Origin of the sequence: Mucilaginibacter sp., assembly GCF_041663085.1 — a bacterium.
Taxonomy (GTDB): Bacteria; Bacteroidota; Bacteroidia; order Sphingobacteriales; family Sphingobacteriaceae; genus Mucilaginibacter.
This window is the reverse complement of sequence record NZ_JBAZRC010000009.1, coordinates 1-57,671: the sequence shown is the minus strand read 5'-3', so window position 1 is coordinate 57,671 and position 57,671 is coordinate 1. Positions and strand designations below refer to the sequence as shown.

Below are 57,671 nucleotides of genomic sequence, written 5' to 3'. Positions count from 1 at the left end.
TACAACGTTTGGGAATCCCTCTGTTATGGATGTAAGCAGCAATAAATCGCTTTTCACGAGATGCGATGTCACATCGATCACCTTTCCCAAAAACCTGACGCGATCGGTAAGCTTTAATCGCTTTGTATCTGCAAGTAACGACACCATCAAAGGCCCGTCACCCAATATATCTAAGTAATAGTTAGACGGAAGTGCAGACATTATCTGTAGTAACTTATCTATACCTTTTTCTGGCGAAAGCCTGCCTACTGCAATCAACCGTTTATTATTTGTATGGGTGTGCTTTGCAACAATATTGTTCATCAATACCGGGTTTGCAATAACTTTTAATTTAATTAAGTTGAGTTTATACACAAGCTTTAATTCTGTTTCCATTTCTTTGGTTTGGCAAACAATGTATTTCATGCGTGATAACAATAAACGTGTAAAAGAATTAAAAAGCCGTTCCTTTCCCTTGTAGTACTCTTTCATTTTTGTGGGGCTATTTGATGCCCTGGCAATAGCTACAGGTAGTTTAATGAACCAGGTTAAGATACCAAGCAGAAGATTGATATGATCAACAGTAGAAAATACAACATCAGGTTTTATACTTTTTAGCAGCCGGTAAAGCTTTATAAACGACTTTGAGGCCCTAATGGTCTGAAGGTCAATAAATGTTATACCCGGTATATCAGTTGAATAACATTTTTCGCCCCCATTTAATACCACGATGGAAACATTGTAACCGCGGTTATTGAAATGCTGCGCCAGTAGCCAAAATACCCGTTCAGATCCGCCGGCACCTAAAGATCCTAAAATAAAAACCACTTTTTTACCCATCGATTTAACATGAACCCATTAAATGTATATACGCGCGCCTTGCAATACAGCGAAGTATAGAAAAAGCGTAGGCCCGTTACCGCTTAGCAACCATGCATTATGAGATAGTGCGTTAAATGATACAGCGAATAAGGCAAATATCAACGGCGCCAATACAACTGCACGCTTGGTATGAATATTACTAACTAAATCAATTGCGATTTTTGCAGGCCTGGCGTATATAAACCCAAGCAAGCCGAAGCCTAAAACCGGACCTAAACATGTTAAAAACATCAGGTAAGCGTTATGAGAACTTAACCCATCCGGAAAAACAGGGTTTCTGTAAGTAACATCTTCCCAGCGTTTACCATAAAAAACAAGTCCCAACGGATAATCAGTATATATAGCAAGATTTTCTGCCGAAAGATCAAGCCTGTTAAAGTCATTAGCCTCTTTGGCCTGGTTTTTAGCAAGGATATTATTTTTATCGTCGATTGAACTGTTAGGTATTAACGCGTAATTGTAAAACAAAAAGCCGCCAACTACTATAATTAAAATTACCGGTATGGCCTTGTACTTATAAAAAACCAGTAAAAACGCACCTATTGCTATACTAAAACTTAATAATGCTGAACGGTTCATGCCAAAATAGATACAAACAAGGCAACCAGCTATTATAAGTAATTTATACAAAATATTAACCCGGTATGTTATTGCAAAAGCTGCAACCAATGTGGTAAAAGCCGCCAACTGATAGCCAAAGGTAAACTGCGTTAATGCAAGGCCCGAAGGGCTTTGTTTTACCACATCATCAAGAAGGATACTTCGCCAGGCATCTGCTGTTCCCTGAAAATAATGGTCTGCGAGTAGCAATAGCATGGAGAGCAATAAAACAATTGCAAAAACGATAACAGAAACAGCAAACCGTAGTTGGTTTGTACCCACAAAAAAAGTAAAGTAAAGCCCGCATATTAACGCAGTAACGCTGCATAATACAAATCCCTTCACGTCCCCCTGCCCCACAATATAATATAGCGCTATTGTGGCTATTAATACAAGTAACTCCTTCCCGTATAAAAACCTTTGACCGGGCATATAAAAAAAACACAGTAAAGGTGCACCCAATATAACAGGGGCAGGTAAACGGAAAATATTACTCATAAAAATATCACAGGTTAACGTGTACACGTAAGCTATTATCAGGGTAATAACCAGTAATTTTCGCATATAAATTGTGGTGCAAATTATTTAAGCACAATTTTTTTAATGGTTAGGAAAATTATTTCCAGATCAATCCATAAATTATGATGGTTGATATATTCGAGATTTTGGGCTGCTTTAACCGGCAATATTTCATTTATATAAAACTGTTCCGGCGACTCTGCAACTGATAGCAAATCGTTTTCATTAAAGTAATTTATAGATGCCCAATCAGTAATACCCGGCTTAACCAAAAGTGTGCGTTTTTGCATTCGGTTATAATACTCCACATAACGCCTAACCTCCGGGCGTGGGCCTACGAAACTCATGTGGCCAGCCAGCACGTTAAAGAGCTGAGGCAATTCGTCCAGCTTAAATTTTCGTAACCAATATCCGCATTTTGTGATCCGCATGTCGTGCGAGCCAACGGTTAACAACCCAAGATTATCGGTATGGATCCTCATCGTTCTAAATTTGAACATCGGGAATTCCACCGCGTTGCGCCCTATACGGCGTTGTATAAAAACCACCCCGCCTTTAGAATCAATGCATATAATCAATCCAATTACAACAAATATTGGAAGTAAGCTGATAACGCCGATCAATGCAAAGCAAAAATCAAATATCCTTTTGATCATATCTTTATATTTAAGCAAGGTTTATAACTAAATTAGTGGCAAATACCTTTTTGCATGTAAGTTCATATTCGACAGCATTACTTACTACAGCAACAATAAAGTCCACTTCATTGTCAGTCAGCTGAGGGTATATCGGCAATGATATTTCACAGGCATAATTTGTGTATGAGGAGGGATAATCCTGTATCTTAAATCCTTTTGATTTAAAGCAGGTGAGCATTGGCATTGGTATAAAGTGCACATTTACAGCTACACCTTCTGCAACAATTGCATCAATAATAAGATCACGCTGTTTCTCATCAATTCCTTTTATACGAATAGGGTATAAATGATAACTGGACTCTCTGTTCTCGTCATGCACGCAGGGTAAAATTGCCCATGGCTTATGCTCAAAACCTTTGGCATAACTGTTGGCAATTTGCTTGCGCCTTGGTAAAATATCTGTTTCGTATTTGCGTAATTGAGCTAAACCAACAGACGCGCAAATATCGGGCATATTAATTTTTAGCCCTGCAAATAACACATCGTAACGCCAGCCCGCTCCCAAAGATTTAGCAAGGGCATCTTTATTTTGACCGTTTAATGTGTATATTTTAAGGAAACGATATAAAGCCTCATGATCAAAAACCACAGGCAGGTTAAGACAAATGGCGCCCCCCTCGGCTGTGGTTATATTTTTAACAGCGTGGAATGAAAATATTGCAATATCGCTTGCCGTAGCCGATGGCCTGCCCCGATATTTTGCGCCAATAGAATGAGCTGCATCGGCTATAAGCAAAACCCTGTTCAACATGTTTTGCTCAGCCGATTCGGGTATAAATAGCGCTTGAATACCAGGCTCCGATACAATGCCCATCAGCGCGTTATAATCGCACGGCAAACCGGCAATGTCTACTGCAATAATTGCTTTTGTTTTCGGTGTGATTGCTTTTCTTACTGCACTTGCAGATATACAAAAATCATCTTCAATATCAACCATTACAGGTGTTGCACCACAATGCAAAACGGCCAGTGCAGTAGCACAGTAAGTATAAGCCGGCACAATTACCTCATCGCCTGGTTTAATCCCAAACCATTTAAGAATCAAAATTGCACCCGACGTCCACGAGTTAACACATATAACCGCTTTAGATGAGGTCATTGTCTTCAATTCAGTTTCAAACGCTGCAACTTTAGGCCCGGTTGTTATCCAGTTAGATGTTAGCGTGCTGGTTACCTCATCGATCACTGCTTGATCAATGTAAGGAGGTGAAAATGGAATATGCATAATGGTAAGGATTATCAGTTTACGGTATGCGGTTTGGTAGCGGATAACGTTGAACGAAGAAAATACTTTAAAGCATCGATAAATACCCTGGACTGTATAAGCCAAAATTCGCGTACACTGTCAAACCATGTGTAAGGTTTATAGGATAGTTCCTGTGGCTGTACAAAATCGCGGTGGTACTTCTCTACAAATTTTCGCAGATCGTCAAATGTTTTTTCTGAGCATGTTTCGGGATGAAAATTAAATGTCCATGTCCCTGTAGATTGCCATACAGCCTCAGATAATTGTGCTGGTATCCAATTAAAACCTGATTTTTTATATGGTTTGTTTAACACCCCGTCGCTAATTACCCTAACTGGCGATTGATGACGCAATGCCTTCAATGTGTTATGATCAAAACTGTGTGCCGGTGCGACAAAACAAAATACGGGTACGCCTTCTGCCTTAAATATTGCCGTAGCAGACCTGATTTTTTTTTCCTGCATCCTGTACGGCAGGCCTGCAAATTCTGAACGGTTATTAATTTTAAGTAAGCCACTGTTTTTTGACTGATAATGATGCTCATATCCGTGCATGCCTATGGCATATCCTAAACTGCTTAAATATCTCACCGTAGGCCAATAGTTTACGTTGTAGGTACCACAACTCATTAACTTCGGGTCGGTATTAGACGGAATTACCGCGATAATTGGTTTTATATTAAACTCATCAAAAAGAGAAAAAAAGGGCTCCCATTTTTTCAGATTATTTGTGGGGCAAAAATCATCAAGTCTAATCATGTATTTTGCCATATCTACTTTAGGTTTAGTACTAATGGCACTTGTGGGTTATAATTGGGTAGTATAATCTTTCCCCATGCCTTAAAAATAACCTCTACACTATTTACTCTGTTGATATTTTGGGCTTTGAACCCTATCGATGATTTTAGTTTATCATTTAACAGGATGTTATCTATAGCGTTCGACAAATGGTTTGCTGATAATGAGTTCACCAATATTCCATTTTCTCCATTTGTGATTATCTCGGCGGGGCCGAAATCGCAGTTCATCGCTACGCAAGGGCAGCCGAAACTCATTGCTTCTACCAGGGCATTAGGATAACCTTCGTTTCTTGAAGGCAGTACAAATAGCTCGGCCTGGCTGTAATAATCCTGAAGATTGGTTTTTCGGCCAACTAAAAACACCCGTCCACGTAAACCTAAGTTGTATATATCACAAATAAGATTAGCCCGTTCCTCCCCTTCGCCAACAATTAGCAGATCAATGTCCCTGGTTTGGCAAAATGCAAATGCGTTAATGAGTATATCAAAACCTTTAACATAATTTAAACGGCCAACCCCAAGGATGAATTTTCGCCCGTGTACTGGTGTAATGCCTGGCTGCGGGAATGATGAAACTGCATTATTGATTTTAAAAAGATTTTTCAACTGTCTAAAAGGTTGCATCTTACGCATAGTCTCTTCTGCCCCGGCAGAACCTACGACAACAGCGTTTGCCCCTTTATATAACCAGCCAATAATCATCCGTTTGATCGCCGTAAGACTCCCAAAACTTCTTTCGGGAGAAGTGCGTTCTGATAAAACGTATTGGCTTGCTGTTAATTTACTGCAAATTGCCGTCCATATATTTGCTGATGTGATGAATGCTATACAGCAAACCGGCCTATAAGTGAGCATATAGCCAATTAGTTTAGCAAGGGTTGTTATTTGATACCACAGCCTCATTACCGCCCCCCTTCTGGTTCGATTTACTAAATAGTGTACCTTTACGTTTTTTTCAATAGAGTAAGCAGGCAGGCATCTATTAAGGGAAACAATTATGCATATATACCCCAGGTTTGAAAAGTGATTGGCTAGTGCTATCAAAACACGCTCTGCACCCCCACCCAACAATGTAGGGATCACGAACAAAAGTCTCCTGTTGTCTTGCATCAATGCTGTAATAAGTATTTAACTGTGTTTAATGCTTTGCTGAATTGTTTAGCTTTCAGCTCAAATAAAAGGTACCGTTTGATATAGAGCAGCAAAAGTTTATTCTTTACTCCAGACGGATAGGTAAACGATTTTATAATAATGTTAAAATCGCTGATCATATGTTTCATCCTGATTTTAGCGTCGATCATGCTCCAAATGCCACCGGAATGATTTCTGTAACAACTCATTACTTCGGGTAGTACATATATTTTACCACCGGTAAAACTTGTGGCGAAAATTTTGAAGAGCTTATCGCCGGCATAACATTTTAAGAACCAACTTTTCTGAAAAATTTGATGGATACCTGGTAAATTGCGATAAACTACCGTAGCCGTTTTGGTTTCATCCTGTTTGCCAGATAACAAATCGGCATAAGTATGTTCAAGAGCTACTGGTTTTGGATGTACATACAAAGTCTGATCATTTTCATTTATAACTTTTGTATAATGACAGCACATTACATAATCAGGATTAGCTTCCAAAAAGTCGATCTGTTTCTGCAGCTTTAATGGATCTATCCAGTAATCATCACCCTCACAAAGGGCTATATACTTACCTTTGCACTGATGCAAAGAATTCATTAAGTTATTATGTATACCACAATTTTTATCTGATGGTAAAAGCCTGACCCGCTCGGGAAAATTGTCGGTAAATTTTTTAATAACCTCAAGCGCGCCATCTGTTGAGCAATCATCAGCTATGAGTATTTCGAAATCGAAACTGGTTTTTTGCATTAAAAAACTGTTTATGGCTTGTGCAACAAAGTTTTTGTGGTTATATGTTACACAACAAACCGTTACTAAGGGTGCTTGCGATTTCATCAGTTTAACAATCTGGCTGGTACTGTATTAAATCCAGGCACCTGGATCTCGGCCACTTCGGCTTTGACTGCTCTTTTTTGTTTTTTGTCTCTTAAAAGTATCCGGCAGATTATATCCAGCTCCGAAACACTAAGTGTATGATACAATGGCAGGCAAAGTATCCTGCTGGCGATAGATTCACATACCGGCACACTTTTCTGATCTACGTATGGTAACTCAGATAAAGGAGGGTAAAAGTATCTGCGGCAGTAAATCTGTTCCAATTCCAGCTTCTTTTTGGCTTTCAACATCGTTTCCTCTGTATCAAATAATACCGGAAAATAAGCATGATTGTAAAGCGTACCGGGTTGGATGGCTTGAAAACCCACCCCAAGATGAGCCAGCCTGGTTAAGTAGCTTAAATAAAGCTCCCTTCGCTTTGTCAAAATAGCGCCTATGTATTTAAGGTTGCACAAGCCCATAGCCGCGTGCAATTCGCAATTCTTAGCATTTATTCCTAATTCAGAGAATGTGTCTGTATCCGAATATCCAAAATTTCGCATAACAGCCATTTTCCTTGTTAATTCAGCATCCCCGGTAAAAATGGCTCCGCCTTCTACCGTATGGAAAAGCTTTGTTGCATGAAAACTTGTTGTTGTTATATCACCATACTCAAATATAGATTTGCCCTTATACTTAGTGCCAAAACAGTGTGCCGCATCATAAATAACCTTCAGGTTATGCTTGTTAGCAATAGCTTCTATAGCTTCCACATCGCACGGATTGCCATAAACATGAGTTGCCAATATTGCTGATGTACGCAATGTGATCGCCGCTTCTATTTTGGAGGGGTCAATATTGAATGTATTGGGGTCTATATCAACAAATACAGGTGTACAACCCTGCCAAACAATGCTGCTGGTAGTTGCAACAAAAGTAAATGGCGTGGTTATTATTTCGCCTGTAAGCTCCAGCGCTTTAATTGCCAACTGCAATGCTATGGTACCATTGGTTACAAACAACAGGTGCTTTACCTCCAGGTAATCTTTAAGCTGCAATTCAAGCGTGTTAACTAAAGGCCCGTTATTGGTAAGCCACTGGCGCTCCCATATAGATCTTACCATGCTCGTAAATTCCTTTTCAGTCGGAAAAAATGGTTTGGTTACAGGTATCATCTTTTTAATATTAGTTGATTGAAATCTTTTATAGCAGATAGTCTAAGCAATGCGCCGCCGGCAGCATAAGCAGATATGTAACAAGCGCTTATAAATGCCATTTTAAGTATATCGGGCATATGAGGATTAAGGTAGTACGCCTGGAGCCAGTAACAGCCAGCCCCAATCACGGCAGCCAGTGATAGCGTGGGTAAAACATCACTTATCTGTTCTTTTAAAGGGTAAGAAATAAGCTTGCCGCTATAGCTGGAATTAATGTAATAGGCTACAAAATTGAAAGCCAGTTGAAAATAAAGCAACCCAAATATTCCGAATTGGATAGCTCCAAAAATTCCTGCCAAAAACAGTATCTTCTTTATAAACTCCAGTCGCAGGAATGCCGCACTCTTGTTAAGTACCTTTAAAATATTTAAGTTATAGGAATGTAAAGGATACATCACCCCACTAATACACAACAACTGAAAATAAGGAACAGAAGGCAGCCACTTATCTGTAAGTAATACCGTAATCAATGGCCTGGCAATAACAGCAAGAAGTACCAAAGCAGGTGCGTTCCAAAACAACACCTGTTGCATGAGCGTTTTATAGGCAGTTTTTAACTGTATCTTGTTATTTGCAATTTCTGCAAACACCGGATAAGCCGCTTTATTTATAGCCATCGATATATTTGTAATAGGAAACTGACTGAGTGAATCGGCCCGGGAGTAAAAACCTAACTGGCTTATCGAAAAATACTTACCAATTATGATCAGATAAAAGTTCTGGAAAACAGTATCCAGTAAATTGGATGCTGTCATCCTGTATCCAAACACAAAGTGGGTTTTAAAACGAGTGGTATCAAAAATCCAAACAGGCCGCCATGGCGATAATGCCCAGTGTAAGACAGTAGATAATATCGAATTGCATAACGCCATCCATACCAGGCTCCATACCCCCATCCCCATGTATGCTAATACAATTCCCAGAATGCCCCCTATTATTGTAGATGGTAATTGAATGTTGGTTTGCTTTTTAAACTTTAGATCTTTAATTAGCAGGGTGCTTTGCACCCCAAAAAATGCATTACTTATTAATATTAGCCCGTAAACCCTTAAAATATTGATAAGGGGCTGCTGGTGATAAAAAGCAGCTACCCAGGGCGCTGCAATAAATAACAAACCATATAAAATTAAGCTACCAGCTATATTGAAGAAAAAAACGGTCGAATAATCACGCTGGTCCGGGTTGGTTGTGCGGATTAAAGACCCGGTTAATCCACTATCCAACAATGTATTACTAATTGAGATTGCAACTGACAGCATTGCAAGCAACCCAAACTGCGAAGGCTGCAATAATCTGGCTAATATAATAGAGATAATAAAAGCCAAAATTTTTGAACTGAAGTGTTGCCAAAGCGACCATAAAAGCGCCGAAACGGCTTTGGATTTAAAATCCATTAAAGGCGGGCATTAACTAAACTGTCAGGCAAGCATGCTTTCAAGTCGTAAACAACAGCATTTGGTTTTGCTAATGAAGCAATATCAAGTTGTTTAAACTGATCATGCGCAACAGCTAAAATGACACCATCATAGGTTCGTAGTTTAGACAAACTGTTTTCACAGCAAATATCATACACACGCTCTGTCTGGGCATTGTCGGCCCATGGGTCATGAACGTGTACTTTAACATGGTATTCTTGCAGCCGCCTTACAATATCAATCACTTTCGTGTTTCTAACATCCGGGCAATTTTCTTTAAATGTGAAACCAAGTACCAGCACCTCTGCGCCAATAACATCAACCCCATGGCAAATCATCTTTCTTACCATTTGGTCGGCTACATAGGCACCCATACCATCGTTAATGCGCCTTCCGGCTAAAATTATTTCGGGGTGATATCCAGCTTCCTGTGCTTTCTGGGCCAAATAGTATGGGTCTACGCCAATACAATGCCCACCTACTAAACCCGGCCTGAAACCGAGGAAGTTCCATTTTGTACCAGCCGCTTCCAAAACTTTTGAAGTATCAATACCCAGGCGGTTAAATATCATTGCCAGCTCATTCACAAAAGCTATATTAACATCGCGCTGTGCGTTCTCTATCACTTTTGCAGCTTCAGCCACTTTAATAGAATCGGCTTTAAACGTACCTGCTGTGATGATGGAAGAATAAAGCCTATCTATAATATCGGCTGCTTGTGGTGTTGAACCGGAAGTGATTTTCCTGATCTTTGTCACGGTGTGGGTTTTATCTCCCGGGTTTATTCTTTCCGGAGAGTAACCGGCAAAAAAGTCAATGTTAAACTTTAAACCCGATGCTTCTTCAAGTACAGGCACACATTCATCTTCGGTTACACCGGGATAAACAGTAGACTCATATATCACGATATCATTTTTCTTTAATACTTTACCTACCATTGCACTGGCCGCAAGTAAAGGAGAAAGATCAGGGCGGTTGTTTTTATCTACCGGGGTTGGTACAGTTACAATAAATATGCTGCACTGCCTTAGCCTTTCAACCTCGTTGGTTAAATACAAGCCGGTTGCAGTTGAACAAACAGGCGTAATTACGTCAAACAGGGCTTTACTGCTTGCCTCAAGCGTCAGGTCGGTTCCTTCTCTCAACTGATTTAATCGGTCAATATTAATATCGTAACCAATTACTTTGTAATGTTTACTAAATTCAATTGCCAGGGGCAAGCCAACGTATCCAAGGCCAATTACGCCTATCCTATGCATGGTTAGGGATGATGTCATTTTGATTTGTTATATTTTGTTTAATAATATCCTGAACTGGTATCCGTGCAACTAATGCGCAATTCATATTTTCTAAAACCAGCAATACGCTTTTCCCCTGTATACATATCACCTTGCCAGCCTGGTCTGCAAAAACGCCTTTACTGATACAAACCCGCTCACCTACCGATAATGACCGCAGATCTACTATTTCGGCGTCCTTATACCGGCTAAGATTTATCTTCATTTCATTCATTATACCGTCCCTTACTATAGCGGGCTTTCCCATGAAAAAAACGTAGCCTAAAACGCCGGCAACGGTTAAAACATTCGCATAATCCTTAAGATTTACATGTACAAAAATGTAACAGCTGAACAAGGGGATGCTAACTTCTTTCATGCGATCGGCCCACTTTCTGTTAACAACACGCAGCGGGCAATACGATTCGATGCCAAGCTGTTGTAATACCTGGTCAATTTTCTTTTCCCATTTAGGCCTGGTATAAATAACCATCCATTTTTTTCCGTCGATACTATTATTCATGATTATCTATTAGGCATTAAGGTGGGTAGATGGAGCTCCGCCATCTCACTTACATAAGGATTGTGGAAAATATCAAAATGACCAATTGTTATAGCTTCGCCATCTCACTTACATGAGCATTATCTGAGGCATCAAAATGACCAATTGTTACAGCTTCGCCATCTCACTTACATGAGCATTGACAGAAGCATTAATAATGATCAGTACTTGTATAGCTTCGCCACCTCAATTACATGAGGATAAATAAATCTTACCGTATTGCGCACAAAATATACCTGTAGTAACTTAACACTGTTATTGTTGTTAACCGTGTCTGTTTTAAAAACGATTACTTACTAAATGGCTTCTGCTTTTTCGGAGTTGTACCCATATGCTCCGTATGCGTATACAGGGCGATTTTCGGGTTTTGCATCGTTAAAAACAACCATTAGGTTATTCAATTTCTGATGATCGTATATATCTTTAAGTATATTTAATTGCTTATTGCTGGTATAATTGTATCGTACTAAGTAAACAGACATATCTGCAAACGGAGAGAGGTTAAAGGCATCTGCTACGGCCCCAACCGGCGAAGTGTCGATAATTACATAATCAAACATATTTCTCAACTTCTCAAATAATACTTTTACTCTGGGGCTGTTTAGCAGTTCGGCAGGGCTTTCGGGTATGGTGCCGCAACCCAGTGTGTATAGATGAGAACTGTTTCTATATCTTTGAATCCCTGCAGAAAAGTCTTCAACGTCGCCATTCAAATAATCTGATATACCAGGGCGTTGTTGCATATTCATTTTTCTGAGCAGATCTGGTTTCCGCAGGTCAAATTCAAGTACAATAACCTTCTTGTTCAACATTGCAAGCGTTAAGCCCATATTAATACAAAAAAAAGTTTTTCCCTCTCCTTTCCCGCATGAGGTTACCAGTATAACCTTATCGCAATCGCCTACTTTTAACATGCTTAGATTGGTGCGTATATACCTAAATAGTTCGCTAATATTAGACCGGCTGTTTTTTGTTACCACAACATTATCTTTACATTCGTTATGGCAAAGCTCACCCAATATCCTCAACCCTTGCATTTCGTTTAATTCCGTACTATTATTAACTTTTAGTGCGAATTTTTTTGTCGTATAAACAACTCCGAACGGAATTAGCAACCCTAATAAAGTGCTACCCAGATAAATAAGCTCGCTTTTCGGAGAACTTGGCATAGAACTATATGCGGGCCTATCCACAACTTCAGATACAGGTACAACTGTCATTAATGATAATGCCGTTTCTTCGCGCTTCTGCAAAAAATATTGGTATAAATTAGTTTTTACAACTTGTTCGCGCCCCCTTTGTAATAGTACACGTTCCATAGTAGGTGCGGAGTGTATCTTTGAACTGTAATTGGCAGAATTGGCCTTTAAATGATTATTTTCTATACGTATGCTTTGCTTAATATTAACCAAGTTCTCAATAATATTATTACGGAGCGCGGATATTTGCCCTGTTACATTCTGCACTAACGGATTAGTAGCATTTGCATTACGCAGAAGCCTGTCTCTATCCATTTGAAGGTCATTGAACTTGCTAACCAGCGTCATCAATACCGCATCTTTTAATCCAGTAGTGCTGGGTACAATGTTAAATTCATGCTTTGATGAGCGCAGGTAATCCAGCATTTGGTTAACGACCCCAAGCTGTACATCAGATTCTTCGAGCAAGCGGTTATATTCTGCCGACTTTGATAAGTTGATCTGGCTTCCTGCACTCACATCGCTGGCATTATTTTGTTGTTTATAATTTTCGATACCTATTTCTGTAGAAGACAAATCCGTTTCCATAGCCCCGAGGCGTTTATCTAAAAAGTTTATAGTTTGTAATGCAACCCGGTTCTTTTTTTCCAGAGCTATATTGTTATAAATGTTAATAACAGTATTAAGAATATCAATACCCCGCTGAGGTACTGCATCAAGTACACTAAGAATAAGTGTATTTGACTCTTTAATAACCGGTGTAATTTTTAACTTCCCGGCGCTGTAGCTTTCTGCAAGCTGGGATATATCTTTGAACATTACCAGTAAAGGTTTCTGATAATTAACAAATGCAGGGCCTTTAGCAATACTTAAACTAATGCCAGGTAAAGAAATAGCCTGATTAAACCGCGCAGTTTTCTGCACAATACCATCATTTATATAAAGCGAATTTTTGCCGGTGATAATTATGTGATACTTTTTAATAACAGCCGAAGATTTTTTTGTTAAAACCGTAACTTTTATTGGCAACTCTTTTCCGTATAATTCATTGTTTTTTAATAACGATTCTGCATAATATTCAGTCCCAATATCAAGTTTTGATAATACCCTATACATCAGATCTCTTGACCGTAGGATCTCCATCTCATTATCCACGGTTTTTACCTCGTGAAACATATTTAAGTCGCTAAAAGCCGTGGCCTTCATTAGTCCGCCCCCTTGTTTATCATCAGGTATTAATAAGGTTGCAGTAACCTTATACAGGGGTGCAGTAAAGTGAAGATAAGACCATGATAATAACAGGCATATCACAACAGACACAACAAACCAATACCATTTTTTAAGGTATGGCCTGGCCACATCTTTATAATCGGCGTTGTTTACTGTAGGATGGATTATGTAATCTTTTTTCATCTTGGTTATCTTTTTAAAATTACAGCCAGAACAACAGCTACCGCAGAGATAGAAGCAATTATAATTGGGAGTATCCGGGTATTTTGGCTATACTCAAACGCTTTGGCTTTATCCGGCTCTACGTAAACAATATCATTTTGCTTCATGTAAAAAAACGGAGATGCTAATGCTTCCTGTTTATTCAGATCAAGCCTTTTCATAGTTTTAGCACCATTTTCCGTCCTGATAACCAGTACGTTATTTCTTTTACCATACACGGTCATGTCGCCCGCCAGGCCAAGTACTTCAAGCAGATTTATCTTGTCATCATGAATGTTAAAAGTAGCAGGTTTATTAACCTCGCCAATTACTGTTACTTTGAAATTTAGAAGAGCAACATCTACAGCAGGGCTCTTTATTTGCTTGCTTAACTGATCTGTAATTCCCCATCTGGCTTCATCCAGGCTCAGGTTCTTTACTGTGTAATCGCCTATAAGCGGCACTCTTATATTTCCTTCCTTATTTACACGATAGCCTATCTTAGGTGCAGATGCATCAGCTAAAACATTTTGATTACCTGAAAACAAACGATCAGACTCCGGACTTAAACTGCTAACTGTAATACTAACCAAATCATTCTCGGCTATTTTTACGTTTTCCTTTTTAGGGTCGCTAACTACAGAGGCTGCAGAAAGATCACTGAAGTACACCAAATCTCTTTTTGAAGCACAGCTGCATAGTAACAAAAACGCCAACACTGTCAGGCTAATTTTAAGTAAATACAAACGTTGTTTTTGGGTGATCATGATATTGATTTTTAATCGCTGAGACAAATTTATACCATTGACGATCAAATAAATAGCAATTTTAATGATTGCTATTTTTATGTAAAACCTCACATGTTTTTTTACAAGAAAGTGTAAAATTCATTTCAACAAATTCACGTAAAGTGTATAACAATTGTGCAAACTTTACATGCCTGCAAAGGCCTGTAAAAAACCACAGCAACAGCGAGTGGTAAAATGTAGATTTCGCCAACACCATTAACGTGCTTTTCAATAAGACATATTCTACACTAATTGATTTGCCACGTTTCTGAAAGGCTTTGTTTTCAACGCTCAGGATACAGCATAGTGATGTGCCTCCTTGCTCCGTCGGATAGTGTGAACTCTTTTACAAAACATATACAATCCACGGACAGACCACCTCTTCACTGAAATAGGTGCAATTTGTACTATAACTTGCATAAAATTTAATATCATGAAAGATAAGATTTACAGCTTGATGGAGGACACTATCAATAATGGCAAGGGCATATATCAAGTGGACGATCTGCAGTCGTATGTAGATAAAATCATGCAACATGCATGTATCATCTCGATAATAGAAGATAATTCGCTACAGGGTTTTTTAGCCTATTATGCTAATAATTACGAATCGAAAGAAGCTTTTCTTTCAATGACAATTATTGCACCCCGTTCTCGTAAGCTGGGATATGGCAGAAGATTGGTTGACTTTTGCCTTACCGACCTTTTATACAAAGGCTTTAAAAAATGCAAAACCGAAGTAAACGAAAATAATACTGCCGCTTTAAACGTTTGCAAAAAATGCGGTTTTTTAGAGTACCGGCGTACGGGTTGCTCTGTATTCCTTGAAAAGGAAATTTGATAGGCTAACCACTTCAATTCAAATTAAATGGGTACCAAATGCCGGCTACTGTAATTTAAAAAAAAGATATATTTATATATATAAATTAAGTTCCCTTCCTGACATCTTATCAAAAAAAGTTGTACGTAAGAAAATGTTGTTTTTCTATTCACAGGTAAGTTACCTTGACATCTAAAAGCCGATAATTATTTAATTATCGGCTTTTTAGATATTTGAATAGTGTATTGAGCAGTTAACGAGGAAAATAACTCATAACCTTAAAATACTGTACACTAATTAGTTATTTACCTTATTTCAACACAATATGAATCATGTAATAACCAATATTTTGTCTAACTGATGTAATCCCAGGCGCTTTGGTAACCGCCAATTTGCTCGGTATAACTCATCATATCCGCATAAAACGGCAAACGGGTAATGGTTGCGCTGTCGCCTATAATCACCAGCTTTTTGCGTGCCCGGGTCATGGCTACATTCATCCGTCGGATATCGGCCAGGAAACCGATAACACCATCGGGGTTACTGCGCGTCATGCTGATGTATACTACATCCCGCTCCTGCCCCTGAAAACTATCGATGGTGTTGATAGAGATCCTATCAACGTAGCGCAACAAGGCGGATGCTGCAAACAACTCTTTTAATATCCTTATCTGGCTTTTGTAAGGCGATATAATAGCAACAGTAGGGAAAGGTATGTCTTCACCTTCAATAGTATCGGCCAGTTGCTGCAAATGCTTCAACAGGAATACCGCTTCTTCGGGGTTTACAGAACTTGTGCCGTCCGGCTTTTCATCAAAGCCACACCCGGCGGTATCTACCAAACTCATTGGCTCATCACCTTCAAAAAGCAACTGTTTGGCTACAGAAGTATTCGCCTTTAGGTGGTTCCCATAAAACTCTTTTGAAGAGAAATCCATAATGGCCTCATTCATGCGGTATTGTTCATCAAGTAAAGTAACCGCGTTGGGGTGCAGTACGGCGCATTTTTCAAGCAGTGTGGTACTCAAACCGCTGTTAGCAGCTTTTACCGATTTTATGGTTGGCGGTAGCTGGAAGTGGTCGCCCGCCATAACAAGCTTTTGTGCTTTTAATATGGGGATCCAACAGGCGGGTTCAAGCGCCTGCCCGGCTTCATCTATAACAACGGTGTTAAACTTTAAGTCGCGTACGGTATAGTGGTTACTGCCTACCAATGTTGCCGTAATTACTTGTGCCTTAGATACCAGGTCGTCGATAATAAACTGTTCTATCTTGCCCACATCTTTTATCATACGGTGCGCTTCGTCAAATAAGGCTTTGCGCTGGTCGCGTTCGGCTTTATCAAAGCTGCGTTTGTATTTGTGCGCCATATCTTTATACCCTGCAGCCTGCTTTTTTAGCTGTTTAATATCTTTTGTATAGGCATGCGCTGCCATCTTGCTATCCAGCGTAAGCGCCATCAGCTTTTCTGATACCTTTGACGGGTTACCTACACGCAGTACATTTAAACCTTCATTAGCCAGCTTTTCGCTCAACAGATCAACCGCGGTATTACTCGGCGCTACAACCAGTATCTGTTTGCCATCCTGTTTAATGAGGCGTTTAATGGCCTGCACAATAGTGGTGGTTTTACCCGTGCCGGGGGGGCCGTGTACAATGGCCACATCCTGCGCGGCCAATACCTTTTGCGCAGCCGAATATTGAGATATGTTTAATCCTTCAATCGGGGCTTCGTATATTTCGTTGAAAGAGGGCTCTGCTTGCCCCGTTAAAACCCGGATCAGTTTACCCTCAGGTTTATCCACTAATGCCGAAGCCTGTTTAAGAGCGTTCTGCATTTCATCATAACTGTTGTTATCAAAAAGCAATTCGATGCCCAATTTGCCGTTGCGTGACCAGTCTGGCAGTTCATCGGTAAACAGGGTTATTTTAAGGCGGTCGCCGCCTGCATAGGCAATCGTCCCTTCCATACGGTCGGTACCGGCATCGTGGTTAGAGAACAGCACCGCCGGCGCGCCAAACTTAAACTGATGCGATATATCTTTATTTGTAGTGCGCTCAATTTCAACCGTCAGGTAATCGCCGCGGCTTGGTTCTGAACCGCGGATGGCAATTGGGTACCATGTTATTCCGGCCGCTCGCCTGTCGGTAACTGATGTTGTTTGTGTGAGTTTTAAGTACGCTTCCCTGTCTTCGTCGCGTTCGGTTTTAAGCAGCGAGAGTAGGTTTTTAAAATAATCCATCTTTGCAAAGGTAAAACAAATGTGCCGCTAAGCCGAATTTACTCTAAGCCAGGATATGGCATAACGTACTCTGAATATCTTTAATTAAAAGCAAAAAAATCAAGTTTCAAACATTCACATGAAGTCTTTTTGCGTACGTTATTTTAAAAGCCTGGACTTGGGTCATGAGAGTAAAACAATGTTTATTTGTAGTTTTATGATTATAGTCTGCGCCTATTGGCTATGAATTATAGCTTAAATTTTCCCCATACAGCAAACAGGGCTATGCACTAATTATCCTGACTCTACAATTTGGCAAATAACTGATGAAAGAATTTATAAGATTATCGCTTTGTTAATAGCCGTTTCTCCCGCTCGTCGGCTACCCCTAAAACGGACAGCTTAAGGAAAGTATTAAAGACTACCCATTGCCCCGGCAGGTAATACGCCCCGATAAGGACTCTATTTTCATTGATCATGCTTATTATTGTAAAACGAATGACTGAACAAAACCCCGCGATGCAACTGGCTACCGACTACCTGGAATCGACCAATACGGTCGTTTTTCTGACGGGTAAGGCGGGTACTGGTAAAACAACCTTTCTGCAAAATCTGAAACAGATTTCAAAAAAGAAACTGGCCATTGCGGCGCCAACGGGCGTTGCAGCCATAAATGCGGGCGGCATGAGTATACATTCCCTGTTTCAATTGCCATTCGGGCTGCTATTACCGGGCGGAAATGAACAGCCTGAAATGCATTACAGCCAGGAGAAGAAAGAACTACTAGGCAGCTTAGAACTGCTGATCATCGATGAAATCAGCATGGTGCGTCCAGATGTGCTCGACCAGATCGACTTGATCCTGAGAAATATAAAAGGGTCGGCACATCCGTTTGGCGGGGTACAGTTGTTACTTATCGGCGACCTTTCGCAGCTCAGCCCCATAATCCGGGACGAAGAATGGGCCGTTCTGAAAAGGTATTATCAAACACCTTACTTTTTCAGCGCTTTGGTCATGCAAAAAGCGCCCTATGTCCGGATTGAGCTTGACCACATATATCGCCAGAAAGAACAGGCCTTTGTAGACATACTAAACGATGTCCGTAATCAGAACATAAGTAAAGAAAATTTAAACTTTCTGAATGCCCGTTATGTACCGGACTTTCGGCCTGCCCCAGATGAACCCTACATTACACTCACTACGCATAACAATATCGCCCAACAGGTGAATACAGAATTTCTGGAAACTTTGCAAGTGCAGGAGTTTGAATTTGCAGCAACCATCAGGGGCGACTTTCCGAAGGATGCCTGTCCTACCGAAATCAATTTAAAATTGAAGCTAGGTGCGCAGGTCATGTTTATTAAAAATGACAGTTCGGCAGAAAAAATGTATTATAACGGCAAGATCGGGACAGTTAGCCGCATCGAAGGCAACACAGTTTTTGTGAAGTGTGGACAGGAAGCCATGGAGATTGCTGTGGAAGCTGTAGAGTGGACCAATATAAAATATCAGTTAGATGGCGAAGCTATTAGTGAAAGCAATGCCGGTAGTTTTTCGCAAATTCCTTTAAAATTAGCGTGGGCCATTACCATCCATAAAAGCCAGGGACTTACCTTTGATAAAGCTATTATTGATGTTAGTGAAGCCTTCGCCGCGGGGCAGGCCTACGTAGCCCTGAGCCGCTGCCGCACCTTATCGGGCATGGTACTGCGTAATCCTATTAGTGCGCAAAACATTATAGGCGACCCTGCGGTCATCCGTTTTAATAAACAGGCTGCTTTGATCAAACCCGATGAACAAACACTTCAGCGCGACCAGGGCTTATATGGGCAATATTTACTGAGTGAGCTGTTTAATTTCTCCTTATTGCAAAACAAGCTCAAGGGTTTCGAAATGCTGCTGCCTGACTCGGAAAAAGAGATCATCACTATAGCCGGCAAATTTGCCAGACAGCTTAATGCCCAAAGAAGCCCACAAGCCGCAGCTTACTTTCTCGAAAAACTAACAACAGCTACAGAAAAGCTGCACCAACAGTTACCCGGATTGATAGGACAATCTAAAGAAGCTGCTAAAAAAGCGGACGAACTGATCATCTGGCTTATGGACCGGATCCGTTTGATGGAATATTTCGCACAAAACCGTTTTACCGCAGATGCATATATTGCGCTAATAAAAGCCAAGATCAAAACGCACAACCGATCCTATCTTAAAGAGCTAAACGCCCTGCCCAATGAAAAGCTCTACGGGCATATACTCAATTGGCGTGAAAAAGCAGCCGATAAAAACAACATCATGCCCAATATGATATTAACCGAAAAAACCGCCGCATCGATAGCGGAAAAACTCCCCGCCACGCTTAAAGCACTAAGCGGAATCAAAGGGGTAGGCGTGCAAAAAGCCGCGCAATACGGCACAGAACTCATCAATCTTATCCGAGCCTACCAGCAAGAGTTGCTTGGCACTGGTACCGAACAGGTAAGTTTATTTTAATATTAAGGCAACGCCTTAAGCTATGGGGTGGTCAGGTAGCAGTTCTTGCAAAAAGGGAATTCAGACGATCAAAAGCAACTGCAATTTAAATGTCCGGCAAAAAAAGATTATCCTAAAGGTAGTGTAAATTTAAAAGTGCTGCCTTTTCCTGGCTCACTCTCGACCCAGATCTTTCCATTGTGGCGCTTAATAATCTCCGCACATAGATAAAGCCCGATACCAAAACCTGCAATTTTTTCGGTTTCTTTACTCTGTACTCGGTAATGTGGCAGGAAAAGCTTTTGGATGTCCTCAGCAGCGATACCAAGGCCCTGGTCCCTGATGCTGATCTCCACCTGACTATCCTGCACTGCGCAAATCATTTCGATTCCGGAGGCTTTTTCAGAGTATTTTGCTGCATTACTCAGCAAGTTCACCAAAACCTGTTCTAATTTCTCCTTGTCTGCATATATGGTTACACTTCCACAGGGAATAATCGCAATAGGGTGTGTTGAAGTAATAAACAACGTTTCTTCAACAACCTCGGCAATCAATTCATCAAGCCTGAATGTTTCTTTTTTCAGGTGAATCTTACCAGCCTCGGCACCTGATAAATTAAGCAGGCTGTTGATCATGTTGAGCATTTTCTTCACTTGCTTCTCCACTTTAGACAATGCCCCGATAGTAAAATTATCTTTTTGTTTTTTTGCCCAGTTGTTTAATAGCTGAACATAGCCTTTCAGGGCCGTAAGTGGAGTCTTCAACTCATGGCTAACCATACCAATAAATTTACTCCGCCGCAGGTCAGTTTGCTTTTGTTCTGTGATATCCATAATTATTCCGGAGAAATAGCTGTTACGATCAACCGGACTACTGAATCCTCCTGTCACACTCAACCATCTTTGCGGATGATCCGGAAGGGCAGCAACCGGAAATTCAACATACAGCGCCCGCTGTTTACGAAAAGCATTTTCGATAGCTTCTGTTGCCGTCTTACGGTGTTTTTCAACAACTTTCAGCATTGCATCTCCAAAAGACATGTCCGAATCGGGTAAAAAACCGAATAAGGCCTTGGTACGTTGCGAAGGAAAGAATTTTCCCGATACGGAATCCATGATCCATATACCAACGTTTGCACCTTCAAGGGCAACCTCAGCTAAATCTAACGCAGGGAACTGTTCCGTAAAATCAGCACCATTTTTTGGAATACGCCCATTTCCGTCCACATTTTTAGTCATTCCCTATCCTCCGCTAACATCAGAGTACAAAAATACTTTAATTTTCTGATACCTTCCCTTTGTTCTTTGAACGTAATGAATCTCTTTTGCGTCGTGCTAAAAATAGTGCACCTGCCGGCGTAAAAACTACTTTGGGTTTCTCTAGAGTGTACATATGATCAAATGTATTTAAAGTGAATAAAAGCGTTCGGGCTGTAAAGGTTCGGGCACATCCGGGTCGCCGATTAATTGCTTGATATTGATCTCAATGTTAGTAGCGATTGTTGTCATGGCAGTATCCGTTGGCAAATTGTTGAAAGGATCCTGCAAATGCGTAGCTGATTTTTCCAACAGGAAAAATGCCGAGGAAATAACCAGTAACAATGGGATTTCGAAAAAACTGTCAATGTCCGTTAGTGCAATAGATAACGTTACTACAAAAATATAAATGAAATAGTGAAGGAATAAACGGTAGGTCTGCGGGAAAACCGTACTTTTTATACGCTCGGCCATACCCATCGCATTGGAAAAGTTGACCAGCGTGTTATTGATCTGCACCTGGCTGAACAGTTCCAGGCTTCCCTCCTCTCTCAGGTTAGTGATCTGCTGCGTATTTAATTGGAGTATTGCCAGGGGCTTGTTCATATGCCGCTTAATTTCTTCCATGTCGTCTTCTGATAGATATTTATCAAGATTTGCCATGGCATCCAGCCCCCGCAAGGTTTGCCCTAAACTATAGCACCAGGCGATCTGCCGGTAGGCGACGGCTTTGATTTCCTTTTGCCTGTCTTTTGAGACAAAAGACTGTAACTGCAAAATAAAGGTCCGGCTTTCATTGACGATACTCCCCCAAATTTTACGGGCCTCCCACCAACGGTCATAGGACTGACTGATCTTAAACGATAAGATCACGGATATTGCGGTACCTATAAATGTTGGAATAGCAACAGGCATCTGCGGGATCAGGTTCCTGAAATGCCCGGTTAAATAGTTGACCACTAAACCCACTACGAGTACATAAGGAAGTTCCTTTTTTATTTTTCCGAAAATGTATGAAACCGGAATTGACTTCTTTAGGAGCATGATGTTTTAATTTATCACACGTAACAAATTTCATACAATGTGGTTTGAGCGTTTTACCGGATGACTGATATTTTTATTCGAGTGTAGCAGGGAGCTTATTGAAGAAGCGCCACTCAGCCTGTCAGTGTTTGGTTCAGGTCTTAACAGGGTATGGCTTTCGGGTGTAAGTTTATATGATCAAACTGTCTTGATCTGCCTCCTTTGGCCGTCTTACAATTTAATTTAAAATTCAAAGATCAGCCCGAGGGTAGGCTGTATATTTCCGCCTTTTTGAGCGAGGAATTTTGTCTGGATCCTGCTTGCATCCCCGGGTGCGTCCATCACATTTCCGGAGGCATCCCTGACAGGCACGATAACCGGTTGCCGGTTGTATTTGTAACCTGTAACGTTTTGCATATCAAAATAAAAGTTAAACGCGTAGTGTTTAAAGTAATATTTCTTATCGATTCTGGCATCCAGTTGGTAAAACAGCGCCGGTACCTGCGTATTTAACAGGTTATAAGCCGGTATACCCCGCGGGTAAATGGTAAAGTTTGTTTTAAGTGATGATAATGATTGGTCGTATGGGGTGTAAGGGCTGCCCCCGGTTAACCTGAATTTGGCACCAACCTCCCAGTTTCTTTTTAAAAGTTTACCGCCGGTTAAACTGAGTATATAACGGTTATTCCATGACGATTGCACATAAGCCCCGTTCTTGTTCTGAAACTCGCTTTTATAAAGCGTAAGCGCAAATATGCCGTAAAAACCATTGGTAAGTTTTTGCTGCGCAAAAAACTCTATACCATAACTGCGTCCATGGCTTTCGCCAACCACCGGGTTATTACCCACTACGCCAAAATCGGCCCCGAGATTGGCCAAGGGGATAGAATCATTAAGGGTTTTAATAATAGGGTAATGGGTGTAATATTTATAAAACCCTTCAATTGTTAAACGCGTGTTGGGCAAATTATACTCCATACCCAATACCATCTGCTTGTTTTGAATGTAGTTGACATTGCGGTTAACCAGGGTATTTAAACTATCGCGGTAACCCAAAACCGTGTAAGCCGGCAACTGGTAATAAATGCCCGTGTTAAAATTCAGGCTTAGCCGCTCGCTTAGGTTTAACGATGCCGAGAACCTGGGCGAAATTGTTCTAGACAGGTCATTCATCCCCGATGAAAAGTTGTTTGCATCGGCCCTTAAGCCAAATGACAGGGATAACAGGTTATTAAAAAACGGGCGGCTTACCTGCCCAAATACGTTATATTTAAAAAAGTTGATGGTCGAATTGTATACCTGGTTGCCATAAGGCAATAAATTAAATGTATTAGTGCTGTAATGTGCCGCCTCGCCGCCGGCACCAAAGTTGACACGATACAAGCCCTGCTGGCTGGTGCTTTCAAAACGCAATTTATTTTCGGACTCTGCTGAAGTATAGTCAAGTATGCGGACCAGGCTTTCCTGGTTGTCTTTATACTTTACCGCGTTATTGTTTAAATAGCTCCTGCTGGCTACAAACAACATAAAACCCTTTGGCCTGAAATGTTTGTAAGTGGCGCCCACGGTATAACTATTTTGCGTATTCACGGGGATGGTGGCTAGCGTATACCGGTTTTCTTCGGTACTATCTGCCGATAGGTTAAGTTTAAACCTGTCTATGGCCCCAAGGCCAATAAAGGTTACTTCATCCTTATTGCTGAGTTTTGTTTTAACCTTAAATTGAAAATCCTGGTATGAGGGCAAGAACGGGAGTTTTAGCAGTTTAAACAAGCCTTGCAGATAGGAGTACCTGTACGAAGCCAGATAGGTAGTACGTTTTCCCAGGGGGCCTTCAATGGTTGCGCTAAAATCACTTGACCCAACAGAAAGCGTAGCGCCCAACCTGTCATCGCGGCCATCCTTTTGGTTAAACTCGAAAACCGAACTCAGGGTATTGCCACGGTTTGCCGGGAAAGCTCCCGAATAAAAATTCACCTCTTTGATAAAGTCGACATTGATAAGCCCCACCGGCCCGCCGGATGAACCCTGCGTAGCAAAATGATTGATATTGGGGATCTCTACCCCATCCAGGTAAAAGCGGTTCTCGTTAGGCGCGCCGCCCCTGATAATAATATCATTACGAAAACTAACCGGCGACGAAACACCGGGCAGCGACTGGATCACCTTTGATATATCACGGTTACCGCCGGGGTTTCTTTTGATCTCCGACACGCCAATGCTCCTGAGTGATAGCGGGCTTTCCATCGTTTTATTAAGTCGCCGGCTGCCCACTATTTTCACCTCGTTTAAACTTGCCACAATTTGCTCCATCGCCACATCCATAATGGTAGGCTTAACCGTGCCGATCTGTATATCCGCAAGCGATACCGTCCTAAAACCAACTTTTGAAAATATAAGGGTATAATTACCGGGCCTTAATTTTAGGCTATAGGTACCCAGCGAATCAGAAACCACGCCTGCCCCCCCGCCCAAAACCTGGATACTGATGCCACTAACCGGCTGGTTAGTCACTCCGTTGGTGACCGTTCCCCGGATAAATGCTTCCTGGCCAAAAGACAGCATCGGCAAAAGTAGCATTGTAAGATAAAAGGAGATTTTTTTCATAAGCATGGCATCGAAAAGCTGTTATCAGCTTATCCATATGACACCCAGTTTCATAGGGATAAGGCTTGAGCGCACCAATTCATGAAAATACAATTAAAATCCACTCTATTATAAAAAAATCAATTACGGGGAATACAAGGCCTGAAGAACTACGTTTCCATTTTCACTCCATCAAAGATTTGTGACCTACAAGAGCCTGCGCGACCTTTAAGATAAGAGCAACCGACCAGGCCACCTTTTTACAGGGTCCATAAATCATACATCGTCCCGGTAGATAAGATCATGATGATTGACGGTCACCTGTATTGAGACATCATTTGGCCTGATTCATCCAAAGCATTGCGAAAATAATATTACCGGTAATTAGCCCGTTTGACAAGCAGGTGTACATCCTTGATGATGATCTTTCTGCCTTCCGTTAACAGTATACCTTCTGCTTTAAATTCTCTGAGCAGGCGGATCACGTTTTCTTCAGCAAGGCCTGCCATATTCGCCAGGTCGGCTCGGGAAATATTGATCGGAATAGCTTCGTGATCATTCAATCCGTATTTGAACTTTTCCCGTAGTACGATGAGCGCGATCGCCAGCCGCTCGGGACCTGTCCGTTGCGCAATCACAGAGATAGTGTTGGTCAGTACCGTGAATTCATGGCTCATTGCCTTTAGCAGGCGGAGCGCGAAAACTGGCGACCGGCCTAATATATCCATAAAGTCATCTTTTGGAATAAACGACACCATCGTATCTTCCATCGCTGCGGCAGAGTCCGCATAACGCTCCCCGGAAAGCACCGGGTGGTAGCCCATCAATTCACCCGGGCCGGCCACATAAATGATCTGCTCCTTTCCGAGCTGGTCCGCCTTGTACTTCTTGACCCTGCCACTACGTACAAGAAAGATACCGGAAGGCACCGTTCCCTCGCGGAAAACCACATCTCCTTTAAAGAGGTGCTGTTCGGTAAGGTGCCGGGTAAGCAGGGCTGTTTCCTGATCAGAAAGCGCGCTCAGCACCGAATGCGTTGTAAAACTCCACCTGTCGATCGGAAAAATCCCGTTTAGACTCATAGGTCAAAGTTACGAAAAATCAAAACTGATAAAGATCAGTTTTTGAACTGATCTCCTTCAGGTGCATCGGGCAGCCGGAGGACGGAAATTTGCAGGATGGATGTTTATCCCTTTTCCTCTTTCCCTCCGGAACCGGAAGCGTACCGGCAAAGGCTGCTCACCCCGGTGGAGAAGCGCCGGCCCAACGACTGCTTCTTCCGGAATGATGCGGAATTTGACTGGTTGTACCCGGAACACCTGCAACTGATCTCCATGGCGCACTGGACGCCATTAGCTGTGGCAACAAAAGCGGCCGATTACTTGGACGTACCCGGTAATATCCTGGACATCGGGAGCGGCACGGGTAAATTTTGCCTCACAGCGGCACACGGCCATCCCAATGGCAAGTACTATGGAGCGGAACAACGGCACGAACTGGTGCATTACGCCACCCTGGCCGGCAGCTACCTTAATTTACCTAATGTCCGCTTTATCCATGCGAATATCACCCAGATAAATTTCAATGAATTCGATCACTTTTATTTCTATAACTCTTTTTTTGAAAATATCGACCAGAAAAATGCCATCGACGATACGATAGAGACTTCGCACAGCCTCTACGAATATTATAACCGTTACCTGTTGGCTGTTCTCAAGGATAAACCACCCGGCACACGTATTGTGACTTACCAGAGCCTCGGAGAAATGATTCCCGCTAATTATGAACTGGCGGAGCAATCCTTTCTTACCCTGCTCCAGTTATGGATCCGGCAATAAGTGGCATGTTTAATTATAAAACTTACCTCAAATACAAAAAGCTATCGTATATGTATACTGATACCCTGAATATATCTTACTTCCGCAAAGACGCCACATTCGACACTTTATATCCCTCACATATCCGGGAGCTCTCCCAGCTGCACTGGACTGGCCTTGGTGTTGCGCTGGAAGCCAGTAATTTCCTCGCCAGTCCGGGAGCACGTGTCCTGGATATCGGCAGCGGTGTCGGTAAATTCTGTATCGCGGCTGCTGTTTACCACCCCGAAGCGAGCTTTTATGGGATCGAACAGCGTAAGGAGCTATTTGGGTATGCCGAAACCGCAAAAGAACAAATCGGTGTTCAGAATGTATATTTCAGGCATGGCAACCTCACCTCCTTAAACTATGATGAATACGATCACTTTTATTTTTATAATTCTTTCTACGAAAATATAGAACCAGAAAGCCGGATCGATTACGCCGTACATACATCTTATGAATTGTATAACACCTACACCTTTCATATACGGGAAATGCTGAACAGCAAACCGGCCGGGACCAGGCTAGTTACTTACCATGCGCCTGACAAGCAGGTGCCGGCGGGCTATACGTTAATAGATAATTCCTACAGCAGGTACCTAAAAATGTGGGTAAAGGAATAGAGGGGAGTTGTAGGATCCTTGCTCTAAGAAGAATAATAATAAAAAAATGAGTAAAACACCAAAGCTGCAAGCCATGCTCGGCGCCAAATGCCCGCGTTGCAGAAGGGGCAATATGTTTGAGGGAGGTGCCTGGCGTCTAGGCGCTAACCGGATCAATATCAACTGCCCTTCCTGTGGAATGATCTTCGAGATCGAGCCCGGCTATTTCTACGCGGCCATGTATGTCAGTTACGCGTTCAATGTTGCGGAAGGCGTAAGTATTTGCCTTTTAACGCGGCTGATTACCGGTAACACGGATTCACCGTGGTTATACCTGAGCACAATCCTAATCGGCCTGGTGTTATTGTCGCCATTGAACTTTCGGTATTCCAGGGTCATTTTGCTTTACTGGTTGTCCCCCAAAGTGCATTACCGTCCTGAGTTGGATAGATCCATAATCCGAAAGCCCGATTAAGCTTAGGTACATTCTCTTTAAAGAAAGTAAAATACGCTATACCATAACTTCGCGGAAAAGTTACCGATGAGAAAACAAAACGACAATTACTCCTTCTGGACAAAATATAAAAAATTTGCAGGTAACGAGATCCTGCTCTACCTGATCATGGTGCTGGGTATTTTACTTGGTATTGTCGTGATCAACTTTATACGTGAATAAATAGCATATCAAAATCTATATGATGACCATTACCTTAAACGCGGGATCACCCGAAATCAACACCTGCGAACTCTGCCGATCTGCAAGCGAACTGGCTGTGTACACAGTTTCCCCGGTCGGTTATGCAGCTAACGAGATAAATGTTTGCTTAGGCTGCAAGTCCGAACTGGCAAAACCCGACAAACCTGACAATCGCTACTGGCGCTTCCTGGCTGAAGCCATGTGGAGCGATGTTCCAGCCGTGCAGGTTTTATCATGGCGTATCTTGTCCCTCCTGAAAGATGAGGATTGGGCCGCCGGTTGCCTCGAAATACTTTACCTAGAAGATGACCTGCTGGCATGGGCAAAGGCAGGCTTTACCGTAGAAGCTGAGGAGCCGGCTGAGGTTCACCGCGACAGCCTTGGGAACGAATTGCAGCATGGCGACACCGTGATTTTAACTCGTTCGCTAGATGTCAAAGGGAGTTCGCTGAATGCTAAAATGGGTACGGTCGTGAAGAACATCCGGCTGGTCGGCGATAACACCGGCCAAATTGAGGGTAAGATCGACGGGCAGACCATCGTTATCCTGACCAAGTACCTGCGCAGGCAGAAAAATTAATTAATCAATCCATGATCATCCGAAAGAAAAAGAACTGATTCAGGATGCTCTTCGTGTGGAAGGGATCAGTATTACCTCAATTATTGCCCCGACTGAGCGTCCTTTTGCATTTACAACCATTGTTGTTCATTTCAAATCAGACCTTGACAGGGTGCACGGCGAACGCTCGACCAATATCTACACGGCTTTCGGCATAGCCATAGCCACATTCCCCGGCTTCCGGAATACCGTGAGCTATGATCGGTTCCGGCAAGACCGGAAACTCTGGGAAGCTGGCCGAAGGCTAATGTTGATGGTGGCTATTGCATCTTATCATTTATATGAAAAGCCTTTTCTGAGAACATAGAAGTGTATCAAAAATATTGAGCGGATAAACATTATTAACTAAAAAGTAAATTACTTTCAGACTCGTGGGTAACTTCATCAATATCGATAACTACTTTTCCGTTTGCTGTTCGTTTTTCCTGTGCATTGTAAGCATCGACTACAGTTTCTAAAGAATAATGTACTTGATCAACAAGTGGAATTACTTTTCCAGCTTCGATCAGTTTAGTTGCCTCCCGTAAGATCTCACCATGATGTGCGCGTGCTTTGCCGGAAATAAGCGGATACAAGGCAAATACACCAGAATAAGTCGCACCATGGAATGATAATGGAGCAATACTGTGGGTACCCCATCCGAGGATACTCAGCACGTGTCCGAAATATTGTTTAGCCGCTTTGAACGACGCGTCAAGAATCTCGCCGCCTACTGTGTCATAGATGATGTCGAATCCTTCGCCACTTGTATATTTGTCCACGTACTCTTCAACAGTTGTGTTTTTATAATCAATGGGGGTGGCGCCGTATTTTTTTATGAGATCATTTTTATCAGTTTGAACGGTCGTGAAAACCCGAGCATCCTTCGCTTTTGCAATTTGTACAGCGATATGACCTACGCCCCCCGCACCGCCGTGGATAAGTACACTTTTGCCTTCGCTGACGTTGGCACGGTCTACTAAACCTTCCCAGGCGGTAATAAATATCAATGGTACTGCCGCTGCTTCACGCATGCTCAGATTTTTAGGTTTTAATGCCAGCAAATCCGCATCGACTGCAGCATATTCCGATAGCGTTCCGTGTACGCCGGCAATCCCGCCTGTCATACCATAAACCTCGTCGCCGGGTTTAAAATGAGTTACACCCTCACCAACGGCTTCTACCACACCTGACATATCAATACCGAGAATAGCAGGAAGAACTGTCTTTGCGTGGCCAGCCTGCCCCTTTTTGATCTTCAGATCGATTGGATTGACGCCGCTAGCCTTAATTTTAACTAATACCTGGCCTTTTGACGCTATTGGTTTTTCGATTTCTTTTAGTTGGAAAGACTCATTATAATGTTCCAGAATCAATGCTTTCATTGTTTTATTATTAAATGATTAAATTCTTGTTGTTTTGAATATTCAAATCTCAGGAATATAAAGCGTTATCTGGTTGTACTTTTACATCAATTAGGTGTACTTTTACAGCATGGAACAAAATCACCTGCGTCAGCCTTTCGAACTGGTTTTAAAGGAATATTTAGATGAATGTCCGCGCGGGTTACATAAGCACACATTTTTCGAACTTATTTACATCGTAGACGGCACGGGCAGGCAGTGTATCAATGACAATGAGTTTTCTTATAAGCCGGGAAATGTCTTCTTAGTAGCGCCTAATGACACACATATTTTTAAGATCGACCAGCCAACCCAATTCTTTTTTATCCGATTTAATAATGTATTTGTCAAATCGTCCAAAAAGGAATATGGCCTTGTTCAGCGTTTGGAGGCTATCCTCCAAAATGCCCATCATGAACCTGGATGTATCTTAAAAAATGATAATGATAAGAATTACGTTGTTCAGCTGATGGATATACTGATCAGTGAACATCTTCACCAAGACGTCTATCATCAGGAGTTGATCGCGCAGCTGGTAAATACACTTTTGATCATTATTGCCAGAAACATTACTAACACATTTCCTGAAAAGATCGATGAGACGAGTGAAAAAAAGGCGATAGATATCCTGCAATATATTCAGGCCAGTATCTATTTCCCTGAAAAACTCAGGGCTGCACAGATCAGTAAACATTTCGGTATTGCCCAAACCTATTTAGGCAGTTATTTCAAAAAACAAGCCAATGAATCTTTACAACAATACATACTCAATTATAAGTTGAAGCTTATCGAAAATCGTTTGCTTCACAGCAACATGCGAATCACCGAAATAGCGGATGAATTTGGCTTCGCAGATAAGAGTCACCTCAATCGGATCTTTAAGAAATATCGGGGTACAAATCCTTCTGAGTTTAAGAAAAAAGGTATTTCTGATAGACAAAATGCAGTAATTTAGTACTGGCCTGTGCCATAAGTAAATGTACATCTAAAAAAAATGATGCCTTCTCAGTTCCCAAAATCTCTGTTCGCCTGCTATCTAATGTATCCGGGGGAGAAATAAAGCAGGCTTTCCAATATTTAACTTGAAAATTTCAGTGGTAAAAAGCACCTCGTATCAGTTGCGGTAAAAAAAAATTTCCTGGTCCCATCTTAATTTACCCGGCAATCCTTCGATAATAAAGAAATCGAAAAAGGGGGCTATTTCATTTTCGGCTTCCAGCCGCTTCACCACATTCGTTATGCTTTTGATCTCCGTATGGATCTCCTCATAGGTTTTGCCGGCCGTAAGTTCATCGTTCGCAAAGTTGGTTTCGTCAAAGCAATAGTGCTTCTCACTGGTAAATACATGGTTGTAATTCCTGCTGTGTCTGAAAAGCAGGTTTATTTTTTTAGTGTTTTTATATAGCAGGAAGCATCCGGAAAACCAATCATACCGAACGCTTATCAGGTCATGGTTATCCAGTAAATCATCTGTTATAAATGTGCGTATATCGCCGAAGATGATGTCAATGTCACAGTGCCCCCAAAAGTCATACTGACTTATAAATTCTGAGAATATAAATCAATAAGCCGGTTTAAAATCGCAGAGTTTATACCCGTAAAGGATCGCTACCTCAAAACCCATTTTTGTACCGACCAAGCTGCTTAGGTCCTTGAGCGTTTTATAAACAAAACGTACATTATATGATATCGGTCTTTTATATGTCGTATCATATGTAATGATCAGGAAATCTATTGTGGCATTGTACTTACAGGAATGGATAAAGTACCTGAAATACCATGGAAGTTCACCATATTAGCAAACGATCAGGAGTATTTTTTTGGGGGTCTCATCTGACATTCTTTTTCGTTCCAATGGTGATCTTTCCGGTCTGGTATCCGAGGCCGCCATTCATGTCGGTTCCCTCAATAATGACGGTGTAAGTGGAGGTGGCTTCTTCAGTTTTAAGCTGCGGCAGTAGTTTTTATACGCGCGAGGCTAATTGTACTATCGGATCTTTAAAATCCATGGGATTGCTAATAAAGGCAGATCAAATTTAGTTGTTGGGTATGTGCGGATTTTACGGAAAGACAGGACACCAAATCAACTGTAATTACTGCAGGCGGGGACGAAGATGATTTGCCATTTTAATTATCATTATGCCGTAAAAAGCGCCGCCCCTTGCGGGCAGCGCTTTTAAACTAACTATAACTGATTCATTTTACGTAATGAAAAATGTTCTTTAAGCTACGGCTTATGTTACTTATTCCTGTTCAGGCAGGAGCACCAATTTTATAAAGTTGCCGTTTTGCATGTATTTTCGGGCCATATCTTTTAACTCGGCCAGACTGGCTGCATTAACAAATACTTGGTCGTTGGTGTTTTCTTCCGGCTTGCCGCCACTTTGCAGTTTATCTACCAGGTAATTTAACCACCACGAGTTTTCATTAACATCCAGCTCGCGCTGTCTGATCCACTCAACCTGCCATTTATTTATATTTTCGAGTCGTGGGCCACTGTTTGCCAATGCGGCAACTTCTGCCTTAGCCGTGGCAATTAATTTATCTACATTAGCAGGGGCACAACCAAACTGGATGGTTAAGGTAAATTTTGAACCGGGATCTTTTGTTGTTGTCAGTTCAACCCTCGGGCTGTATACGCCACTTTCCTCTTCTCGTAATGTTTCCAATAAGCGAATGTTAAGCGTTTCGCGCAGGGCATCAAACAAGATGTTGTTATGCTGATCATAATCATACTTGCCCGAATATACCAGCAGCACCGATGCTTTGGCCTCTTTGCCTTTATAAACCGTTTTAGAAATTTCTCCTGCCGGGATAGCAAGATCAAGGTCTCTAGCTTTATCTGCTGTTTGCGTGCGAGGCAAGGACCCAAGGTATTTTTCAAATATGGGTTTTGCTGTGGCGATATCAATACTGCCTGTAAACACAAATACCATGTTACCTGCATTGGCAAATCTTTCTTTATAGATCTCATAGGCCCTGTCGAGGTTTACCATGTCTAGCTTTTTGATAGACGGGCCGGTACGGCGGATGTTATGATTACCCAACACAGCCGATACCGTATCGTTATATACGCTACCGGGATCGTTAGCCCTGTTGTTATACCTGGCCCGGGAACGGTCCATCATGGTTTTATACAGCGATGAATCTTTTTGGGGCTGTGTGAGATAAGCATATACCAATGACATGGCCACTTCAAAATCCTTAACAGAGCTTCCGCCGGTAATGCCCTGGTAACGTTCGGCAATGTATGGACGGACCTCCAGTTCCTTATTGGCAACAAAGCGGTCAAGTTCGTTAGCGTTTAGGTTGCCTACCCCTGCCGCCGAAATAATAGATGCCGCATTCGTTGCAGACGGGTAATCCCTGTCATCATACAATGACGTACCGCCGGTTGAAAACCCTCTGAATAGTACCTGGTTGTTTTTAAAGGCAGTTGGTTTGATGATAATTTTTACACCGTTTGATAAGGTTAGGGTGGTTATCCCCTCTTTGCTGTCCTTTTCTTCGCTTACCACTTTCCCCGCAACCGGTTTCATTGAAAGCAATTCGGATGATACCTTTTGTGTCATGAATGGCAGCATAGGCATGCTTTTTACCTCAGCTATCCATTTATCCATGTCCTCTTTCCGGGGAAGATCCTTTTGCGTGTCAGCGGGCGCTGTGATAATAATGTCCCGGTTATTCTCCTGCAGATAATTGCCTATTAATGTGTTAAAATCATTCAGTTTGATACGTGGCATATAAATGTTCATCAGCTTATATTCCCCTTCGATACCCGGGGAGGCCTCATTCTTTAAAAAATGCGCCAGGTATTCCTGTACATAATTTTCTGAAGAAATTTTATCCCTTTCCCGGTAAACATTTTCAAGCTGTTCTTTTAAATTTTGTTTGGCCCGTTCCAGTTCTTCGGCGCTAAAACCTAATGCTTTCAGCCGCTCAGTTTCGTACCACATGGCTATAAAACCCTTTTTTAACTCTCCGGGTTTAACTGCCACTGTAGCGCGGTAAGTATCCAGTCCACCTAAAAAATCTTTAATACCTGCATTTGCGGATAGATAAACCTGACCTGGTTTACGGGATAACTCATTAAAACGACTTGCCAGCATGCTGTTGAATAACTGGCGGGTAAGCAAATCTTTGTAATCCGCAGCGGCTTTCATAACAGGCGCCTTGTGTTTAATAATAACCTCGGCAATAGTGCCGGTTACTTCTTTATCCGTTAATGCAATGAATTGATTTTTACCGGTTAGCAGTATGGCATATTCCGCGCGCTTTCTTTCAGTAACCGGGTTTTTAAGGTCGGCAAATAGTGCTTTAACTTTTTGTTCCATATCAACTGCATCAATATCACCAACGATGATCAGCGCCTGCAGGTCCGGGCGGTACCAGTCATGATAAAACTGTTTTATCGACGCAGGTTTAAAATTTTTCAGGATCTCATCCGTGCCTATTGGGTTACGCGCTGCGTACCTGGAGTGATTCAAAAGCATCGGATAGTATTGCTTTTGCAGGCGGTCTGTAGCACCTTTGCCCAGTCGTTTCTCTTCCAGTATCACCCCGCGTTCTTTGTCTATCTCTGCCGGATCAAGCGTCGCACTTTGTGCCCAGTCATGAACTATCTGCAGCCCTTTGCTTACCAGATCCTTGTTATCGGTTGGTAGTGGCAGCTGGTAAACGGTTTCGTCGTACCCTGTATAGGCATTTACATCAGCCCCAAACCGTACCCCTGCTGTTTGCAGGTAGTTCATCATGGTATTTTTGGGGAAATTACGCGAACCGTTAAACGTCATATGTTCTACAAAATGTGCCAGGCCCAGTTGGTCGTCATCCTCCAGAATGGAACCAATCTTGTTTACAAGGTAAAACTGCGCCCTGTTTTTTGGTGTTTGATTATGGCGGATATAATAAGTAAACCCGTTTTTTAATTTGCCGGTCCTTACGGCGGCATCTAACGGAATTGCAGGAGGTTGAGCAGTTGCAACCGTACCAATTGCGCATAGCAAAAGGACAGTTATGATTTTTTTGATCATAATTTAGCTTGATAACCGCCCGTAGCCTGTTAAGCTTACGGGCGGTTAGGATAAATAATTTTACCGGATGTTTTGCGGTAGTTTAGAAAAGGTGATCACTTCCTGCGGTATCAGTAATGTATAACGCGGGTCATTAGCAGGAAGCGTATAAGCCCTCCCGTTAACGCTACGGGCAAGCGTTTTTGCAAAACGGTTTTCCATATTTAACCTTCGCAGGTCAGTCCACCTTAAGCCGCGCATTAAAAGTTCTTTACGGCGTTCCAAAAGGATCTCGGTAAGGGCATCATCCGCATTGCCGGCGCTAAAGCCAGGATACGTACCGGTAGACCATCGGGTGACCAACAACTTGTTCATATCACTAACCGCACTGGCTGTTTGATTGGCGCGGGCGTAACACTCCGCCCTTATCAGGTACAGCTCATCTACGGCAAGGCCATTAAATAATGCGGCCGAGCCTACCGCACCTTCATAGTTGCCAATGAAACGATAGGTACCCGACGGATCAGGCACGTCAAGGTTTTCCTTAACATATAATTGTTTCCGCAGGTCGTTATCCTGGTAAGCGTTAACAATTTCAGGAGCTATCAGCGCTTTATCTTCATCGCCATAACCCACCTCTAAAACACTGTTTTGCTGATCGATCACGGAGTGGAAAATAACCTCCTTATTAAAACGCGGGAACGGATTGTAACTATCCGGGTTAAGGGTGTTAAAATTGATCAGGTCGTTTTTGATCTTTAACGCAGCATCTGCGCTGGCTAACGCATTTGGGTAATCTCCCATAGATAAATAAACACGGGCCAGCATAGCATAAGCCGCAGCCTTGTTTGGGCGCGAAGCAATACTGGATGCAGCATTCAGCAACCCGGCCGCTTCCCCGAGGTCTTTTATAATGGCATCATAGGTTTGTTTAACCGTACCCCTGCCCGGCACGTCATTAATGTCGGATTTGGTATGGATAGGTAACCCGGGTTCCTGCAAATTGGCATCACTATATGGCTTAATATAGATTTGCGCCAGTGGCCATAAAGCATATGCGCGAAGAAATAAGGCGCTGCCACGCAGGTTATTTACAACCGCGGGCGGGTCTGTTGGCTGTAGTTTATCCAAAGCTTCCAGTATCAGGTTGCAGTGGTATATTTTATTATAAGAAGCAACCCAAGCAGTTGCCGATGCACGGATAGCAGTTGGCTGCCAGATGTACAGGGCTTTATCTTCTGCCTGGATAACGTCAGAGTTGTAGCGGTTATCGTCCATGTAATAATCATCGGCAGAGATTTCTCCGTCCAGAGGATAGTTAACATTGAACAGGTCGTAATTATCCAATATAAGCTGGATATCATTTGTGGTTTCGATAAACGACTGTGACCCGCTTTTTTTGATGTCGACATATTTTTGACAAGCAGACACCATTGTTATACACACAAAAGCAAAGATATATTTGATGTAATTTTTCATGACTTGTGCGATTAAAAGTTAGCTGAAAAACCAAGACTATAAGTGCGCGGCAAAGGGTAATCAAATACCTCCGGGTCTATCCCTTTATCGTTAGCGCGCCAGATGATGCCCAGGTTACTGATGTTACCATATAGCCTTGGGTTTTTAATAAAGCTGCCCTGCCCTACTTTAAAGGTGTATGACAGGTTGATCTCCTGCAAGCGGATATGATCGCCCTTCACCACATTTACCGACGAGTAGTAATAAAAGTTATCGCGGTTGGTGTTACCGGTTGACATTACAGCCGATGGTACGTTTGTCGTTGCCTCATCGCCTGGTTTTTGCCACCTGTTGTTATACTCAATAGCCTGTAGCGAATTGCCTGCATATAGCGAACCGTAATTAACGACCTGCGCCTGTGGCCTGCGAACATAATAGCCGAATTTATAAAGCAGGTTAGCCGATACTGCGAAAGAGGCATAGGTAAACGTGTTCCTGAATGAACCGTAATAAACCGGTACAGCGCTGCCAAAGTATTTAAGCGTATTTAGGGGCGCATTTTGGATAGCCTTATAATTGTTGTCGCCTTCCACCGAGTTGGAAATGCTTACGGCCTTGCCGTCTAAATAACCACGCGGGTCGCCGGTTTGCGGATCAAGCCCCGCCCATTCATAACCGAATAAACGCGAGAGGTCATAACCTTCGTTATACGAACCGGAACCGTTATTTACAGTGTTGCCCGCCTGGCTGGCAGCGCTTGCGTATAACTTGGTTACTTTAACACGATTATAGGCAAACAGCAAATTACTGTTCCACTTAAACTTGTTTAACTGCAGGTTCAGCGAGTTTAATGTTACCTCTAAACCATGCCCCTGAAGATTACCCGTGTTGTAATCGATATTGGTATAACCGGTGCTCGGATCGAGCGCACCGCCGGCGATCAGGTCGGTGGTTTTTTTGCTGTAGTATTGGATATTACCTGATAACCTGTTACCCCGGATCAGGAAATCTAACCCGATGTTAAACACGCCTGTCCGCTCCGGCCGCAACTGGCTGTTTGTTATACCCGTACCAAATGTAGTGTAAGCATAAGGCAGGTTGGTATACTGGTTATTTGATGTTGAGTAGGTAATTAAAGGCCTGGCAATAATAGATGGGTTTACGTTACCGTTGTAGCCGTATGTGGTACGAAGGGTAAGCGATGGCACCAACGCCCAGTGGTAAAAGCTTTCATTGTTGATGTTCCAGGCGCCACCTACGGAGTAATATGGCGTGCCGTTTTGGTTGGTACCACGGCCAAACTCGCTCGAAAGGTCCTTACGTAAACTTGCCGAAAGGGTATATCTCCTGTCATAGGTATAAGCCGCATTAGTATAGTAGCTCAGTGTACGGATCTTGTTATCAACAAAACCCGTTGATAGGTTTTGGATATATTCCCCATTGTACCCGCTAAAATCTTCTGCAAATGCTATAGGTATCATGGTTTTATAATCCAGCTTATTATTGGTATACAGCGTTTTTTCATCATAACCATAGTAGCCATCGCTTTTTGCGATGCTGTATGCCTGCGCAATATCAAAACCCGCGATCATCGATAGCTCGTGTTTCTCTTTCCATGTATGATCAAAATTTAACTGCCCTCTTAGCGTATGGTTGTTTGAGGTTGTTAAAATGGTGGAGTACTGCCCGCCAAGCGGCAACTGCCGGTTGTACGGCGCCACCGGGTCAAAAGTCATAGGGTCTACAGATTCGGGCGAAGTAGTGAAATAATTGATCATATTCCGCATGTAAAATGAATTTTGCCTATACAGTGTATTATCATCATTGCGGCCCGAGTTGTAGTTGTAGGTAACCTGCGCGCTTAAACCGCTTAATATTTTGTAGTTAGCACTAAAATTCACATTCAGGTTTTGCGATTTAAGCTTGTTATAGCCTTCGTTGATATCATTAAGCGGCACATAGCTATAACTCAGAAATTTGTCGCCGTAAGCATTTTTCACCGCATCGGCAAAGCCCTGGCGGTATAATTTTGGCAGTTCCAGATAGTTGCCGTTGTCATCGGCCAGGCGCGAGTAAGGATAAAATGTAGCGTCGGTTGCCCCGGTTATCCTGTTGGATGCTGCCTGTTCGTTATTACGCTGAACATTATAGCTGATATTTCCCTGTAACTCTAAGCCGGTAAAGGGGCGTATTGCCATAGAGTAACCTAAAGCCAGCCGGTTATAATCAGAATTTTTGGTGTTGTTAATACCCTTATCCAAGCCGCCAGATAAGCGGTAGTTAAATGTTTCAGTGCCACCGTCAAGGCCTAAAGAGTAGCTTTGGGTTACGGCATTTCTCAGGAAGTATTTGTCGTAGTCTTTCCTGATATCATTGCCCCTTAAGGCGTCTAATTGTGTTTTGGCCTGTGCATCTGTTAAAGTGCCTTTAAATTTCCAGGCGTCAACGATCTCGGCCACCGGCGATTTTATTTCCTGCCCGTAAAGGTGTGATATGCTCAGATCTGGTAATGGCCTGTTCTGCTGTTCAAAATAGGCTGCCTGCGCATCTATATAGTCAGACACGCTCATGGTTTTATTGTAAAACAGATCTACCTTTTCGGTAATATTTATGTTGCTGTTAAAAGTAATGCGCGGTGCGCGGTTGTAACCACCGCGCTTGGTTTTAATAACCAATACCCCGTTTGCCGCACGCGATCCCCAAATGGATGCTGCTGCCGCATCTTTCAATATAGTTACACTTTCTACATCATTCGGGTTAACCTTATCAATAGAATACGGGCTGGCAATGCCATCGATCACCACCAAAACCTGCCCGCTATAATTACCGTTCAGATCAGCATTAGCCGATTCATTCAGCGTATTTTTACCGCGAATGGTTAAGTTGGCCAGCGGCGACTGCCTTGCATTCGGGTTTGCTGAATTATTGGTACGCAAATCATTACGAAAATCAAGCGATGTAGTAATACCTTCCAGGCGCCTTATCAGGTTAGGATCGGTACTGTGCTGTAACTGCTCCCTGGTAATCACCTCGAACGAACCGGTAGCCCTTTCTTTTGGCAGGTCCTGCAAACCGGTAGAAACGATAGCCACACTCTTCATTTCCATGGCCGACTCTTTTAAGATCACGTCAATTTTTGTGCGGCCATTTATAGCAACGGTATCAGATTGGTAACCGATGTAGGAAAATACCAGGTGACCGTTATCAGGCACCCTCAGTAATTTATACCCGCCGGCCTGGTCTGTAGCAACCTGGATTTGCGTTCCTCTTAGCCTGATGGTGGCACCGGGTAAACCGGTGCCCTGACCGTTAGAAACAGAACCGCTTACATCAATAAAATTTATAGCCGCGGTTGTAATGGGTTTATCTTTTAATACGATGGTATTGTCATCAATGGTATAAGCCAGCGGCTGATCTTTCAGGATCAGGTCCAACACGGTTTTTATATCGGCATATTTTAAGTTTACGCTAACCCTGGTGGTGTTTTTAAGTTGCTGGGCGGTATATACAAAGTCGAAATTGCTCTGTTGCTGTATTTTAGATATGATCACCTTTAACGGAACATCTTTTTCACTAAGCGAGATCTGCTGCGCAAAGCCTGTCGCGGATACCCGTAAGAACATCATGAACAGTAAAAATGTCGTCAATCGCATAATCAGCAGTACTTTACGAACGTGCGCATTGGGCACGCCAAATTTGATAGTATAATTTTTATACATTTGTTAAGTCTGGTTAATAAGTTGATACAATGAGGAATTTTATTGGCGTAATACCAGGCATTAGCCAGCTGTGTTGCAACCACATCTGGCTTTTCTTTTGGATTACCGTTGTAAGTAGTATTATTTTGTTACGATAATCCTCCTTCCTGCTACTTTAAAGTGCACTTTATTGGTCAATTCGAGTTTTTTAAGCACCTGCGAAATGTAGAAGCGTTTATTTACCCGGCCGCCAAAATCATCTGTCGGCATTTCGCCTTCGTAAACAACTTCTACATCATACCACCGGCTTATCTTACGCATTACATTTTCTATCTTCTCGTCCTGGAAAACAATGTAATTGTTTTTCCAGCCCATTACTTCATCAATATCTGCAGGCACAATATGAATGCCCGCATCACTTTTTTCTGCCTGCTCACCAGGCTTTAATATGGTTGTACCGATACGCACACGGCCTTCAAGCAAGGTTGTTTTGGTAAGCGGTTCATCATCATAGCTGTTTATATCAAAATGGGTACCCAGCACTTCTACTTTTTGGCCATGGCTTTTTACAATAAATGGTACCGCCTTATTTTTTGCTACTTCAAAGTAACCTTCGCCGCTCAGCTCAACTTCTCGTTGTTTTTGGCCATTAAAGGTAGACGGGAAAACCAACCGCGATGCCGCATTCAGCCAAACTATAGAGCCATCCGGCAATACTAACCTGTAAGTGCCCCCCTTGGGGGTTTGCAGCGTTAGCATTTTAGTATCGGTAGTCAAATTCGCGTTGATCTTAGTATTGTCATCATAAGTAAGGTCACCGGAATGAACTTCGATACCTGCCCTTGTAGAATCCAGTACAACTGTACCACTGCCCGCTATCGTAAGGGTTGCTTTATTGGTACCCGGCGCTATATCTTTTTTAGTGCCTGCCAACTCGCTTACAGTGATTGGCGCGTGGGTAAATTGCCATATAAAATAAGTGCCTGCCGATAAGATCAAAATAGCGGCCGCCGCTATGGAACGCCACCTTACCATTATTTTAACGGGGCGATGTTCATTCTCCAGTTTAGTCCATACCAGATCAACCGCTGTAAGGCGTTCTGCCATATCCGGGATTTCGGCGCCTTCTTCACGGTAGGTTAAGTACCATGTTTCCAGCAGGGCCTGCTCCTTTTCGGTAGCCTTTCCCAGCCTGAAATTCTCCAGCATCACCCTTACCTCTTCTTTGTTCAATTCTGCCATAACTCAATCTAAACGTAAGACAGTCAACACCCCCGGCAGGAGGTATCACTTTTTTATTTTCTTTTCCTGATCAGCAGCAGTGCAGCCCCGCAGACAATTATTAATGCCGGTAAACCCCAAAGTGTAACCCACCTGTAAACCGACAGTTGCTTCCGGTTTGCCAGGATCGCGTTGTCCGTTGGCGCCGGGCGTTTCACCGTTACAGGGAAGGCCCCATCACTAAACCACCTAAAAATGCCATTAATAAATGGGAAATTATAAGCCTGGGCCATTATATTATCGCTCATAAAATCCGCATCGCCGCTTATCAATATCTTTTGCTGTTTGTTTCCCACCTTTCGGGTCAGTGTCAGCATCAAGGGTTTGCTGCCTTTTTCATCTCCTTGTTGCGGCTCATAGGTCACCGATGTAGATGAGGGGTCAAATGCATTTATCTTGTTCCATCCATTAGTACCACTTTGCAGCAAGGTATCAACGTTAAACCCTTTTTGCTGCACTTGAAGCATAGCTGCAGATGGCATAGCTACCGTTGCATATGGATTATTCATTTGCTCAAAAAACTGATGGTATGTACCCGTATATACACTATTTACAACATCCGGCGCACTGTTCTTATCCGGGTTAACCATCATACCTGCTGATAAGCTGACACCCAACTGTCGTAAAACCGGGTTAACAACCGCACGGTGCTGTGGCTCGGCTGTGATCAGCATATCACCGCCTGCTGCTAAATAATGCTGTATACGTTCGGCTGCGTTGCTGCTTAATTGCCTGGCAGGGTCGCCTAATATTAATAGGGTTGTGCCGGCCGGCACATCTGCAATGTTCAGATTCGCGCTACATACATCAAAGCCCTGGTTTATTAACGATTTCCTTTTTTTACGGGCGTTGCTAAACAATTCGTAGCTCCTGTCACCTTTTAGGGTTATACTGCGTTCGTCATCCCCCTCTGCAAAAACTATTTTTTGGTTTGGGGTTATCAGTTTTTTTATTGCCGCGGTTATCTCAGCCTCTTCAGGGAATTGGTTGTTTTCGTTATACAATCGCAGGTAACTGCTTTTACCGTGATAAGATAATCGGCGCACAAACGTATTTCCTTCCGGGTTCAGATCTATTATCTTGCGGATCTGGCCCGGAGGCAAAAAGTCTTTAAGATCAACCTGTAAATTATCCGCCACTTTTTCTGCAATCTGTTTTACGCTCAGGCCTTTAATATCGCCCTGGTAGATCATATTGGGGTTACCCGCCAGGTCAGTCGCATCATAGTAATAAACATAGTTCATTTTAATGCCTGGTATAAACCTGCGGAAATCCTCAAATCGCAATAGGTCGGTGTTTCTGGATACCGGCAAACCCGCGTAAACATGCTGATCTAACAAATTTACATAAGTGGTTATTTCAAGCGGCCCACGTATCTGTTTGGCTATGGCCTGGCTTGCGGGTGTTAATGTTTCAGATTTTTGAGCGGTAACATCCCAATAAAGAATATTTAACGGCCTCGAACTAATATAGCCACCCAGCAAAACAACTACTATCAGCGCCAGGTATTTACCCACCTGCACCGTAAACGCTTTTGCTTCGCGCCCGGCTTTAAGGCGCAGGATGGTTAAGCCCAGGAACAACGAAATAATAAGCAGGTAATAAATAACGTCGCCGGAAGCAATCAGGCCGTTCAACATATTTTCGGTACGGCCGGATAACGACAGGAAATAAGTAAGGTCCCTCACAAAATCGATACTTTGCCCAAGGCTGCCAACATACTTTAGAACCGCAAATACTGCAAGTGTGCTTATTGCAGCAACTACCTGGTAACCCGTAAGGCTTGACATGAACAGGCCGATAGCGGCATAAGTAGCCGTAAGCAGGAAAAGCGATAACAAGCCCGCGCAAATAAGGCCGACATCAGCATCTTTTATTATTGACGCGCCTATGAAACTGTAAATGCCTAAAATGCCTATCAGCATTAACGCATAGTATATTATAGCCAGGTATTTACCCAGTATAATCTCCCTTATTTTCACAGGGGACGATAGCAGTAGTTTGATGGACCCGCTGCTGATCTCGCGGCTGACAAGCCCCATCGTAAGCAGCGGTATATATAAATACAGCGTTTGCAGCACTTTATCAAACAGGCCGTTTATGCCCGGGAAAAGAAGCTGTGTTAGATTATTTGCCCGCTCGCCCATCATAAAAAGTTCCTGGAAACTGCCCAGCATGCCAAAAAAACCTGTGCCGGCCTGCACCATAAATATGGCCAATACCAGCCAGGCAACGGGCGAATAAAAAAGAATGCTGATCTCCAGCCGGGCTATTTTAAATATCTTGATCATAAAGCTTTAGGAGTTTTGTTTGATAATTGGGCGAAGATCTCGTCGAGGCTGCTTTTCTCCAGCATGATCTCGGTTAGCTGCCAGTCATTGGTTACGGCCATCTCAATAATTCTGGAAGAAACTTGCATACTGGTATCAAAGTGTAAGCGGATTCCCCCGTCGTTCAAAAGTTCTGTTTGGGTAATGCCTGTAATACCGGCCAGGGTTTTCATTGGCGGTGGATTACGCATATAAACCAAAAGTGAGTTAGGCAATATGTAATTGTTAAATGCTGACATGGTATCGGCGAAAACCATCCTGCCGCCTTCTATCATGCGGATATCATCGCAGGTTGCCTGAACTTCAGATAATATATGCGACGAGAAAATAACAGCCCGCTCTGTTGCTATTTCTTTTATCAGCTTGCGTACTTCCAGTATCTGGTTAGGGTCGAGGCCGTTTGTAGGCTCATCCAGCACCACTAATTTGGGGCGATGAATAATGCTTTGAGCAATACCCACCCTCTGGCGGTAGCCACCGCTTAAATTATTGATAACCCGTGACCGGAAATGAGCTATCCCGCATTGTTCCATAGCCGCATACACCGCGGCTTTGATGTTATGCCTGCTAATGTTACGCAGGTAACCGCAATAAGTTAAGTATTCACTTACGGTAAGATCAAGGTGCAAGGGCGCATTTTGTGGCAGGAAACCAATATGCATTTTTGCTTCTTCGGGGTTTTTCCTGATGTCGATACCATCTATATGCACCGTACCTTCCGTTTGGTTAAGCACGCCGCATAAAATATTCATGGTAGTTGATTTACCCGCCCCATTTGAGCCAAGCAAGCCAAGCACACCCACTTTCCTAATTTCGAGGTTAATGTCGCGTATTGCCCACTCGCGGCTGTATTTATGCGATAGTTGCGACGCTTTTACTATACTATTTTCCAATTTGTTTTAAGATTAAGCCCCTTATGAGGATGCTTTGTATATCGTAAGACAAGGTGGTTAGTTAACTGGGGTATCGCCGATAAAAATAATTAGGCAACATTATAAATTAATGCCTGATCATCCAGAGTAAGTAGATGTATTGGAGAAGCCCCAGCCTGCTGCGCAGATGCTTTAGAGCGTTCGAAACTTGTTTTTTAACCGTTTGCTCGGTGGTTCCCATTATTGCCGCAATCTCTTTATGGCTTAGATGCTGCCTGCGGCTCAGCTCAAATACTTCGCGCATACGCGGCGGAAGCTCAGCTATTTCCTTTTCTATCACATCGCGCAGCATTGATTCCCGCACGCGGTGATCGGTAAGCGCGGTTTTTTGTTGCGAATACTGCTGTATCGAATTAATATACTTTTCCTGTACTTGCTTTTTGGCAAATAAATTGAGAATGTGATTCCTGACACTGGTATACAAATAACCGGATAAGTTATTGCCGATTTGTATCACTTCCCTTTTTGTCCACAGAGCTGAGAAAACTTCCTGGATAGCGTCCTGCGCCTCAACATGGTTGCGTGTTTTATTCCAGGCGTGGTTATGGAGTATGAGTTTATAGCGATCATAAATTTCAGTAAACGCAAACCGGTCCCCGGATCTTAATAGTTCCGTTAGATCAGCATCTGAATATCTACTATAATCTGCCAAGAAAATTAAATCATCATTAATTAAAACACCGCTTCACAAACAAGCGCAAATATTCACTAAAGTAACAAAAGATTCCATATTTAAATATATAAAATCCTGCACTTCCCCGTGGTGCGGTGAATGTAAGATTCATTTGGGATTGAAATCACGCCTTACGGGGACACCGCATTGCCTATGATTTTGACGTTTAATTTTTCTTTAAGCTGCTTCATGTCATAAGCGATTTTCGCGTCGACTATTTTCGCATAATGCTGCGTTTGCCGTAAATTCTTGTGGCCAAGCATTTTTGATACTGTTCCCATTGGCACGCCATTGCCTAAGGTCACTGTAGTTGCAAAAGTGTGTCTGGCTACGTGAAAGATGAGCAGTTTGTCGATATCGCATCGTTCGGCGATCTCCTTTAAATACTCATTCATCTTCTGGTTTGTAAGCACCGGGAGCACAACATTTCGGATCTGACATTGCGGGTCATCCTCGTATTTTTTTAAAATATGAAGCGCTGCCGGAAGCAATGGGATCCACGACGCAGACTCTGTCTTTTGCCTGTTCTTAACTATCCATTGCTCACCATCAAACCGTTTGATCAGTTCTGACCGCCTAAGTTGTTTAGCATCAATATAAGCCAGACCTGTATAGCAGCAGAATACAAAAATATCACGAACATTACTGAGCCTTGCCGAGCGCAGTACTTTAGTGGCCACGCGCTCCAGTTCATCCTCCGTTAAATATGGCTTCTCCACCTCTCTACGATTAAGGTTGTAACCAGCAAATGGGGCGCTTTTAAGCCAGCCATATTTGACACACAGCAATACAGTCTTCTTGAAATATGTGAGATACTTCATAGCCGAATTATGCTGGCACTTTCTGACACTCTTTAGCCAGAATGCGTACTCGCTGATAAACTCGTAATTTAGCTTTCGAATATCTATATCCTCCTCACGATACTTCCATTGGATGAATGATCTCGTATGGTTAAGCGTTCGCTTAAACAGATCAAGAGTGCCGGGAGAGTATTCCTGCGGGACAAGCGCAGCAATCTGATCGTTGTGCCCCTGAAAAACTTCCAGGATCATCTTGCGGTTGTCAATACCGAGCATCTGGTTTTTAATGGCTTCAGCAGTGATCTCACGGTCACTATCCATCAAAAATTTCCTCGCCTGATGCGCTTGCTGCAACAGTGTATCAAGGTGGGTATTGATACTTCTTGAACCTTCCCCATTTCCTGTGGCTCGCCCAAGCCCTGCATTCCATCGGCCAGGATCCCACAAACGCTTGGTAGACAACTCATTTGAGCGTCCGTCAACCGTAATTCTAAGATAAATGTACATTTCTGTGTTCTCTACTTTTCGGCCATGTTTTAGGAAAAACATAAAACCAAGGGTCTTTTCTACCATAATCGAGCATTTTTTGGGTTTACAAATGTCGATTTTAAAGCCATTTTTACAAGATGTCAATTTTTATAACATGCTGTATTTCAGTTAATTACATCACTTTTCCAGCGTCATTTAAAAAAAAACAGGGACTACACGAATCGCGTAGAAATATATTGCGTTTTTGACATAAACTGATGCAGGGTTAAAAACAAAAAAGCCTGTAAATCGTTGATTTACAGGCTTTAGACATCTTGTGAATTAATACTCAGCGGTGAGGGAGGGATTCGAACCCTCGGTACAGTTTCCCGTACGTCAGTTTAGCAAACTGATCCTTTCGGCCTCTCAGGCACCTCACCGGTTGTTTTTTCAGAAATACTTTCCCTTTTTTCAGGGATTGCAAATATAGTAATTAGCTTAAGCTGTCAAAAAAATAAATCAGATTTTTAATAATCTATTCTCACGTGGTAAATACTCATCAGCATTCGTTTAAAAATCTGCTTGATAGTTTCCAGATCTTTCAGCGTTATATTACTGTCATTCAATTGGTTTTGATCAAGCTTATATTTCACTATGCGGTCTACCAGTATCCCGATAGATTCTTCATCCGGCTCTTTTAAAGAGCGCGAAGCCGCCTCAACAGAGTCGGCAAGCATCAAAACACCGGCCTCTTTTGAGAAAGGAATGGGTCCGGGATAGCGAAAAATGTTCTCGTTGATGAATTTTTCAGGAAAATTTTTCAAAAACGACTGGTAAAAATAATCTACCCTGGTGTTGCCATGATGGGTACGTATAAAGTCAATAACTATCTCAGGCAAATTTGCCTTACGGGCCATTTCAATACCTTTGCTCACGTGGCGAATAATTATCTGTGCGCTTTCTTCGTAAGGCAGTTTATCATGCGGGTTAAAGCCCGAGCTTTGGTTCTCTATAAAGAATAAAGGGTTCTCCATTTTTCCAATATCATGATACAATGCTCCTGCCCTAACAAGTAAGGCATTACCACCTATAGCATATATAGCATTTTCGGCCAGGTTTGCCACCTGCAAAGAGTGCTGGAAAGTCCCCGGCGCGCTGAAAGCCATTTCGCGTAACAGGGGCGCATTGGTATTGGTTAATTCAATCAGGGTAATATCTGAGGTAATAGCAAATACTTTTTCGAACAGATAAATAAGCGGGTATGCAAGTAATGTAAGCAGCACACTTACGGCAAAAGGTATAAAGTCTACCCAATCTATAGTTGTAAATGTCCCCTCCCTAACTAATGAGATACCGAGGAAAGCCACAAAATAAGTAAAAGTGATAATAAGGGCCGATATCAGGAATTGCTCGCGGCGGATAAGGTTTTTGATACTGTAGATAGATACCATACCGGCGGTTATCTCAAAATAAGCAAATTCAAAGCTATTGGGTACAAAAAAACCGGCTATAAGCACTACAAGCAAATGGATGTTCAGTGCCAAACGGGTATCAAACAATATACGGATGATAATAGGTACTATACAATATGGTATATAGTAAAAGTTGGGCAGTTGTAATTTTATAGCCAATGATAAGGTTGCCAGCATAGCCGTAATTACCAATAGTATCAGGCTTACCAAACGGTTATCATCGTATATATCCCGCCTAAAAAGGTATAGGAACACCATTAATAAAGTGATGGTGATACCTACAAGTAAAAATTGCCCCAATAACACCAGGGTATGGTTACCGTTGGTACGCGCATTATCTTCAAAAGCTTTTTTGTACGATGCCAGCTTTTGGTAGGCCTCATCATTAATTACAGAACCTTTGCCAATAATTGTCTCCCCTTTTTGCACCATGCCGCGGGTTATGGATAGGTTCTCGGTAACTTCCTTTTCAAGCCGGGCGGTTAGTTTGGCATCGTAGGTTAGGTTGGTTTGCAACCTATCCTGCAATAAATTCAGTAAAAAAGGTTTATCAAGCCCGGGCATTTTACCAATTTCAAAATCGCAATAGGCTATGGCACGCTCGCGGGTAAAAAGATCGGCGGTGTTTTTATCGGTAGCAACATTATCGTTCAAAACTGTAATTGCATAATTTTTACCCGTTTGTTGATATTTGGGATTTAATTTAAGCATCCCCTTATCGTAAACCGCTTTTAAAATGGTGCTACCAGTTTGCAGGTACGTGTTTTTTTGTTTCTCATTTAAACCCGCAGCGTGCCACCTAATCTCAAAATCATTTTTAAAGCCTTCCAGTTGCTGTGCGGCTATATCATTATTAAGTTGGTAAATAGGTGTTACCGCACTTAGTGCCGCTTTTTGATCGGCGTCTATTTCGGCGTTAGTTTTTAATATGGCAAAGTTATAGGGCGATACCAGGTCTTTTTGGTTCCAGATCCTGCCTTTTTCATATTCATAACCAAATTTTGCCTGCTTGGGTAAAGCATATACAATTACGGCTACGCTTACCAGCATCATAAAAAATTTAACATTTAAGGCGTATTTACGCAGTAATGCTTTTTGCCGGGACGATGAAAGTTTTGCCATTAGACGTGTTTATCCAATCAAAAATAATATAAGTTTCGGTTATCTGTATTTTTTCTTGTTTATCTCAAAATAAAGTTGATATCTTTATGATATCATTTTAAATCAAAACTTAATCATGAATAACGAAAAGATCACCACAGCACCATCAGGCTATTTAGCCTTTGTTTTAGTACTTGTGCTAATTGCCGGCGCAGCGTTTGCTTTCTACCTGGAACAGCCTGCAATAGGCGCAGTAATATGCGTTATAAACTTTATATTTATTTTACCGGGACTAACCATTGTAAACCCCAACGAATCTAAAGTACTTACCCTGTTTGGTAAATACCAGGGCACAGTAAAGCAGGATGGCTTTTTTTGGGTTAATCCTTTTACCGTTAAAAAGAAAGTATCCTTAAAAGCATTTAACCTTAACGGCCAGCAGTTAAAAGTAAATGACAGCGTAGGTAACCCAATAGAAATTGCCGCCGTTATTGTATGGCAGATTAAAGATACCGCCAAAGCCATTTTCGCGGTAGAAAATTACCTGCAATATGTAAATATACAAAGCGAAGCTGCCGTACGCCATTTGGCTAACTCGTTCCCATACGATCATATCGAGGACGAAAACGCCAGTATCACGCTGCGTGGCGGATCTGAGCAGGTTGGGATACTTTTGGTTCAGGAACTAAACGAGCGCCTTGAACGTGCCGGCATTGAAGTTTTAGAAGCACGCATCTCGCACCTCGCTTACGCCCCCGAGATTGCCCACGCCATGTTACAGCGTCAGCAGGCATCGGCTATTATATCGGCGCGCAGGCTTATTGTTGAAGGTGCCGTTGGCATGGTTGAAATGGCCCTGCAAAAAATGGAAGAGAAAAACATTATTGAGCTTGACGAAGAGCGCAAAGCAGCTATGGTAAGCAACCTGCTGGTTGTATTGTGCGGCGATAAAAGCGTATCGCCTATAGTAAACACAGGCACTTTATACCATTAATGATGAGTACTGATCAACGCGATTTTGCACAGGTTAAAACCACCGAGCTGTTTATTACACGACATGGCTGGTTTAAGCGGGAGTATGAACTTACCGACGGCCAATTTGTATATGCTAAACTAAGCTACCGCTCCAACTTTAAGCGCGACGCCATTATTGAACTGCCGCAAAACAGCTGGACAATTAAGCGCAAGGGTTGGTTTAACCGCACCCTTTTGCTCAACCTGGGCGAAGATGATACCATAGGCAATTTAATACCCGAAACATGGAAAAGAGATTTTAACCTGAAACTCGACGATGGTTTTGAAGCTACTTACCTGTATAAAAAGTTGTTCTCAAAATCGCTTGTGCTTACCAACGGGCAATTGGGCGATATTTTCCAGATCACCCAAAAAGCATTTAGTATTAAACAGCCATTTACAGTAACTATTGATTTGATTACAAAGCCGGATAACATGCCCCCCCTGCCATTATTGATCATGATAGGGCTGCATGTAATATTGTTACGCCAGCAACAGGCAGCATCACAGTAATATTATGGCAGAGAAAAAAGCATTTGTATTAAGGATAAACCCCGATGTGCTCAAAGAGATTGAGGCCTGGGGTGCTGATGAATTTCGCAGCACCAACGGGCAAATTGAGTTTTTGCTGCAGGAGGCGTTAAAGGCCCGTAAAAAAACATCACGCAAAAAAAAGGATACTGAATAATTGGTTAATGATTTGTCTCGTTTGTTCCATTTAGAAAACGGGACAAACGGGACAAACGGAACACATTGATAATGAATTAGTTATTACTAACAATAGCTTGTCAGTACCTAAATAAATACTTTACAACTATGCTTTAAAAAACTCATATACAGAGTTTTAACAAAATACTACCTTGTTTCATTTTCTCTAAAAATGGTCAAGATGCGGGAAGGGAACACAGCAGAGAAAAATAGCTTTTTTTCGCCCTTTTTCGCCCTCAGTACGGCCTTTTTAACGTTTAATGCAGTTAAAAAGAGGCATAGCTATATTAATTAAATTATTGATTATCAATTAATTGAAAATAATAACCAGTTCCGTTCTTTTCAAAATGGAACAGGGGCTTTGCCCGATTTTTCAAAAAGTCACTTACAACTACTTGCCGCTCAGCAAACCATCCAGCGTAACTGAAACATAGTATATGCCGCCAATGGTTGGGCCGCCTGCGTATTGTATGTAGCGTTTGTTGGTGATATCTGTAGCGCCAATTTTAAATGTTGCATAATATGCTGGCACACGTAATGTAACCTGCGCATCAAGCGTGTGTATAGCCGGAACATTGCCGGTTACCAGCGGGCTCTCCCACAGATATGCCTGCTGCCATTTGTAAACCACGTTAAAGCCAAGGTTTTTAACTACTTCGCGGTTACCGAACGAGAAGTTACCGCTCCACTCAGGCGTGTTAAAGCCGGTCACGAATATATCTGAGGTTTGCTGTGCCTTCAGTTTGTTGAAGCTTACGTTGCCCGATACCGTGTATCGCTGATAAAAATTATAGCTTAAACCTGCCGATGAGCCATAGTTGTTATAAATATTCTTAGCATTGGTGTACACCCGGTAGCGGCTTTGACCTGCGCTTGCAGCGTTGGCAGTTGTTGCAGTTGTAGGGTCGCGGTTAACATCGAGCATGGCCAATACGGCGGCATCTGTGCCAACTGTGGTTCCGTTTGGTACAAATACTTGTACCTGGCCTAAAAAGCCGTTGTACCGGTTGGCATAGGCATCTATATCCAAAAACACCTTGTTATCAAAGAAGATCCCTTTGTAACCAACCTCGAATGAGGTGATCTGCTCGGGGCGTGCTTTTGGCAGGTTGGCTACCTGTAATAAGCTGCGGTTCGCCAAGGCTGTGGCATCATCGCCAGTGGTTGATTGCGCTTTTACAGCGGCATTAAACGCCGTAACCGATTGCTGGGTGTAGCTATTATCCAAATAACCTAAGCCATCATTAATAAAGCCTAAACTGCCTACACGTTTAACACGCCCATTGTTTACGTATGATAATGCTTCAAATAACGACGGGAAACGGTAACCGTTCTGGAAAGTGAACCTGAAGTTATGGTTTTGGTTTGGCGAATAAACCGCCGCCAAACGTGGCGTAAACTTAGGGTCGAAGTATGGGTTGCGGTCCCAGCGGATTGAACCGAATAATTTTAACTTTTCATCAAAAAAGGTTTTGGTAACCTGTGCAAGGGCGCCGTATTTTTTGTAGCTCACGTTCTCGCCGAAGCTGCCGTCTGCCAGGGGAGTGTTCCTGTCGGCAATTGGGCGGCTAAAGTCAACAAAGTTATTGCCATCAGGGGTTATCTCATAAACGCGTACATCGGCGCCAACCAAAAGGTCAACGAATTTCACGTGCCTGGTCAGGTCCCATTGCGCTTCAGCATTATACATTTTGCTTTTTTGTACTAACGCGGCACCACCGGTTACCGGAGCGTTGGGGATCAGGCTCGATTTAATATCCCAATTGTTGATCCCGATAATGGTTTGGCGCAGATCATTAAAAGCCTGCGTACCGGGCTCTACCCTGCCCAGGTCGGCAGCGGCGCGTGCTGCATCATTAGCAGCGGCAAGGTTAGCTGATGTTAACGAACCGCCATGCGTATTGGCATAAGCAGTAAGGGCGTTTTTGTAAGCTGTACCCCATGCCGAGTTACTGGCGTGGTTCAGGTCGAGGTTATCGGCCAGTGGTTTTACATTGAAAGATCTGCCGGTGTTCTCGATAGATTCGTACGCACGTACCAGGAAATCGGTACCTTTTAATTCTATTTTGTGGTTTTGTACAGATGCACCATTCAGTGATATTTTATTACCGCGTTGAAAAACACCATCCATGTTGCCATAGCGGTAAGTGTATGATAATTGTGTAGTAGGGGTTATTTTATATGCCAGCGTACCATCCAGTTTCAGGTTGGTTACTTTGGGGTCAACCAGGTCAACTTCGTTATAACCGGTACGGGCAACAGTCAAATTTGGCCTTGCTACGCCATCCACAACAATACCTTTTATTGATACCGTGTTGCTCCCGGCAAGCGCATCATCGCCATATTTGTTCCAGCCGTCATACGCAGCGTTGCTGGTACCGGTTAGTTCAGGATAAGCCGGGTTGGCCGTTTTCAGGTTACCGGGGTTTTGATCAAGCCGGGTGTTTGACTGCCAATCTTTACCTGTTAAATAACTCGCGTTCACTTTAAAAGCAAATTTATCATTCCAGGCTTTCGCAAAGCGGATGGCAGTTTCGTTTATAGCGCTTGGGCTAACACCTATCCCATCCACATGGTTTATACCTGTACGATGGTAAAAGCTAAGCCCCTGTGTTTTAAACGGGTCTTTAGTAAATAAGTTTGATAACCCGTTGATAGCGTTTGTACCATATAAAGCTGCGGCTGCACCCGGGGTAATTTCTATACTGGCAATATCAAGTTCGGTTGGGCCAATAGCGTTACCAAGCGGTACACCTAAAGTGGCCGACTGCATATCCACCCCATCTGCCAGTTGCATAAACCTGAAGTTATTGGGGCTGTTGAAACCACGGGTGTTAGGTACCTTCATGGTGATACTGGTGGTGGTCATTTGTACACCTTTAACATTCTCCAGCGCATCGTAAAAACTTGGGCCCGGCGATTGCTTAAGCGCTGTGATACTCAGCTTCTCGATAGCCACCGGCGAGCGCAGCAATTTTTCTTCGCGGCGGGATGCGGTAACTACTACCTCGTTTATCAGTAATGCTTGCGTAGATAGCTGAATATTTAAATTACTGTTAGCATTTTTGATTAAAAACTCCTGGGTTTGAAAACCAACCGCGCTAAACACAAGGGTAAAAGGCAATTTGGCATTTGTTTGTAAAGTGAATTTACCGGTAGTGTCTGTAGCGGTTTTATTATCAGTGCCTTTTATAGTTACGGTTGTACCTACTAAAGGCTGGCCGTGTTCGTCGTTAACTTTACCACTTAAGGCGTAATTTCCGTTGAGTTGGGCCGAAGCCACGGCCGGGACAAGCGTTAAAAAGAGCACAATGAGTTTAAAGAAATTTGTAAAAGATTTCATGTAATAAGGTTGAAAGAAATGAGAAATGATTAATACGTGTTGTTATCCTGAGCGGGAATTAACAACAACAGCATGCAGTTAGGCGCTGCATGGAAGACATTGATACTGAAGTAAAGGCAATTAAATAATACATTGTCTATAGAATAAGTAGACAAATGTATCAAAACTTTTACTTCCTCCAAAAAAATGTAATATTTTTTGAAAAATAATATGTGTTAACCGCCTAAAAAGCCGCCATTTACAGCAGAAATGAGTATTATTGTCGACCAAACTTATATACTTTAATGTCGTTCAATTACCGCCGCATCATTATTAAAATAGGATCAAACGTTATTACCCGGGCAGATGGCCTGCCAGATGTGGAGCGTATTGCACACCTGGTTAACCAGATAGCCAAAATTAAGACGCAGGGTATTGAAGTGATCTTAGTTTCCTCGGGCGCGGTGGCATCCGGCAGGAGTTTGATATCGGTTTCCGAGAAATCGGATGCAGTGGCGGTGCGGCAGTTGCTGGCCTCTATCGGCCAGGTAAAGCTGATCAACACCTACTCGCACCTGTTCGAGAAGTTCAACATCCTGTGTTCGCAGGTTTTGGTAACTAAGGAGGATTTTCGCGACAGGTTGCATTACCTGAACATGCGTAACTGTTTAGAGATATTATTGCAGCACCAGGTAATTCCCGTAATAAACGAGAACGACGTGGTATCAGTAACCGAACTAATGTTTACCGATAACGACGAACTTGCCGGGTTGATCGCCTCTATGCTGAACGCGCAGGCCTTAATCGTTTTGACCAATGTGGATGGCATTTACACCGGCGACCCAAAACTGGAAAGCTCATCTGTAATCCAGGAGGTTAATGATGCAGGAATAGATTTCGCATCATTTGTAAGTTCGGGCCGGTCGCAATTTGGCCGTGGGGGCATGATCACCAAATCAACCATAGCGCATAAGGTGGCTAAGCTGGGTATTACGGTACACATCGCCAACGGCACAAAAGAAAATATCCTGACGGATGTACTGGCTAATAAAGTAATACATACCCGCTTTACCCCTACCAAAAAGGCATCAGGCAAAAAGAAATGGCTGGCCCACTCAGAAAACGCGGCTACCGGTGTGGTAAAGGTGAACGAGGGCGCCAAAACAGTGCTGATATCCAGTAAGGCATCGAGCTTGCTGCCGGTGGGCATCATCAGTATAGTATCCGATTTTAAGAAGGGCGAGATCATTAAGATAGTAGACGAGCATAACAAAACCATAGGCCTGGGCCTGGCCGAATATGGCTCAGACAAAGCCCGGGAACTCACCGGCCAAAAAAACCAGAAGGCGCTGGTACATTACGATTACCTTTATTTGCAGGGATAACATGGATTACAAACATTATTTCGAGAACGCTTTGATTGCCGGCAGGAACGCTGCCCTGTCGCCCGCTGTTATCAATAAAGTACTATTGGATGTGGCCAAAGCTGCCATCGAACAAACGGATTACCTGCTGCAGAAAAATAAAAAAGACCTGGAGCGCATGGACCCCGCCGACCCAAAATACGACCGCCTTACCCTTACCGCCGACAGGATAAAAGCCATTGCCGGAGATATAGAAAATGTGGCTGGGTTGGATAGTCCATTGGGTAAAGTGCTAAGTGAGAAAACCCTACCTAACGGTTTGTATATTAAAAAGGTACGTGTGCCACTTGGTGTAGTGGGCGTAATTTACGAGGCCCGGCCAAATGTTACGTTTGATGTATTTGCATTGTGCTTTAAAACGGGTAACATCAGCATACTAAAAGGCGGCAGCGATGCAGATAACTCTAACCGCGCCATCATGAAAGTTATCCACGGGGTATTATCGGCGCATAACATCGATGTTAATTTTGCTACCCTGCTACCTGTAGAACGTGAAGCTACCGAGGCTTTGCTAAACGCGGTCGGGTTTGTGGATGTATTGATCCCACGAGGTAGCCAATCATTAATTAACTATGTGCGCAGCAGCAGTAAAGTACCCGTGATTGAAACAGGCGCGGGTATTGTACACACCTATTTTGATGAAACCGGCGATCTGGAGAAAGCTATTGCTATTATCGATAACGCCAAAACCCGCCGGGTAAGTGTTTGCAACGCGCTGGATTGCCTCATCATCAACAGCAAACGCCTGGGCGACCTGGTGCACATCACCGAGCCGCTTGGTGAAAAAGGCGTAAAAATTTATGCCGATAAAAAAGCTTACGAAGTATTAGATAGCCTATACCCTGCCGAACTTTTAGAACATGCGCAGCCCGAGCATTTTGGTATGGAGTTTTTATCGATGACAATGTCGATCAAAACGGTTGACACTTTAGAACAGGCGTTGGAACACATCGCCATCAATAGTTCTAAACATAGCGAGGCCATTCTATCTGAGGATGAGCTGAATATAGAAACTTTCCTTAACCGGGTTGATGCCGCTGCGGTGTATGTAAACACCTCAACCGCCTTTACAGATGGCGCACAGTTTGGCCTTGGTGCCGAAATTGGCATCAGCACCCAAAAACTCCACGCCCGCGGGCCAATGGGCTTGGAAGAGTTAACGAGTTATAAATGGATAGTTAAAGGGAACGGGCAGGTGAGGATACCTTAATATCCCACATATCACTGCGAGCTTAGAGATATGAAACCACCATTTTACCCTCCTCTGACCCAAGCAATAAACACCATAAACTGTAAAACCTTATCTTTGCACCCAATATGAGTAAGCACGGTAGGATATTGGTGGCAATGAGTGGCGGAGTTGATAGTTCTGTAGCGGCAGTAATGCTGCATGAACAGGGCTATGAGGTCATTGGCCTTACCATGAAAACCTGGGACTACGCCGCAAGCGGTGGCAGCTCTAAAGAAACCGGTTGCTGCAGCCTGGATAGTATCAATGATGCGCGTGCTTTGGCCGTTGGTTATGGCTTCCCGCATTATATACTGGATATCCGTAACGAGTTTGGCGATTTTGTGATCGATAACTTTGTTGACGAATACCTTGCCGGCCGCACCCCTAACCCTTGCGTACTGTGCAACACCCATATTAAATGGGAAGCCCTTTTAAAACGCGCCGATAAACTGGATTGCGAATTTATCGCGACAGGCCATTACGCCAACATCCGCGAGCAGGACAACGGCCGCTACGTAATATCAAAGGGTAAGGACGAAAACAAAGACCAGTCATATGTACTTTGGGGTGTATCGCAGCAAAACCTTGCGCGTACAAAATTCCCATTAGGGAGTTTTTCTAAGCCTGAAATACGCCAGATGGCTGTTG

43 protein-coding genes, 1 tRNA gene and 1 pseudogene (1 of these 45 running past the window's edge) are annotated in these 57,671 nt (G+C 42.7%); 14 read left to right on the top strand and 31 right to left on the bottom strand.

The annotated features are described in order from the left end of the window. The 13 genes from WC615_RS04260 to WC615_RS04200 form a co-directional block, all read right to left on the bottom strand. Window positions 1–819: the 5' portion of a glycosyltransferase gene (locus tag WC615_RS04260; RefSeq protein WP_372976895.1), read on the bottom strand. 237 nt of this gene lie to the left of the window's left edge; 819 of the gene's 1,056 nt are visible here — the first part of the coding sequence; the start codon lies at window positions 817–819; its stop codon lies off the left edge, out of view. Window positions 820–837: 18 nt separating this feature from the next. Beyond that, window positions 838–2,025 (bottom strand): hypothetical protein, encoded by a 1,188-nt coding sequence (locus tag WC615_RS04255; protein WP_372976894.1) that lies wholly within the window; start codon window positions 2,023–2,025, stop codon window positions 838–840. A 17-nt stretch (window positions 2,026–2,042) separates the two neighbouring features. Then, window positions 2,043–2,636 carry a sugar transferase gene (locus WC615_RS04250; protein WP_372976893.1) on the bottom strand — a complete coding sequence of 198 codons (594 nt, stop codon included), beginning with the start codon at window positions 2,634–2,636 and terminating at the stop codon, window positions 2,043–2,045. Window positions 2,637–2,646: 10 nt separating this feature from the next. Beyond that, window positions 2,647–3,903 carry a DegT/DnrJ/EryC1/StrS family aminotransferase gene (locus WC615_RS04245; RefSeq protein WP_372976892.1) on the bottom strand — a complete coding sequence of 419 codons (1,257 nt, stop codon included), beginning with the start codon at window positions 3,901–3,903 and terminating at the stop codon, window positions 2,647–2,649. Window positions 3,904–3,917: 14 nt separating this feature from the next. Beyond that, window positions 3,918–4,694, bottom strand: a complete 777-nt coding sequence (locus WC615_RS04240) for a DUF2334 domain-containing protein (protein ID WP_372976891.1) — start codon at window positions 4,692–4,694, stop codon at window positions 3,918–3,920. Window positions 4,695–4,696: 2 nt separating this feature from the next. Beyond that, window positions 4,697–5,626, bottom strand: coding sequence for a glycosyltransferase (locus WC615_RS04235; RefSeq protein ID WP_372976890.1), 930 nt, complete (start codon window positions 5,624–5,626; stop codon window positions 4,697–4,699). Between the two features lie 206 nt (window positions 5,627–5,832). Then, window positions 5,833–6,696, bottom strand: coding sequence for a glycosyltransferase family 2 protein (locus WC615_RS04230; RefSeq protein WP_372976889.1), 864 nt, complete (start codon window positions 6,694–6,696; stop codon window positions 5,833–5,835). Then, window positions 6,696–7,850, bottom strand: coding sequence for a DegT/DnrJ/EryC1/StrS family aminotransferase (locus WC615_RS04225; RefSeq protein ID WP_372976888.1), 1,155 nt, complete (start codon window positions 7,848–7,850; stop codon window positions 6,696–6,698). The genes WC615_RS04230 and WC615_RS04225 overlap by 1 nt, the downstream gene beginning before the upstream one ends. After that, window positions 7,847–9,286 (bottom strand): lipopolysaccharide biosynthesis protein, encoded by a 1,440-nt coding sequence (locus tag WC615_RS04220; RefSeq protein WP_372976887.1) that lies wholly within the window; start codon window positions 9,284–9,286, stop codon window positions 7,847–7,849. Before WC615_RS04220 ends, WC615_RS04225 begins: the two co-directional genes overlap by 4 nt. After that, entirely contained in the window at window positions 9,286–10,584 is a 1,299-nt protein-coding gene (locus tag WC615_RS04215; protein ID WP_372976886.1) for a nucleotide sugar dehydrogenase, read from the bottom strand. The genes WC615_RS04220 and WC615_RS04215 overlap by 1 nt, the downstream gene beginning before the upstream one ends. After that, the gene (locus WC615_RS04210; protein ID WP_372976885.1) at window positions 10,559–11,107 is read right to left on the bottom strand and encodes a UpxY family transcription antiterminator; all 549 of its coding nucleotides are present in this window, start codon (window positions 11,105–11,107) and stop codon (window positions 10,559–10,561) included. The genes WC615_RS04215 and WC615_RS04210 overlap by 26 nt, the downstream gene beginning before the upstream one ends. Before the next feature lie 335 nt (window positions 11,108–11,442). Beyond that, window positions 11,443–13,758 (bottom strand): GumC family protein, encoded by a 2,316-nt coding sequence (locus WC615_RS04205; protein ID WP_372976884.1) that lies wholly within the window; start codon window positions 13,756–13,758, stop codon window positions 11,443–11,445. Between the two features lie 5 nt (window positions 13,759–13,763). Further along, entirely contained in the window at window positions 13,764–14,543 is a 780-nt protein-coding gene (locus tag WC615_RS04200) for a polysaccharide biosynthesis/export family protein (RefSeq protein WP_372976883.1), read from the bottom strand. 454 nt (window positions 14,544–14,997) lie between these two features. Here WC615_RS04200 and WC615_RS04195 point away from each other — a divergent pair, with 454 nt between their 5' ends. Then, on the top strand, window positions 14,998–15,405 hold the full coding sequence (locus WC615_RS04195) for a GNAT family N-acetyltransferase (RefSeq protein WP_372976882.1): 408 nt from the start codon (window positions 14,998–15,000) through the stop codon (window positions 15,403–15,405). Between the two features lie 332 nt (window positions 15,406–15,737). Here the strand turns inward: WC615_RS04195 and WC615_RS04190 are convergent, their stop codons facing one another. Then, window positions 15,738–17,627, bottom strand: coding sequence for an AAA domain-containing protein (locus tag WC615_RS04190; RefSeq protein WP_372976881.1), 1,890 nt, complete (start codon window positions 17,625–17,627; stop codon window positions 15,738–15,740). Window positions 17,628–18,083: 456 nt separating this feature from the next. On the opposite strand from WC615_RS04190, the gene WC615_RS04185 reads away from it, so the two are divergent. After that, window positions 18,084–20,096, top strand: a complete 2,013-nt coding sequence (locus WC615_RS04185) for an HRDC domain-containing protein (RefSeq protein ID WP_372976880.1) — start codon at window positions 18,084–18,086, stop codon at window positions 20,094–20,096. A gap of 107 nt (window positions 20,097–20,203) precedes the next feature. On the opposite strand, the gene WC615_RS04180 is transcribed toward WC615_RS04185, so the two are convergent. From WC615_RS04180 to WC615_RS04165, 4 genes are all read right to left on the bottom strand, one after another. Next, window positions 20,204–21,313 carry an ATP-binding protein gene (locus WC615_RS04180; protein WP_372976879.1) on the bottom strand — a complete coding sequence of 370 codons (1,110 nt, stop codon included), beginning with the start codon at window positions 21,311–21,313 and terminating at the stop codon, window positions 20,204–20,206. Window positions 21,314–21,481: 168 nt separating this feature from the next. Further along, window positions 21,482–22,375 (bottom strand): bestrophin family protein, encoded by an 894-nt coding sequence (locus WC615_RS04175; protein WP_372976878.1) that lies wholly within the window; start codon window positions 22,373–22,375, stop codon window positions 21,482–21,484. A 222-nt stretch (window positions 22,376–22,597) separates the two neighbouring features. Beyond that, window positions 22,598–24,961 carry a carboxypeptidase regulatory-like domain-containing protein gene (locus WC615_RS04170; RefSeq protein ID WP_372976877.1) on the bottom strand — a complete coding sequence of 788 codons (2,364 nt, stop codon included), beginning with the start codon at window positions 24,959–24,961 and terminating at the stop codon, window positions 22,598–22,600. A gap of 353 nt (window positions 24,962–25,314) precedes the next feature. Next, complete coding sequence (locus WC615_RS04165; protein WP_372976876.1) at window positions 25,315–26,022, bottom strand: Crp/Fnr family transcriptional regulator; 708 nt, start codon at window positions 26,020–26,022, stop codon at window positions 25,315–25,317. Window positions 26,023–26,118: 96 nt separating this feature from the next. Between WC615_RS04165 and WC615_RS04160 the strand changes: the two genes are divergently transcribed. The 5 genes from WC615_RS04160 to WC615_RS04140 all read left to right on the top strand — a co-directional run bounded on the left by WC615_RS04160 (window position 26,119) and on the right by WC615_RS04140 (window position 29,024). Beyond that, on the top strand, window positions 26,119–26,778 hold the full coding sequence (locus tag WC615_RS04160) for a class I SAM-dependent methyltransferase (protein ID WP_372976875.1): 660 nt from the start codon (window positions 26,119–26,121) through the stop codon (window positions 26,776–26,778). A gap of 5 nt (window positions 26,779–26,783) precedes the next feature. Beyond that, on the top strand, window positions 26,784–27,422 hold the full coding sequence (locus tag WC615_RS04155) for a class I SAM-dependent methyltransferase (protein WP_372976874.1): 639 nt from the start codon (window positions 26,784–26,786) through the stop codon (window positions 27,420–27,422). A 520-nt stretch (window positions 27,423–27,942) separates the two neighbouring features. Further along, on the top strand, window positions 27,943–28,077 hold the full coding sequence (locus WC615_RS04150) for a hypothetical protein (RefSeq protein WP_372976873.1): 135 nt from the start codon (window positions 27,943–27,945) through the stop codon (window positions 28,075–28,077). 19 nt (window positions 28,078–28,096) lie between these two features. Further along, the gene (locus WC615_RS04145; RefSeq protein WP_372976872.1) at window positions 28,097–28,678 is read left to right on the top strand and encodes a PhnA domain-containing protein; all 582 of its coding nucleotides are present in this window, start codon (window positions 28,097–28,099) and stop codon (window positions 28,676–28,678) included. A gap of 55 nt (window positions 28,679–28,733) precedes the next feature. Beyond that, window positions 28,734–29,024 carry a bestrophin family ion channel gene (locus WC615_RS04140; RefSeq protein ID WP_372976871.1) on the top strand — a complete coding sequence of 97 codons (291 nt, stop codon included), beginning with the start codon at window positions 28,734–28,736 and terminating at the stop codon, window positions 29,022–29,024. Between the two features lie 34 nt (window positions 29,025–29,058). Here the strand turns inward: WC615_RS04140 and WC615_RS04135 are convergent, their stop codons facing one another. Then, window positions 29,059–30,081 (bottom strand): zinc-dependent alcohol dehydrogenase family protein, encoded by a 1,023-nt coding sequence (locus WC615_RS04135; protein WP_372976870.1) that lies wholly within the window; start codon window positions 30,079–30,081, stop codon window positions 29,059–29,061. Between the two features lie 109 nt (window positions 30,082–30,190). Here WC615_RS04135 and WC615_RS04130 point away from each other — a divergent pair, with 109 nt between their 5' ends. Then, window positions 30,191–31,054, top strand: a complete 864-nt coding sequence (locus WC615_RS04130) for an AraC family transcriptional regulator (RefSeq protein WP_372976869.1) — start codon at window positions 30,191–30,193, stop codon at window positions 31,052–31,054. A 159-nt stretch (window positions 31,055–31,213) separates the two neighbouring features. Here the strand turns inward: WC615_RS04130 and WC615_RS04125 are convergent. The 11 genes and pseudogenes from WC615_RS04125 to WC615_RS04075 all read right to left on the bottom strand — a co-directional run. Beyond that, window positions 31,214–31,882, bottom strand: a pseudogene (locus WC615_RS04125) (DUF6625 family protein); the annotation flags it as partial. Between the two features lie 460 nt (window positions 31,883–32,342). Continuing rightward, window positions 32,343–35,132: a M16 family metallopeptidase gene (locus WC615_RS04120; RefSeq protein WP_372976868.1), complete on the bottom strand. Its 2,790-nt coding sequence runs from the start codon at window positions 35,130–35,132 to the stop codon at window positions 32,343–32,345. Between the two features lie 60 nt (window positions 35,133–35,192). Continuing rightward, window positions 35,193–36,590 carry a RagB/SusD family nutrient uptake outer membrane protein gene (locus tag WC615_RS04115; protein ID WP_372976867.1) on the bottom strand — a complete coding sequence of 466 codons (1,398 nt, stop codon included), beginning with the start codon at window positions 36,588–36,590 and terminating at the stop codon, window positions 35,193–35,195. A gap of 11 nt (window positions 36,591–36,601) precedes the next feature. Next, window positions 36,602–40,288, bottom strand: a complete 3,687-nt coding sequence (locus tag WC615_RS04110; protein WP_372976866.1) for a SusC/RagA family TonB-linked outer membrane protein — start codon at window positions 40,286–40,288, stop codon at window positions 36,602–36,604. 120 nt (window positions 40,289–40,408) lie between these two features. Then, window positions 40,409–41,509 (bottom strand): FecR family protein, encoded by a 1,101-nt coding sequence (locus WC615_RS04105; RefSeq protein WP_372976865.1) that lies wholly within the window; start codon window positions 41,507–41,509, stop codon window positions 40,409–40,411. 53 nt (window positions 41,510–41,562) lie between these two features. Beyond that, window positions 41,563–43,839, bottom strand: a complete 2,277-nt coding sequence (locus WC615_RS04100; RefSeq protein ID WP_372976864.1) for a Gldg family protein — start codon at window positions 43,837–43,839, stop codon at window positions 41,563–41,565. Further along, complete coding sequence (locus WC615_RS04095) at window positions 43,836–44,771, bottom strand: ABC transporter ATP-binding protein (protein WP_372976863.1); 936 nt, start codon at window positions 44,769–44,771, stop codon at window positions 43,836–43,838. Before WC615_RS04095 ends, WC615_RS04100 begins: the two co-directional genes overlap by 4 nt. Window positions 44,772–44,877: 106 nt before the next feature. Continuing rightward, a complete protein-coding gene (locus WC615_RS04090; protein ID WP_372976862.1) occupies window positions 44,878–45,462 on the bottom strand; it encodes an RNA polymerase sigma factor in 585 nt (194 codons plus the stop codon). 152 nt (window positions 45,463–45,614) lie between these two features. Then, on the bottom strand, window positions 45,615–46,856 hold the full coding sequence (locus tag WC615_RS04085; protein WP_372976861.1) for a site-specific integrase: 1,242 nt from the start codon (window positions 46,854–46,856) through the stop codon (window positions 45,615–45,617). Window positions 46,857–47,104: 248 nt separating this feature from the next. Next, window positions 47,105–47,191 (bottom strand) — tRNA-Ser (locus WC615_RS04080). 87 nt (window positions 47,192–47,278) lie between these two features. Next, window positions 47,279–49,345, bottom strand: coding sequence for an HD family phosphohydrolase (locus WC615_RS04075; protein ID WP_372976860.1), 2,067 nt, complete (start codon window positions 49,343–49,345; stop codon window positions 47,279–47,281). A gap of 115 nt (window positions 49,346–49,460) precedes the next feature. Between WC615_RS04075 and WC615_RS04070 the strand changes: the two genes are divergently transcribed. From WC615_RS04070 to WC615_RS04060, 3 genes are read left to right on the top strand one after another with little or no spacing between them, the layout of a single operon-like run. Beyond that, window positions 49,461–50,318, top strand: coding sequence for an SPFH domain-containing protein (locus tag WC615_RS04070; RefSeq protein WP_191174452.1), 858 nt, complete (start codon window positions 49,461–49,463; stop codon window positions 50,316–50,318). Beyond that, window positions 50,318–50,851 (top strand): hypothetical protein, encoded by a 534-nt coding sequence (locus tag WC615_RS04065; protein WP_372976859.1) that lies wholly within the window; start codon window positions 50,318–50,320, stop codon window positions 50,849–50,851. The genes WC615_RS04070 and WC615_RS04065 overlap by 1 nt, the downstream gene beginning before the upstream one ends. A gap of 4 nt (window positions 50,852–50,855) precedes the next feature. Continuing rightward, window positions 50,856–51,026 carry an Arc family DNA binding domain-containing protein gene (locus WC615_RS04060; protein ID WP_372976858.1) on the top strand — a complete coding sequence of 57 codons (171 nt, stop codon included), beginning with the start codon at window positions 50,856–50,858 and terminating at the stop codon, window positions 51,024–51,026. Window positions 51,027–51,437: 411 nt separating this feature from the next. Here WC615_RS04060 and WC615_RS04055 read toward each other — a convergent pair whose 3' ends face one another. Continuing rightward, complete coding sequence (locus WC615_RS04055) at window positions 51,438–54,389, bottom strand: TonB-dependent receptor (RefSeq protein ID WP_372976857.1); 2,952 nt, start codon at window positions 54,387–54,389, stop codon at window positions 51,438–51,440. A gap of 284 nt (window positions 54,390–54,673) precedes the next feature. Between WC615_RS04055 and proB the strand changes: the two genes are divergently transcribed. The 3 genes from proB to WC615_RS04040 form a co-directional block, all read left to right on the top strand. Next, entirely contained in the window at window positions 54,674–55,753 is a 1,080-nt protein-coding gene (gene proB / locus WC615_RS04050) for a glutamate 5-kinase (protein ID WP_372976856.1), read from the top strand. A 1-nt stretch (window position 55,754) separates the two neighbouring features. Beyond that, entirely contained in the window at window positions 55,755–57,002 is a 1,248-nt protein-coding gene (locus WC615_RS04045) for a glutamate-5-semialdehyde dehydrogenase (RefSeq protein WP_372976855.1), read from the top strand. Window positions 57,003–57,109: 107 nt separating this feature from the next. Next, on the top strand, window positions 57,110–57,671 hold a 562-nt coding region (locus WC615_RS04040), incomplete at its 3' end, for an MnmA/TRMU family protein (RefSeq protein WP_372976854.1).

Excerpts from the sequence above, each read along its gene's own strand:
- WC615_RS04255 (WP_372976894.1), bottom strand. The coding sequence starts at position 2,025 with ATGCGAAAATTACTGGTTATTACCCTGATAATAGCTTACGTGTACACG.
- WC615_RS04250 (WP_372976893.1), bottom strand. The coding sequence starts at position 2,636 with ATGATCAAAAGGATATTTGATTTTTGCTTTGCATTGATCGGCGTTATC.
- WC615_RS04245 (WP_372976892.1), bottom strand. The coding sequence starts at position 3,903 with ATGCATATTCCATTTTCACCTCCTTACATTGATCAAGCAGTGATCGAT.
- WC615_RS04240 (WP_372976891.1), bottom strand. The coding sequence starts at position 4,694 with ATGGCAAAATACATGATTAGACTTGATGATTTTTGCCCCACAAATAAT.
- WC615_RS04235 (WP_372976890.1), bottom strand. The coding sequence starts at position 5,626 with ATGAGGCTGTGGTATCAAATAACAACCCTTGCTAAACTAATTGGCTAT.
- WC615_RS04230 (WP_372976889.1), bottom strand. The coding sequence starts at position 6,696 with ATGAAATCGCAAGCACCCTTAGTAACGGTTTGTTGTGTAACATATAAC.
- WC615_RS04225 (WP_372976888.1), bottom strand. The coding sequence starts at position 7,850 with ATGATACCTGTAACCAAACCATTTTTTCCGACTGAAAAGGAATTTACG.
- WC615_RS04220 (WP_372976887.1), bottom strand. The coding sequence starts at position 9,286 with ATGGATTTTAAATCCAAAGCCGTTTCGGCGCTTTTATGGTCGCTTTGG.
- WC615_RS04215 (WP_372976886.1), bottom strand. The coding sequence starts at position 10,584 with ATGACATCATCCCTAACCATGCATAGGATAGGCGTAATTGGCCTTGGA.
- WC615_RS04210 (WP_372976885.1), bottom strand. The coding sequence starts at position 11,107 with ATGAATAATAGTATCGACGGAAAAAAATGGATGGTTATTTATACCAGG.
- WC615_RS04205 (WP_372976884.1), bottom strand. The coding sequence starts at position 13,758 with ATGAAAAAAGATTACATAATCCATCCTACAGTAAACAACGCCGATTAT.
- WC615_RS04200 (WP_372976883.1), bottom strand. The coding sequence starts at position 14,543 with ATGATCACCCAAAAACAACGTTTGTATTTACTTAAAATTAGCCTGACA.
- WC615_RS04195 (WP_372976882.1), top strand. The coding sequence starts at position 14,998 with ATGAAAGATAAGATTTACAGCTTGATGGAGGACACTATCAATAATGGC.
- WC615_RS04190 (WP_372976881.1), bottom strand. The coding sequence starts at position 17,627 with ATGGATTATTTTAAAAACCTACTCTCGCTGCTTAAAACCGAACGCGAC.
- WC615_RS04185 (WP_372976880.1), top strand. The coding sequence starts at position 18,084 with ATGCTTATTATTGTAAAACGAATGACTGAACAAAACCCCGCGATGCAA.
- WC615_RS04180 (WP_372976879.1), bottom strand. The coding sequence starts at position 21,313 with ATGACTAAAAATGTGGACGGAAATGGGCGTATTCCAAAAAATGGTGCT.
- WC615_RS04175 (WP_372976878.1), bottom strand. The coding sequence starts at position 22,375 with ATGCTCCTAAAGAAGTCAATTCCGGTTTCATACATTTTCGGAAAAATA.
- WC615_RS04170 (WP_372976877.1), bottom strand. The coding sequence starts at position 24,961 with ATGAAAAAAATCTCCTTTTATCTTACAATGCTACTTTTGCCGATGCTG.
- WC615_RS04165 (WP_372976876.1), bottom strand. The coding sequence starts at position 26,022 with ATGAGTCTAAACGGGATTTTTCCGATCGACAGGTGGAGTTTTACAACG.
- WC615_RS04160 (WP_372976875.1), top strand. The coding sequence starts at position 26,119 with ATGGATGTTTATCCCTTTTCCTCTTTCCCTCCGGAACCGGAAGCGTAC.
- WC615_RS04155 (WP_372976874.1), top strand. The coding sequence starts at position 26,784 with ATGTTTAATTATAAAACTTACCTCAAATACAAAAAGCTATCGTATATG.
- WC615_RS04150 (WP_372976873.1), top strand. The coding sequence starts at position 27,943 with ATGAGAAAACAAAACGACAATTACTCCTTCTGGACAAAATATAAAAAA.
- WC615_RS04145 (WP_372976872.1), top strand. The coding sequence starts at position 28,097 with ATGATGACCATTACCTTAAACGCGGGATCACCCGAAATCAACACCTGC.
- WC615_RS04135 (WP_372976870.1), bottom strand. The coding sequence starts at position 30,081 with ATGAAAGCATTGATTCTGGAACATTATAATGAGTCTTTCCAACTAAAA.
- WC615_RS04130 (WP_372976869.1), top strand. The coding sequence starts at position 30,191 with ATGGAACAAAATCACCTGCGTCAGCCTTTCGAACTGGTTTTAAAGGAA.
- WC615_RS04120 (WP_372976868.1), bottom strand. The coding sequence starts at position 35,132 with ATGATCAAAAAAATCATAACTGTCCTTTTGCTATGCGCAATTGGTACG.
- WC615_RS04115 (WP_372976867.1), bottom strand. The coding sequence starts at position 36,590 with ATGAAAAATTACATCAAATATATCTTTGCTTTTGTGTGTATAACAATG.
- WC615_RS04110 (WP_372976866.1), bottom strand. The coding sequence starts at position 40,288 with ATGTATAAAAATTATACTATCAAATTTGGCGTGCCCAATGCGCACGTT.
- WC615_RS04105 (WP_372976865.1), bottom strand. The coding sequence starts at position 41,509 with ATGGCAGAATTGAACAAAGAAGAGGTAAGGGTGATGCTGGAGAATTTC.
- WC615_RS04100 (WP_372976864.1), bottom strand. The coding sequence starts at position 43,839 with ATGATCAAGATATTTAAAATAGCCCGGCTGGAGATCAGCATTCTTTTT.
- WC615_RS04085 (WP_372976861.1), bottom strand. The coding sequence starts at position 46,856 with ATGGTAGAAAAGACCCTTGGTTTTATGTTTTTCCTAAAACATGGCCGA.
- WC615_RS04075 (WP_372976860.1), bottom strand. The coding sequence starts at position 49,345 with ATGGCAAAACTTTCATCGTCCCGGCAAAAAGCATTACTGCGTAAATAC.
- WC615_RS04070 (WP_191174452.1), top strand. The coding sequence starts at position 49,461 with ATGAATAACGAAAAGATCACCACAGCACCATCAGGCTATTTAGCCTTT.
- WC615_RS04065 (WP_372976859.1), top strand. The coding sequence starts at position 50,318 with ATGATGAGTACTGATCAACGCGATTTTGCACAGGTTAAAACCACCGAG.
- WC615_RS04060 (WP_372976858.1), top strand. The coding sequence starts at position 50,856 with ATGGCAGAGAAAAAAGCATTTGTATTAAGGATAAACCCCGATGTGCTC.
- WC615_RS04055 (WP_372976857.1), bottom strand. The coding sequence starts at position 54,389 with ATGAAATCTTTTACAAATTTCTTTAAACTCATTGTGCTCTTTTTAACG.
- proB (WP_372976856.1), top strand. The coding sequence starts at position 54,674 with ATGTCGTTCAATTACCGCCGCATCATTATTAAAATAGGATCAAACGTT.
- WC615_RS04045 (WP_372976855.1), top strand. The coding sequence starts at position 55,755 with ATGGATTACAAACATTATTTCGAGAACGCTTTGATTGCCGGCAGGAAC.